Here is a 57,671-nt window from a genome sequence, read left to right on the forward strand (position 1 = left end):
GTAAAAACAATGCCAAATACTTCGATGCCGAAGGCTGGCAATATTTTACTAAAGAACGTTTCGACCTGCTTTACCCTTCTTATGGCGATACCTATCCTTTATATAACGGATCAATCGGTATGACATATGAGCAGGGAGGTATCAGGGCCGGATTATCGGTCGTAACCAACGATGGGGATACCTTAACCCTAAAAGACCGTATTGCACACCACTTTACAACAGGAATGTCGACTCTTGAAGTAACTTCCTTAAACCGTCAGAAATTACTGGAAGAATATAAAAAGTATTTTCAGCAAGAATTGGCCAATAGTCCGGGTGTTTATAAAAGTTATATTATAAAAGCGACTAACTTATCCCGGTTAAAAAAACTGGCCCAATTATTAACCAAAAATAAAATCGAATTTGCCTTTGGTGGTGATAAAACCGGTAGGGGTTACGATTATGATACCCAAAAGGAAGAAAATTTTAGCATCGCCCGTAACGATTTAATTGTTAATATTCAGCAGCCAAGAGCAGTTTTGGCCAATGTTTTATTAGAACCACAAACCTTCGTAACCGATTCTAATACGTACGATATTACGGCCTGGGCCCTACCCTACGTTTACGGATTAAAAGGTTATGCCAGTAAAGAAAACATAAAAGGAAAATTCCTGGCAATTGAAGAGCCTAAGCTAAGCAATACCGAGGTTGAGAAGCCCTTAGCCTGGCTGTTTAGCTGGGGAACGAGCGAAGATATTCAGGTTTTAACGGCGCTGCAAAAGGAAAATATAAAAGTGAGGCAGGCCGATCAGCCATTCTCGGTAAACGGGAAAGACTACCCTGAAGGAACGCTCATTGTATTGCGGGCAGAAAATGAAAGAACAATCAAAGGGATAAAAGATAAAATTGCTTTTATTGCGCGAATGTTGGATAAACCCCTGCAGGCAGTAAGTAGCGGTTTTGTAGAAAAAGGTAAAGATTTCGGATCGAATGTTTATCCCTTATTAAAACAACCGAAAATCGCCATAGTATCTGGCATGGAGGTTTCTTCACTCGCTTTTGGCGAAGCCTGGTTCTTTCTTGAGCATGATCTGAATCTTTCGCCGAGTATTATTAATGCCAAAGATCTGAATAACCTGGATATTAATAAAGTAAACATCTTGATTTTGCCTGACGGAACTTACAGCGCTTTTATAGGCGATGGCCTAACTGCATGGTTAAATAAAGGGGGGAGATTGATCTTAATGGAAGATGCCATAGAAAGTGTAATCGAGAAAAAAGGATTCGACATTAAAAAGAAGGATGTTACAGTAAAAAAAGACGAAAAGCCCGAGGTGAACAAAATGCTATTTAAAGATAAGGATAAAGATGATTTCGAAACCACCATACCGGGAGCTATTTATAAGATCAACCTCGATGCTACACATCCTTTCTCCTACGGCCTGGGTAAATTTTACTACACCTTAAAAACAGACCGGAAAATTTATGAGCCCTTTGTTAAAGGCTGGAACGCGGGATTAATTAACGATAAAAGCTTAATGGCCGGTATAGTGGGCAAAAAAGCCAGGGAAGAACTTAAAAGCGGGCTTTTAATCGGGGTGCAGGATTTTGGCCGCGGGCAGGTGGTTTATTTAGCCAACGATCCCCTTTTTAGAAACTTTTGGGAAGGGGGCAAGACTCTTTTCGGGAATATAATTTTTTGCGGGTATTAAAAAAATTAGTTCGTTTAAATCATTAATCTCACATCTGTTTTTGTGTTAAACTCAACAAAGTAAGCATTTAGAAGAATTTCTTTTATCCACTAAAAAAAATGCTTTGAAATTCAAATCTTAATAGAAGCTATAATAAACTGTAATAGCAAACGGCTTTGTCGGTAATCGGAAAACTATTATCACTTGGAAGATTGTTTCATGTCGGAAAATCAGACAAATAAATTTTTGGCGTAATTTTTTTAAAACACAGAATTAACTCTTTTTTGCTGATTTTAAGTAAGATATGGTTTTTTAGAGTTAAAATTTAAGAAGTTTTACATATTGTCTGTATCTGAAAAACCGCGAAACGTCTTTTTAATAATGCATTTTGTTTGTCAATCTTAAGTCATTATACCTGCGTTTTTAGTTAAAGTTTGTTGGACTCTTGGTTATCTCTGTTATATTTAGGGCTTCAAATAATAATTAATAATTAACTAAAATTTCATGAAAAAACTTTTACAAAGTTTGTTCGTACTTTTGTTTTTTGCATCTACCGCAATTGCTCAAGATAGAACAATTACTGGTACGGTAACATCTTCAGATGATAAACTGCCGATTCCAGGAGTAAGCGTAAGGGTAACAGGAACCCAAATTGGAACTGTTACAGACGCCAATGGCAAATATTCAGTTATAGTTCCATCAGGTTCTAAAACTTTAGATTTTTCTTTTATCGGTTATTTGACTAAAAACATTACAATAACTGCATCGAACACGATCAATGTTGCTTTAGCATCAGATTCTAAAACGCTTTCAGATGTAGTGGTAGTAGGTTATGGCCAACAAAGCAAAGTCTTGACTACCCAAACCACGGCTACGGTTAAGGCAGAATCGTTTAAAAACATGCCCATTCAAACGCCACAACAGGCGCTGCAGGGACAGGCAGCTGGTGTTAATATGATTAACTCTTCAGGTGTTTTAGGGTCAGAGGCACAAATTACCATTCGTGGTGGTGGTTCCATTAGCGCTGCTGGCAGGCCTTTATATGTAGTTGATGGTGTGCCATTAAACAGCAGTGGAGGAGACTATACCCAAACTCAAGGTGGCTCTTCTGGATTAAACCCATTGATCAACATCAGTCCGAATGATATTGAAAGCATGACAGTTTTAAAAGATGCTTCTGCCGTTGCTATTTATGGTTCGCGTGGTGCAAACGGTGTAATTCTGATTACAACCAAGAAAGGTGCTTCAGGTAAAACCAGAATCTCTGCAGATTATCAAAATGGATTTTCCTCCCCAACTTCAGTAGAAGAGATGATGACAGCTGATCAATTTCGTCAGTTCAGGACCGATTATCTTAAAGCGAATAATCAAACAGTACCAGCTTATCCTACAGCTAGTTATAACTGGGTTGATGCGGTTATACGTACAGGTAAATCAAATACTGTTAATTTAAACGCATCAGGTGGTAATGAAAAAACTAAATTTTATCTTGGTGGAACTTATTCTGATGAAAGCGGTTATACACTTGGAAATAATTTAAAACGTCTTTCCGGAAGGTTAAACCTAGATCATAAAATTTCTGATAAGTTCACCATAGGCTTAAACTACAGCTTATCGCATATTGATATGGATCGTATTGGTTCAGAAAACAATACCTATGCACCATTAACTGCAGCTTATCTACAATTGCCATATATTACCCCTTATGGTCCGGATGGAAAGTTTCAGAATACAGGTTTTGTAGCAAACGTTGTTGCGATTGCCGCAACAGGTATTAATAAAAACTATTCAGATAGAAGTACAGGTAATGCATACTTAGAATATAAAATTATTCCTGGATTAAGGTTAAAAACAGATTGGGGTATTGATAACTATGGTATTGATGAAAAATATCGCGAAACGGATTTGTTAACTCCGGGAGGTTATGCTTACAGGACTCATTATACCGATAACAAATGGGTAAATACAAACACGTTAAACTACGACAAAACTTTCGGTAAACATACCATTGCTGCTTTAGCCGGATATAGTTTTGAAACAGCTAAATTAACTCAAATGATGGTTGAGGGTTCGGGTTTTGTAAGTGATGATCTTCCAAACGTAGGGTCAGCTTCCACACCGATAACTGCTTCTGAAAATATTTATGAATGGGCATTGCAATCTTTCTTTGGACGTTTAAATTACGATTTTGACAAAAAATATCTTTTTGAAGCTTCATTAAGAAGAGATGGCTCTTCAAGGTTTGGTCCGAATAAAAAATACGGTAACTTCTATGCGGTATCTGGTGGATGGTTAATTTCTAATGAGGCATTTTTCAATAAAGACAATAATATTGCGCAAAATTTAAAATTGACAGCAAGTTATGGTACTTCTGGTAATGATAATATTGGCTTCAACGCTTACTATGGTACTTTTGCTTCTGGATCTAATTATTTAGGACAAGCAGGTTTAACTCCAAGTAACGTTCCAAATCCTGACTTAAGCTGGGAAGAAACCGGACAGTTAGATATCGGCCTTTCAGCCAGATTATTTAAAGCCATTGATGTTCAGTTTAACTTCTATAATAAGAATACAACCGGAGCATTATTAACAGTTCCTTATCCGTATACTACAGGATATGCATCTGCAAATAGAAATGTGGGTAAAATGAGAAACAGAGGTTATGAGGTTTCCATCAACTCCGATAATATAGTTGGTCGTGATTTTACCTGGAGAACCTCTTTCAACATTGGTTTCAACAAAAATACCATCATAGATTTACCTGTTAATCCTGACGAAGACGGTCGTAATTTCTTAACCGGAAGTGCCGTACAACGTGCAATTACGGGTTATTCTAAAAACTCTTTCTACTTGATTCGTTATAATGGAATTAATCCTCAGACGGGTAATGCGGAATGGTTGAAAAAAGATGGTACGGTTACCACGACACCGCTTGCATCTGATCGGGTGATCGTTGGCAAAGGTAATCCTGATTTTTCTGGAGGAATTACCAATACATTTACTTATAAGAACTTTGATTTATCAGCGTTCTTTAACTTTAGCTATGGTAATGATGTTTATCTGGATGGTTTACAGTTTGCAGATAACTTTAGTTCAGGTTCATATAATAAAAGTGTTAAATTGTTAGATTATTGGAAACAGCCTGGAGATAATGCATTTGCTCCGGCGTTAAATAGTTCAACAAGAACAACCTATCAGCAGGCATCCACAAAACAATTAATGGATGGCTCATACCTGCGTTTAAAAACATTATCAGCAGGTTATAGCTTTCCTAAAGAATTATTGCAGAGAACGAAACTTTTCACAAGCCTAAGAATTTATTTTCAAGGTCAGAATATTTGGACCATCAAGAATAAAGATTTCAGAGGTGATCCTGAGATATCTGCGAATGGTGCATCTAACCTCGTGTTGGGTCAGAGTTTCTTTGCTTTGCCACAGGCGAAAACCTTTACTTTCGGTGTAAATATTGGCCTTTAAAATTTGAAAAGATGAAATTAAAATATTATATTATATCGTCAGTTCTTGTATTGTCTTTCTCGTCGTGCAAGAAAGAGTTGGAAAAATTACCACAACAGGATATTGCTGAAGAAGTTGCATTTAACTCGCCATCTACAGCTTTGGGCGCACTTAGGGGCGTTTACAGTACGGCTCAGACTTTTGATTTTTATGGAAGTTTACCTCAGGTAATTGGCGACTACATGGGCAATAATGTTGACTTTGTAGGCACTTTCCCTACACTGCAAGAGTTAAATAACTTTTCTGCAGTATCTACAAATGGAAACATAGCTACCATGTGGCAGGTTCACTATCAGGTAATTACCCGCGCAAATAATGTTATCGCAAAAATTAATCTTGTAGATGGTTTATCTGCCGGAGAAAAAGCACAGTATGCTGCTGAAGCTAAATTTTTACGGGCTTTGGCTTATTTTCAGCTGGCTAATTTCTTTGCCCAACCATTTCAGGTTAGTTCAGGAAGTAACTTGGCTGTTCCGTTAGTTCTAGAGCCATTTGATGGTACAGTTAAGTACCCATCAAGAAACACGTTAAACCAGGTACACGCACAGATTATTCAGGACTTGAATGAAGCTGTACCAGCTTTGCCTCAATCGTATGATGATGCAGCTGAAACTCGCGGTCGCGCGACGAAAGGAGCTGCCTATGCACTTCTGTCAAGATTGTATTTATACAGAGAAGAATGGGCTAAAGCAGAGAGTGCCGCAAGAAGTACACTAGCACAAGGTATTTATGATACTGCACCAAACTATGCTTTTTACAGCGGTAATACGAGCGAAGATGTATTCACTATACAGAATAGTGCTATTGATAATGGTAGAACTGGTTCTGGTGGCTGGGCTTCTTATTATAACCCAGCAGCATTAGGTGGGCGTGGTGATGCTCCTTTCTCGCAAGACTTAATCAATGCTTATACTTCAGAGGCAGGCGACAAACGCTATAATCTGAAAATATCTGGAACTGCAGCAGATGGCCTACCTCATTTATTTACTTCGAAGTTTCCTGATGCGGTAAACAATTCTGATAATTCTCCGGTAATCCGTACGACTGAAGTGTATTTGAATCTGGCAGAAGCATTAGCGCACCAAAGCACAACCCCAAGCGTTGAAGCGGTTACGATCTTGAATAATAGAATTAGAAGCAGAGCCGGGTTACTTCCTAAAGCTGTAGCGACTCAACAAGCCCTTATTGATGCTTTATTGATCGAAAGACGTAAGGAATTGGCTTTTGAAGGACATAGCAGAATGGATTTGCTTCGTAACAGGCAAGCACTTAGAACAGGAAATGCAGCGGCGGCCTTTGGCGGTGCCAAAACCATATTACCAATTCCTCAAAGAGAAATTGATAATAATCCTGGCTTACAAGGTCAACAAAACACAGGTTATTAATAATAATCTATAGGAATATTCTTGAAAATATCATATAGAATTAAATAATTAGATTTAAGTTTTAAATAGCAGCTGGTTAATTCTAGCTGCTATTTTTTGTTTATAAGGCCTTATCATTTCGCTCTTTCTGTGCAACTTCTGTAGAATCCATAATGCAGTATGAACTTTCAGTAGCATAACATAAATGGATAATAAATCGAGGCGCCTTAATCTTTATTTCCGGTTGATCGGATAGATGCCAGTTTAATCAATAACTTTTTTTCTTTACAACTCGTTCGAGATCACCTGGCAGTACAGACACTTTCATATTCGATTTGACTTATACTATTTAACGGCAGGTATGCATTCAATATCCCCAAATACGAAATTCAGATCAAATAAAATGACAAGATCATTTTTAAATAGCACTTATTACTTTTTGATGCAGTTATTCAGAAAAATATTAAGCAAATCCAAATATTGTCGGTCTAATTAGGCTGATTTTCAACTAAAATGTTAGTTTTTTTCTCTTTTTGATCAATTTTAGAGCTTTAAGATAGATTTTTAACAAAAAGTAGTTCAATTGTTAAAAATTGTTAAAAAATATTTGGTGTTGTTGGTAACTAACTATACATTAGCATTTAATTAATCATTAACTAACCTATTTTCAAATTATGAAAAAACTTCTACAAAGTTTGTTCATTCTCGTGCTATGTGCATTTTCGGCATTTGCTCAAGAAAGAACAATTACTGGTACAGTTACTGCACAGGAGGACAACCTTCCAATCCCTGGGGTAAGTGTGAAAATCAAAGGTACTCAATCAGGTACTGTTACAGCGGCCAATGGTAAATTTACCATTATTGCCAAAAATGGATCAATCTTAGTTTTTAGTTACGTCGGCTACAAGCAGAAAGAGGTAGCTGTTGGCGCTTCTAATGTGGTTAATGCAGCTTTAGAGGGAGATGCCAATCAATTAACCGAAGTTGTCGTACAAGGTGCTTATGGTACAAAGACCACGGCCAGGGCTACTACAGCAAATATTCAAACCATTAGCGGTGAAAAGCTCAATACAGTACGTGGAACAAATATCAACAACGCTTTAGCGGGTAAAGTTGCAGGTGTTCAGGTAAGAAGTCAGTCAGCGGCAGCTTTGGGCCGAAATACTCAAATAAGGCTACGTGGTGCAAGTGGCTTTGGCACAGGCAGTGGTGCCCTTTATGTGGTTGATGGAACAATTCTTCCTAATGCGGATGATGTGAACTTAGATGATATCGAAGATATTTCTGTTTTACAAGGTCCTGCGGCAGCAGCGTTGTTAGGTTCACAAGCGGCGGCTGGTGCAATTTTGATCACCACCAAAAAAGGTAAGAAAGCTGAAGGGGCTGGTATTACACTTAATTTGGGTGCAACTTTCGAAAATGCCTATATTTTACCAAATTATCAAAATACTTATGCTGGTGGTAACTCTGCTGATCTTATCCAATACAATTGGAAAGCCGGAGACCCTGTAGAGTGGAAAGCACTTGACGGTAAATATTATCATAATTATAGCGATGATTCAAGTTGGGGGCCGAAAATGGTTGGTCAAGAGTATATTCCATGGTATGCATGGTACCCTGGAACTCAATATTCTTACAAAACTGCTTCTTTAACGCCACAGCCAGATAATGCCCGCGATTATTTCAATACTGGTATTGCATTGAATAATACGGTTACTTTCGCTAACGCAGGAGAAAAGTATAATTTCAAGATGACTTACGGAAACCAGTATACGCAAGGTTTGGTTCCAAATACAAACTTGAAGAAAAATACTTTAAACCTGGTTTTAAACTACGACCTTAACAAACACTTCACTGTGGGCGCAAATATTAATTATGTTAAAACTGCACTAGGGGGTGATATCGATGACGCATACTCAAGTCAAAGTACCGGATCATTTAACCAATGGTTTCACAGGGATTTGGATATGGGTATTATGAAAGAGTTGAGAGGGTTAACAGTACCTGGGCTAAATGGAACAAATATTTATGGTAGCTGGAACCATAACGATCCAACGGCTTATAATGCCGCTGATCCAAAAGCATTTTATGCAGGTAACTACTGGTATAATTTCTATACTTATTATGATTTGTTAGATAAATTGAACCAAAGAGATCGCTTATACGGTAATGTTTATTTAACTTATAAGGTAAATGATGATTTAAAATTTACCGGAACTTATCGTAAACAACAAAACACAACCTTTACTGAAGATAAATATAGTTCACGCTTAAATGATAGCGGTACACAAACTACTGGTAACGATCCACAAGCCAGGGGTTATTATTATACTGCCAATACATACTCAAATAGAGAGAACTACGAATTATTAGGTCAGTATACTAAAAAGATTCAGGATTTTACTGTTGATGCAACTGTTGGTACTGATATTTTCAGGGCTGATTATAAAGATAACTCAGCACAAACTGACAATGGTTTGGTAATACCTGACTTATTTACGGTTCAAAACTCTGTTAATCAACCTATAATTGGAAATACGAGATATATTGAAAAATATAGAGCCATTTTTGGTAAGGTAACTTTAGGCTATAAAAACTTCTTATTTTTAGAAGGCACTTTACGTAACGACTGGTTCTCAACCCTGCCAAAAACAAACAACAATGTATTGTCTAAATCCATTGGTGGTTCATTTGTATTCAGCGACTTACTTCCTAAAGAAAGCTTTGGTTGGTTATCAAATGGTAAATTGAGAGCTTCTTATGGTGAGATTCCTCAGGCCTTATCTGATCAGTCAGGTCGTTTTGGCGCTTATGTTTACCCTGGTTTTGCATATGGTGTAAATGCGTTAAAATGGAATGGTAACTTATTAATGTCTACTCCTGATGCACTTGTTGATCCTGATATCACTGGCGCAGTATCATCTAACTATGAATTTGGTATTGATCTAGGCTTCTTGAATAACAGGATCACTTTGGCTGCTACGTATTGGGATGCAACAGAGAAAAATTTCCCAAGATCTATATCAATCAATCCAGCATCTGGTTTTAGTTCGATCTTTACTAATATTGGTCAGATCAATAAAAAGGGTTTAGAATTCCAATTAACTGGTCGCCCGGTTGCATTACCAAATTTTACCTGGACAATTTCAGGAACATATGCGAACTTATTGGATAATAAAGTAGTAGAGGTAAGTAAAAAATATGGTATTACTCGAATCTCAGGAGTAGATGCTGTTTGGGGTACAACTATGCCATATATGGTGCACGAAGAAGGTAAGCAATGGGGACAAATTTTTGGTAATGGTAAAAAAAGAAATGCAGACGGCGTACCATTGTTAGATGCTAATGGTCATTTCGTAAACGATCCTAACGTATTTTTTGGTAGTGTACTTCCAAGACACACGGGTGGTTTACAGAACTCATTTACTATATTTAAGGATTTCAATGTAAGTGCAAATATTGATTACCAATTTGGCGGAAAATTTGTTTCCTTATCAAATATGTGGGGTTCATATAGTGGTTTAACTGCCCGTACTGCTGCCTTAAACGATAAAGGTGTTTCTGTACGTGATAACCCTGCTGATGGTGGCGGTGTTAGAGTGGATGGAGTTGATGCTACAACTGGTCAACCTAAAACTTACTATTTAAGTGCAATTGATTACTATCAGGGCCTATATAATTCCAGAACATTTGATGATTACATCTATGATCTAACCTTCATCAAATTGCGTGAGGTATCAATTGGGTACAATATTCCTGTTAAGAAGTTAGGCATAGGTAAATATATTCAGAACGCAACTTTCTCGGTAATTGCTCGTAACCCTGTTTTAATTTATTCCAAAACAAAAGATTTCGATCCATCAGAGGTATCTGCAACCAGTGGCGAAACCGCTCAATTACCAGGTACAAGAGGATTTGGTTTTAACTTAAGAGTAGGATTCTAATCTAGAAAAACAAAAGAAATTATTATGAAAAAGAGATTTATATATGCATCCTTAATAGGTTTGGTACTAGCCAGCTCGGTGGGATGTAAAAAAATAGAGGATTTTGGTGTTGCAAATGATAATCCTGCCGCAACTACGAGTCCGAGGGTTGATGCCTTGTTAACTAACTCTATCGCTAGTTTAAGTGGTTATGCCTTTTATGTAACGGGTGGCTATTATTCACAGTATTTTTCGCAAAGTCAATATCCTGATGTAATGTTATATTCATTGGATCAAAGTGCATTTACCGGGGCTTACAGTGGCATACTCTATGATCTGGAAAATATTCAATTGGTAAACACAAGTAACAATCAAAACCAGGTTGCCAAAATTCTTCAACAGTATGTGTATTTTCAATTGACCAATCGTTGGGGAGACATTCCCTATAGTCAGGCATTAAAAGGGATCACTGTAAATGCACCGGCCTATGATACACAGGAAGCAATTTACAAAGGCATGCTATCGGCATTAACTACCGCAGCGACCTCTTTTAATTCTTCTGCAATATCAGGTGATATCATGTTCAATGGTGATGTTGCGGCATGGAAAAGAGTAGCAAATTCTTTGAGATTGGTAATAAGCATTCAATTATCCAAAAAATATCCTGGGGCAAATGATTATGCGGCAACCCAATTTAAGGCAGCTTTGGCTGATGCTGGAGGTGTTATAACTTCCAATGCACAGAATATGCAGATTACACCTGCTGCGCCAAATTTCAGAAACGTGATTTGGGATGGCTATAATGGTCGTAAAGATTATGGCGAAAGCAAAACGATGACTGACTTAACCGCTAGCTTAGGAGATGCCAGGCAAGCTGTATTTGGAGGTGCTAGTGAACAACCAGGCAATGTAACAACCTCAAATGTAGGTATTCCTTACGGTGGAGATAAAGCATCGACCGAGGGTTTTACAAATAATAACCCTACCTGGGCTCGTGTATTGCGTGGTGATAAACGCGATCAGGCTAGCCCTGTGTTTATTATAACTGCTTCCCAAATCGCATTGATTAGAGCCGAAGCAGCTAATTTAGGTTGGACTACCGAAAATCTGTCTGATTTGTATACCCAAGGTATTACCTTATCATACGAGCAATGGGGAGTGGGAACACCTTCACCCGCATACTTTGCTAATGCTAATGTTGCTATCGGAGCTGTAGGAGCAGCTAATAATGTTAAAAATATTTCTACACAACGTTATTTGGCAAGTTATCCTGATGGACAACAAGGATGGAACATTTGGAGAAAAACAGGCTTTCCTGCCCTTACACCGGCTTCTGCGGCTGTAAATTCTTCAAAACAAATTCCAAGAAGAATTGCTTATTCTCCGACTGAACAAACAACCAATAAAGCAAATAACGATGCAGCAATTGCTCGTTTATCCGGTGGTAATACTCAGGATGCCAGAATGTGGTGGGATCAATAATTGTTAACGTTTAAATTAATTAAAATGAAAAATCATTTTTTAAAATATGCTGGGATTGCGTTATTGTTCGCTATAACAGCTGTATCTTGTAGGAAGGATGCCTTTGAAGGGACCGAAACAGAGGATTCAGGTACAACCTATTTTAAAGTTTTAGAAGGTAGTGAGGTGAAATTATTCTTTTCACCATTTTCTGACATTAAGAAAATCTCTATGTTTAGTATTCGTCGCGACGCGGCTAGCAGTGCTGACCTTCAACAGTCGGTAACAATTAAATTGGAGCAAAATGCTGGTATTATAACAAAATATAATACTGATCATTCAGAAACATTTGAAGAATTGCCAGCATCTTATTATACTTTTGGAGGTGATGGAGGTTACTCTAAAACAGCAACCGGCTATAATGTTAATTTCGCCTCAGGTATATTCTCTCAAAATTTTAAATTAAATGTAGATGGTACTAAGTGGACAGATTTGGGCAAAAAATATGCACTAGCCTTTCGTGTAACGGATTGGGGCGGAATTAAAAAAACAGCTGCCACAAGTGACACAATTATGGTTTTTGTGAGCATTAAGAATAAATGGGATGGAGTATATAGTGTAGCTGGTAGTATGGTCGATGTTACAAACGCAACGTTAGGTCACATTAACGAATACTTAACCTCTGCTAATAATACGGTGGGTGTTACAGCTCCAATGGAGTATGAATTAAGAACATTGTCGCCTACCAAATGTGTGGTTTATGATAACCATTTCTTCGGAGGTAATTACGTTCCAATTCGTTCAGGTACAAGTTATAGTCAATATGGAAGCTTCGCTTTAACGGTAGAGTTTGATCCTGCGACTGATAAAGTTGTGGCTGTTACCAATACTTACGGGCAACCTGCTTCTAATACACGTTCAGGTAGATTAGACCCATCAGGAACGGTTAATGCTTATGATCCAACATCTAAAACAATAACGATTAAATACAATATGCTTCAACCAAGCGTGGTTACAACAGCTCCATTTGTAAGAACAACATGGAACGAAGTTTGGACCTACCTTCGTGCAAGACAATAATCAACTAAAAAACCCGCACCATGCGGGTTTTTTAGTTTAAAAAGATTAATTTCGATAGAGCATCATTAAAAATTTATCATGAAAAAAACATTCTTTTTATTAATTGGGACTCTAGGTTTTTTAACATCTGAAGCCCAGATCAATCAAAATGTAGCTATAGGTTCAGATCGTAATATTATCAGATCAAAACGCACAGATGCTGATTTTGAAGGCTCACCTTATTTATTCAGTGATTGGCAAAAAGCGGTGGTTCAATTTGGAGCTGGTATAGAGCCCTCATCGAGTGAAGTGAAGTATGATTTGCTGGCTGATTTACTGGTATTGAAGGGTAAAGATGGCGAGGAGTATGAATTTAAAGATCAGCCCAAAGAATTTTTGTTAACCTCATCAAAAGAACTATATAAAAATGGGTTTGCACCCGTTGATCAATTTACGGGTAAGACTTTTTATCAAGTTTTATATGATGGTAAAGTTAAATTTCTGAAAAAAGCAACAAAAACAGTCATTGAAAGTAAAGGTTATAATAGCGCAACGATAACTAGAAAAATAGCAGATGACACTCAATACTATATTGTTAAAGCAGACAATAAACCAATTAAAGTTAAATATAACGAAAAATCAATTATAGGTGTTTTGGGTAAAAATGATGAGTTGGTTAAATATATAAAAGAAAATAAGCTGAATGTAAAGTCTATAGATGGATTAGTTAAACTGTTAAACTATTATGATACACTCTAATGTATTTTCCTAATAAACTTTAAACAGATAGAAGCACTGGAGGTTTTAATAATAATTTATCTGACAAAAGCGGTATCATATATGTGTATGATGCCGCTTTTTTGCATACGGCTGTATCTATTGGAACCATAATCTCACTTAACGGAGCCCTTTATAGGGTTAGCTTTAATAATAAGTTTAGTTACATGCGTTTTTTCCTTCTCCAAAAATAAATAGACCAAATATTTCGAGCTTGATTAACTTTTGCTGTTCGGAAAAAGTTAAATAATTATAATTGAATAAATAGGATTATTGGGATTTGAAAGGGTATTAAAATTTTGGCATGGTTTTTTTATTTTAAGTGAGCTTTTTTTAAAGGCATCCCGCTTAATTTTGGATAAAAACTGTCCAAAATATTCCACATATTGGTAATAATTTGCGAGTTTGTATTCTTAAAAAGACATATTTATTGTCACGTTAAAGTCATTATGGATTTTTGGTCTGTTAAAATTTGTTAAATTGTTATTTTACTATTTTATATTTAGCCAATCAAATAACTATTTCATTTACTAACTTAAATTTCATGAAAAAACTTCTACAAAGTTTGTTCGTGTTGATGTTTGTGTCGTTTACGGCATTTTCTCAACAACGGACTATTACTGGTACAGTAACAAACAAAGGAGATGGACTACCTCTTCCGGGTGTTAGTGTAAAAATTGTTGGGGCACAGATTGCTACAACGACTGGAGCAGATGGCCAATATACTATCAAGGTAGCGACAGGAACGAAAGCATTATTATTTTCTTCTATTGGATATGCGGCAAAGACTGTAACTATCGGTGCATCTAATACTTTAAATGTAGTATTAGAAGACGATTCTAAACTATTAGAAGAGGTTGTAGTAACCGGTTTTGGTTTAAGACAGGCTAAAAAGGATATAACGGGTTCTACCACAACAATTTCTGGTAAGGATATTGAAAATATGCCTGTTCAAAGTGTTGATAGAGCAATGCAGGGAAGATTGGCTGGTGTCCAGGTAACTTCTACCAGCGGTATTCCCGGCGCAGCAATAAATGTTCGTATACGTGGAATTGGCTCAATCAATGCAGGTAACAGTCCGTTGTATGTTGTTGATGGGGTTCAGGTAAATTCTGGGGATTTTACAAGTTCTACAACAAGCGCGAATGCACTTAGTGCTTTAAACCCAGATGATATTGAATCTTTAACCGTATTAAAAGATGCATCTGCGGCAGCCATTTATGGTGCCTCAGGCGCAAATGGTGTTGTAATTATTACCACTAAAAGAGGTAAGGCCGGGAAAACTCAAATCAACTTGAGTTCCTATATTGGATACAATGATTTTATATCTAAACCTAAACTTTTAACTTCACCTCAATGGATTCAATTGTCGTTAGAGGCATATGCAAACCGTTATGGCTCAACATCCACCCAATATACCAATTTTTACAATACTTATGTGGCACCTTTTGGATCTATTGATAATGTGCCAACTTACGATTGGTTGGATGCAGTTTCACAAAAAGGCCGTACTCAAAATTACGATGCGAGTGCAAGAGGTGGTAACGAAAAAACTCAATTTTATTTAGGTGGAAATTATAGCACACAAAAAGGGCAGGTAATTGGCACCGACTTTTCTAGGGGAAATATCAAAGTTAATTTGGATCATAAAGCAACAGACAGATTAGATTTTTCTACTTCGATGAATGTGAGTACCATTACCCAAAATACAACATCAGGTGGTGGCGCATTTGCTAATATTAGCAGAACAGCACAATTACAATCTCCAAACAATCCAATCTACAATCCAGATGGTAGTTACAATACTAATTTACCAGGTGCTTATGATAGTTATAACGTAGTTCAGATTGCATCAATTAACCTACAAAAAGCAACTACTAATCAATTTACTGGAAGTGGCTTCGCTAAATACAAAATCTTTAATGATTTAAACTTCAGGTCGAGTTATGGTGTAGATTATCTTGAGATTGTTGAAAATACCTTTAGCGATCCTCGTTTTGGTGATGGAAGATCTGTAAATGGATCGGCATCTGCCGGAAATACCCGGAATACCAATTTTCAAACTGATCAAACATTGAATTATACCAAGACCTTTGGAGGTGCACACAATTTAAATGTAATTGTCGGTTTTAACTACCGTAGTGAGGTTCGTACCTACTCATTAGCTGCATCGCAAGGTTTCCCTTCTTATCAGTTTACACAGGTTTCATCCGGAAGTACACCAACAACTACCTCTGGTACTTATACCACCTTCAGAACAGCTGGCTATTTTGCAAAGGCCGATTACAATTACAAGAGTAAATATTATCTTTCTGGAACTGTAAGATATGATGGTTCATCTAGATTTGGTAATGAGCAGACATTTGGATGGTTCCCTGCTGGTGCTGTTTCTTATCGGATCTCTCAGGAAGATTTCATGAAAAATGTAAGCTTCATTTCGGATTTGAAATTAAGGGCAAGTTATGGTACAACGGGTAACCAGGCTATTGGAAACTTTGATTCAAGAGCACTTTATGCAAAATCAGGAGATTATGTAACTTCTGGTACAGGATCTACATTAGGTTCTGGCTTAGCACCATCAAATTTGGCAAATCCATTATTAGCTTGGGAGCGTGCAACTACTTTTGATGCTGCTATAGAATTTAACTTATTTAAAGATCGAGTAAGTGGTACAATCGGATATTATAACAGGATAAATTCAAATTTATTGTTGGATCAGCCACTTCCTTTAACCTCTGGCTTTAGTTCTATCAGACAAAATGTTGGTAAAATGCGCAATAGAGGTTTCGAGTTTGAATTATCTACTTTGAACATTAAAACCAATAACTTCTCATGGAGAACTGATGCAAATATTGCATTGAACAGAAATAAAATTATTGCATTATTAGATGGACAAACTTTATTAGGTGGAAACTTTGGTATTGCGGTTGGCCGTCCTATTAATTCTATTTACACATATACTTCGGCAGGTGTTAACCCTGCAGATGGCAGGGCGATGTGGTACGATGGAAATGGAAATATTACCTACACTCAAAATCCTTCAACAGATAGAAGCTATATTGGTGATTTAAACCCTAAATATACTGGTGGTTTAACTAATACGATCAATTACAAAGGTATTTCGTTAAGTGCCTTCTTTCAATTTAGTTATGGTAATTTGGTGTTAAACCAAGATAAGTTCTTCTTTGAGCGTTCTGGTTCAACAGTTGATAGAAATCAATACGCCAGCAACTTAGATCGTTGGACAACACCGGGTCAATTTACTGGAATTCCTAAACCTTATTTTGGAGGAACAGTATTGAATATTGGAGGTATTAACCATTCGTCATCATATGCCACATCAGATCGTTTCTACGAAGATGGATCATATATTCGCTTAAAAACCATTAGTTTAGGTTATGATTTACCAAAGAGCTGGTTATCATCTGTAAAGCTTCGTTCAGTTAGGGTATATGCACAAGGCCTAAACCTTTGGACAATTACCAAATATCAAGGCGTTGATCCTGAGTTTGTAAATGCAAGTGGTGATTTTGGTCAATACCCTCAGTTTAAAAATTACACTGTTGGTATAAATGTTGGATTATAATAATAAGAATGGTAATGAAAAATAGATATATAATATTGATGATGGCCACTGCTTTAATGGCTATTTCATCTTGCAAAAAAACACTCCAAACTGAACCTCGAAACTCTATTTCATCTTCAGTTGCACTACAAGAAGCTGCTGGTGTTGAAGGTTTAGTTAACAGTTTATACGAATCTTTACAAGCCACAGGTTATTACGGCCGTAATTATATTGTTGTTCCCGAATTGTTATCAGACAATATGCGCATTGTAAATACCAATTCTAACCGTTTTGTTTCGGAATCTAATAATGCAATTGCTGCAACGGTAGATTTATGGGCTTCTAATTATAGCATTATTAACCGTGCAAATGGTGTAATCAAATATTCCGAACTGGTTAACGGTTTAACTCCTTTGAGAAAGAAGCAACTTCAAGGCGAAGCTTATTTTATCCGTGCTTTAGCTTACTTCGATTTGGTAAAAAGTTATGGTTATAATCCGCAACAAATTGTTTCTGGCAGAAATTTAGGTGTCCCAATTACACTCGATTTTGTAGAAAATTATCCTGCTGATATTAAATATCCTTCAAGAAATACAGTAACCGAGGTTTACGCCCAAATTAAAAACGACCTTAACTCGGCTATTGGATTGTTAGATAATACATTTGCCCCAAAAAGAGTTAGTTTGGCAGCAGCAAATGCTTTAAGAGCCCGTGTTGCCTTATTTAATGGTGACTGGGCTGATGCCGCCACTTTTGCCAATGCGGCCATTAATTCTGGAGTAGGTACCTTTGTAGATCCTGCTACTGCAATTACACCAGCGCTTAAATCTGCTGCTTATGCAACGATTTTTACTTCGCCGAGCTCTCCTGAATCAATATTCGAATTGAATTTTGAGGTAACAGAAAGTGCTGGATCTGATGGATTAAGCTCTATTTACACTAGAAGCAGCGTAGGTTTACCTCCTTCTATTGCAGGAGCTGGTTATGGTGATGCAGCCCCTCAGGCAAACCTAGTAGCTGCTTATGAAACAGGTGATGTGCGTAAAGATTTATTGTTCCCAATTACAAAAGGCTCTGAAGCAATTCTTTGGAACCAAAAATACCCTGCAGCAAAAGGTCCGCAGTACGATAACATTAAACTCATAAGGGTAAGTGAAATGTATTTAACAAGGGCAGAAGCTAACTTTAGAAATGGCTCTGCAATTGGCGCTACACCTCAGGCAGATTTAGATAAGATTAGATTGAGAGCCGGTTTAATTTCTACACCAGTAACTTTAGATGCAATCCTTAAAGAAAGAAGGATTGAACTAGCATATGAAGGCTTTAGGTATTGGGATTTGTTGAGAACCGGTTCATCGATCAATAAATCTACTACTACTTTACCTGCTAACGCAACTCCTAATTCAACAATTCCATATACTGATTTTAGGCTGTTGGCTAGAATTCCACTAACTGAAGTTCAAAATAACCCTAATATTGTACAAAACTTCGGATATTAATATGACAATTATGAAAACAAAAATATATTTATTGTTACTAACATTAATCAGCATCTCTTCTATTTCTTGTATGAAGAACAGGGATAATATTTATACTGGTCCGGATGTAGTTGAATTTGTGCCTTTGACAGCCTCAGTTAAAAAAGGAACCACAGCAGCACCTGGTACCGCAGTAGCAACGGTACAATTAGTTGGACATCAGAAATCTGTTGATACTGAGATTACATACGAGGTAGCTGCAACAAGCACAGGCACACTTGGTACGCATTTCAGCTTAAGCGGTACAACAGGCAAGGTAATTATTCCCGCAAATAGTAGTGCTGCTACTATTACCGTTACTGCTATTCCAGCAAATATTGCTACAGGTACAAGAACTGTTGTTCTTAACTTAGTAGGTAATAGTTCGATCGCTCCTAGTGCAAACTATAAAACTTATACACTTACCATTACTCAATAAGTAAATATTTGGGAGGGATTAATCATCCCTCTCAAAATTTTTAATCTAAATTTGCATGAAAAATAAATTAGCGTTCCTTTTTCTTATCTCTCTTCCTCTAGCATTTTGTGAACAAATAAAAGCACAAATTGTACAGGATATTGCTGGTAGGCCGCTAATCCCAAATAAATATGCTGAAATAAAGGGCGATATTTATTTCAATGAAAATTGGTCAAAGGGATATGTTATATCTGCAGATGGTAAAAAAAATAATACTTATTTTCTAAAGTATGATGAGATTGAAGATGTGCCAGTTTATTTGTCAAAGGAAGAGGCTTATACTTTTGTTGATCGTATTATAGAATTTAGTTTAATAGATGATAGTGGAATAGCAGTAATATTTAGGAATGGATTTAAGCCAAGTTCCAAAACCACTGAACAATCATATTTTCAGGTCATATACGATGGAGATATTAAGTTGTTAAAAAAAAATATCAAGAACATTATAGAGGATCGTGAATACAATAGTGCCACAACAGTAAAAAAAATTACAACAAGCCCTCTTTATTTTCTGATAGATTATTCACAAAACATTATCCAAATTAAGCGGGATACAAAATCGATCTTAGGGGTATTAGGCAAGAATGAGGCTGTAAGCAATTATATGAAGGAGAACAAACTCGATCTAAAAAAAGATCCAGATTTAATTAAATTACTTACTTTTTATTCAACAATTATAAAAAAATAATAGTTAGCCTTGATCGAATAGTCCCCTATTTCCTTTTATAACTATTTTTTAAAATAAGATGAATTATTAGGTTATTCTTATTTTTTTTATTCTTCCTACTAATTATTATCTTATTCTTCATTAATCTGAGGTAAGTCTGATAATCTTTCAAACCTGTCTGACAGATATTCATGTTCAGCGCACAGTTCCTCAGATCGAGATATTTATTAGAGTAGATTAGCGAGAGCTAACCAAAAAGTACAAATAATATGTTTTTTGTTGTAAATATGATAACTAGCGTATTATTTACAATAAAATGCCATGCCTTAAATAAATCATAGAACTTTCCTACAAGTTGAAAATTCCACAAAGAATAATACCAGAACTTGAAAAAAGCTAATTCGGGCCATTGCTTCTTAACGAGACCATAAATTCGGATTATGCAAGAAACGATTACCCTTATGGTCATCTTCCATTATGGATAATTCAGGTACCTGATGAAATCGATGTGCCTAGCCTTACCGGAAGAACACGTTTCCGGGACTGACACTTTATAAAAGGTTTATGGAACATTAACTCAGATCTATTCTACTATTTATGTTATTTGTCAAGATGGCTGTTTTGGAAAGCGTCAGGGATTAAAGTTCAGAACACATCCGAATCGGGTATTCAATGACAATGCTTAACGTCGGCAATACCCCCCATTTGCTGGTTTATAAAATCAAACTACATCTTTATAAAATCAAACTACATCTGATCATCAAAGACCAAGGTTAGATGCTTTTCTTTTAGGTAACAAAGGGAATTAACAATTGAGCCCGGAAGTAGTTTACTGAGATGACCAAAAGCTAACGCTCGTTGCTTAATCGGCTCACGTTATTAAATGTGAATTTTTTTCAAAATAGTAAAGATTACTTTTTCGTAAATGATCGGCTAAAGAATAGGTTGTTTAATGTTTTTTGCCTATCAGTTCTAAGCCGCCTTGCCAAAGGATGAATTTTTCATTTTCTTTTAATGGCTGTAGGTTTTCTAATCCTGTTTTAATGTAATTGTATCATTTTTATCAAAAAAACATTAAATAGTCTATCTTATTTTTAATCAGCTTGTTGCTTTAGTGGCTTTCTGGTGGGTTTTGCCGTGTATTTAAGTAAATATTGCGTGATCTTATCGAAAATCGTTGTCCTTTTTATTTGTGAAATTTACATCTAAGTGCTATATTGTATTTTGTAACCTTAACTAGACTAACTTTTATGAAAAAACATGCAAAATTTCTGTGCATCATGTGTTGCCGCAACCAGAGCAGTAATTAAGATCAGATAACCATACGCGATTAATTTGGCTGTGTATTAAAAATAACTCCACGATTAAATATTTTAAAACGACCGCCGTAAAAGAACCACAAAGCTGCAGTTTTAAATTTAATCTGGTTGATACAATAATGCTAATGCTCATCATCTGGATTTAATAGAAAGGAATAAAAATATTATTTATTGTAAAATTTGCATTACAAAAAGCTAAATCATATATTGGATCACTATTAACTAAACTAAACTATTTTTTATGAAAAAACTTCTACAAAGTTTGTTCATATTGCTATTTATTGCTTCCTCAGCAATAGCGCAAGATCGAACAATCACAGGAACGGTTACGGCTAGTGAAGATGGATTGCCTCTTCCGGGTGTAAGTGTTAAAGTCAAAGGTGCAACCGGTGGAACCACAACGGGTGCAGATGGTAAGTATTCTCTCAGGGTTGGTAGTCAGGCAACTGCTTTGGAATTTTCCTATATTGGTTTTTTAAGCCAAACCAAATCTATTGGCGGTAGTAATGTGGTTAACATCCAGCTGAAAAGCGATTCTAAAACACTATCTGATGTTGTGGTAACGGGTTATACTACACAGTCAAAAAAGGATGTTACCGGATCAATAGCCAGTATAAGCGGGGAAAAACTTAAAAACGTGCCTGTACAAAGTTTTGAGCAGGCGCTTGCAGGTAAAGCGGCAGGTGTAAACATCATTCAGCCAAACGGGGTATTAAATAACCCGCCTGTTTTCAGGGTACGTGGTTTTAACTCCATCTCTTTAAGTTCATACCCACTTATTATTGTTGATGGTATTCCGGTATTCACTGGCGATCAATCTGCAAACAGTGCTGCTGGTAATGCCTTAGGTGATATTAATCCATCCGATATTGAATCGATTGACATCCTTAAAGATGCAGCATCGTCAGCAATCTATGGATCAAGAGCGGCCAATGGTGTAGTTGTGATCACGACTAAAAAAGGAAAGCAAGGGGTTACCAAAATCAACTATGAAGGTTGGATCGGTTCTACAAAAGCACAGAACCTTACCCCTCTATTGAATGCCGCAGAATATGTGCAAATCAAAAATGAAGCAAGAACGAATATTGGTCTGGCTCCTGCATTTTTTCTGCAAACCAGATCTGATGGCTCACAGGTTGAAACCAACTGGTATGATTATGCCTACCGCACAGCAACTTCTCAAAACCATGCCCTCAATTTTTCGGGTGCCAACGAGAAAACTTCTTACTATGTGTCAATCGGTTATTCCAATCAGGAAGGTTTTATTCAGGGTAACTCTTTTGAAAGAAAAAATGGACGTGTGAACCTCGATCACAAGCTGTTTAAAAATGTAACCATCGGAACAAATTTTTCTTACAGTAATACTTTAAACCGTGCGCCTAACACAGGTTCTCTACCTGGCCAAACTTTCTCTACGGTAGGTTTGGGTCGTTTAGCCATTGTATTGCCTCCCAATGTGGCTGCTTATAACGAAGACGGATCGTACAATATGAATGGTTCGGCTGTGGGTTTAGGCGCCAATACTATTGCATCCAACTATCCAAATGCAGCTGTGCTGGTGAACGAAGACAGGAATACTTCAGAAAGCGATCGTTTAATTGCCAATGCCTATGCCTCCATTCAAATTGTTAAAGGGTTAACATTTAAAACAACTTATGGAATTGATAACCTTAAAATTGATAATAACTCTTTTGTGAACCGACTTCAGGGCGATGGAGTATCTTACAATGGTGGTGCAACAAGCAATTATGTTAAAAACAGCAGGTGGAACTGGTCTAATACTTTAAACTATTCAAATACCTTCGGCGATCATTCGTTGGGTGCATTAATCGGTGCTGAGGATCAGTATACCAAATCGGATGGATATGGTGCTACCCGCCAAAATGTAATCGATCCTTTTATCAAAGTATATCAGGGTGCTTTTGGTATTATTACTCCTGCAGGCCTGGTTCAGGGCAATAATGCTTTCCGTTCATACTTTGGAAGTTTAAACTATGATTATAAAAAACGTTATTATTTAAGCGGTTCATTCCGTCGTGATGGTTATTCAGGTTTATCATCAGGCAATAAGTATGGTAATTTTGGAGGTGCATCTGCAGGTTGGGCAATATCTGAAGAGAATTTTTATAAGAACTCAGGAATTAGTAAAGTGTTAACAAGGGTTAAAATTCGCGGAAGCTATGGCGAGGTAGGAAATATCAATATTGGTAACTATCCATCTCTATTCTTATATAGCCCAGGCTTATATGGTGGCGATGCAGCTTTGAGCTTTTCACAAGCAGGTAATCCAGATCTGCAGTGGGAAACGAGTAAAAAGGCCGATGTGGGTATTAACTTAGAGTTTTTAGGTGGACGGTTCTCTCTGGATGTGGATTATTACCACAATAATATCGATAACCTGGTTCAAAATGCACCTCAGGCACCGTCGAAAGGTGTTCCTGGAAATGCCATAACAACCAATATCGGTAAAATGTACAATAAGGGTTTTGAATTTACCTTAAATTCGAGAAATATCGACAAAGAAAACTTCTCATGGTCAACAATCTTTACCTTCAGTACGCTTAAAAACGAAGTAACTGCGTTAGGAAATAACAATGCTGATGTTTTTGGTGCCACTTCTTTAGAAACCGCAAATATTACGCGTGTAGGTTATCCGATCGGTTCAATTTATACCGTACAAACTGCCGGGGTTGATCCGGCAACCGGAGAAAGAATTTTTATTAACCGCTTCGGGGAAAAATTAAGATTTAGCTTCCAACGTGCCACTGCCGCCCGTTATCAATATCTCGAAGGGCCAAACGCCGGAGCCAATGCTCCTGCAATAGATGCCTCTTTGGATGCGGTGATAAATGGTCCGTCTATTCCAAAATGGTTTGGAGGTTTAGATAACAATTTCCGTTATAAGGATTTTGACTTAACAATTGGACTTACATTTTCAGGAGGTAACAAGTTATATTATGGTTCGCTGGCTGGATTACGCGATCAACGTTTTTGGAATAATGAAAAAGATGTGCTGAACAGATGGACAACACCTGGCCAGGTAACAGATATTCCAAGGTTAGTTTACGGCGATAACACTTCAAACGGATCAGCATTCGCACAATCACAAAATGTTTTCTCCGGAAACTTCTTAAAAGTTAGAAATCTTGCTTTAGGCTATACACTTCCAAAAAACCTGTTGAGCAAATATGGCGTTTCGAACATCAGGGTATATGCACAATCGAGTAACCTATGGATTATATCTAATTATCCGGGTCCCGATCCGGAGGTATCTGTAAATGGTAACTCTACTGCCACAGGAAACAGTGGGAACCTTGCGCCAGGAGTTGACAGAAATTCAGTTCCTTCAGGCAGAACATTTACTTTCGGTATTAATGTTGGATTTTAAAACTATTGATCATGAAAATCAAATTAAACGATAAATTAAAATACCTTTTTATTGCAGCGCCAATTGTATTTGCGACGTCGTGCAAAAAGGATTTCTTAAATACTGCTCCCGATACTGCATTGCCAATAGAAGACGCTTTTTCTTCCCCGGCAAGGATCTTATCTCAGGTAAACGGAGTATATGCAGGAATAAAAAGCGGGCAATTTTATGGCGGACGCTATTTAATCTACAATGATATTCGCGGAGAGGATTTTATTGTAAATAAACCCAATGGAGTTACAGGGCTTGATACCTGGAGATTTAACGTAACTTCGGGTACCAATGAGGTGGTAAATTTATGGGGGGCAATTTATGCGGCCATCAACAGGGCCAACCTGGTAATTGAAGGGGTTAATGCCAATGCTTCAATATTAACTCCTGCCATTGCAAAACAGTATATTGCTGAGGCTAAGTTTTCCCGTGCATTGTGTTATTACAGCTTACTTCAGCTTTATGCCAAACCTTATATTACCGATAATGGAGCAAGTTTGGGCGTACCACTCAGGTTAAAGGGAGAGAAAGATTTGCTGGGAAATGATTTAAAAAGAAGCACTGTTGCTGAGGTGTATACACAGATTCTAAAAGACCTGAACGAGGCAGAGCCTGACCTGGCTTCAGCTATTGCTGTTACTCATGCATCGCGCAATACGGCTATTGCGCTTAAAACAAGGGTTTACCTCTCTATGGGTAATCTTGCATCAGTAGTAACTGAGGCCAATAAAATTGTAAGTGCAACTGCTCCATTTGTTGCTCCATCAGGTAATGCAAATAAACTCGAAGCCAATATTGCTACCGTATTTGCGGGAAGTTATGTTGGAAGCGAAGCGTTGCTGTCCTTACCTATGGCTGATTTGGATGCACCTGGCACACAAAATCAGCTCGCTTATTATTACAACATTGAATCGGCAGGTGGCAACCAGGAGTTTTTCCTTAATCCAACAGGAATTTTAGCTAATGCAGTATTCGCTTCGGGCTCAACTGATGCCAGAAAAGGGCTTACCGCTGTTGTGGGAACAAATACCTGGCTTACAAAATTTAAAAAACCATCACCATATACCGATTATATCCCTGTAATCAGATATGCAGAGGTATTATTAAATCTGGCAGAGGCTACCGTAGTTTCCGATCCGGCACGATCTATAGCCTTATTAACTGCGGTTAGGCAAAGATCAAATCCGGGATATATATTTCCGGCAACAGATTTACTGCCTGCTAACTTAAAAAATACCATCCTAACTGAAAGAAGGATTGAGTTACTCGGTGAAGGCTTCAGATCTCCTGATGTAATGAGGTTAGGTGCAGGTTTTGTGGCCAAAAGTGGTACTCAAGGCAGCGCCCCGGCCATTCCATTTAATACAGCAGGCTATATCTGGCCTATTTCTGCAAACGAAGTACAGAATAATAAATTGATCGTTCAGAATTAATTTTGAATTTATAATGAAAAAGTCCCGGTGAAAATCGGGACTTTTTCATTAGTCTTTTTCTGAACGGCTTCTTTATCCACAACTTTTCCGGGCTGATAAAATTTAGTCCGAAATGAACAAGAACAGTGACATTCCTGGTAGAAGTTATTTATAAATCTACTGGAATGATTCATTTTTGCTTGCGAATGATTCGATTATATTTCCGAAAAATAAATAGTCGCCAGATGTGGTGGTTTTAATTTTCATTAAAGCAGGAAATGAAAAATATGTAAAATTTGCATTACAAAATACTAAATCTTATATTGGACTAACTATTAACTAAACTAAACTATTTTTTATGAAAAAACTTCTACAAAGTTTGTTCATATTGCTATTTATTGCCACCTCAGCAATAGCGCAGGATCGAACAATCACAGGAACGGTTACGGCCAGTGAAGATGGATTGCCTCTTCCGGGTGTAAGTGTAAGAATTAAAGATGCATCAAATTCCGGTGTCTCTACAAATGCCGCAGGTAAATTTTCTATAAAGGCAGGTACAGGCGTAAAAGTGTTGGTTTTTTCTTCTGTTGGCTATTTAACGCAAGAGGTTACCATCCGTGGAAGCGTAATCAATGTTTCTATGGAAACTGATTCAAAGTCACTATCCGAAGTGGTGGTAACAGCATTAGGTCAAAAAAGAGAAGCCAAATCTTTAGGTTATGCCGCAACGACCATTGATGCTTCAAAATTAACGGCAGGCCGTTCAACCAACGTGGTAAATGCGTTGGCAGGTAAAGTAGCAGGGGTAAAAATTCTGTCTACAGGTGGTGCAACAGGCGCTTCATCAAATATTAATATTAGACAGGCCACCACCTTTACCGGATCGAACCAGCCGCTATGGGTGTTAGATGGTATTCCTATTGATAATGGTGGTGGAGGACAATCTGTAAATACAGGGAGTACAAATTCGAACAGGGGTATTGATTTAAACCAGGATGATATTGAGTCTGTAACGATTTTAAAGGGGCCAGCAGCAGCGGTGCTTTATGGATCGAGGGCTGTTGCCGGGGCTGTAATTGTAACCACTAAAAAAGGAAGCAAAGGACAGGCCGGAAGAGTAGAATTAAGCAGTAACTACAATTATATAGAGGTTAACCGTTTACCGGATTATCAAAATGAATACTCTCAGGGAGCCAATGGATTATATGATTCTTATTCGCAAATGTCGTGGGGAGCTAAAATAACGGGTCAAACAGTCACCAATTACCTTGGTAACCCGGAAACACTTACTGCCTACCCGGATAATGTTAAGGATATATTTAAAGGAGGCTATAACCTGCAGAATAACGTTACTTTTACTGGCGGTACCGAAAAATCAGCTTACTATTTTAATTATGGAAATTTTAAAGAAAGTGGGTTTATCGATAACAACACTTTGGCTAAAAATAACTTTACGGTTAATGCCAGTACACAATTGAGTAAAAACCTCACCCTAAGCTCTTCAATTCAGTACATCCATAATAACTCTGTAGGCACACCTACTGGTAATGCAAGGTCTAATCCCCTATTTGATGGAATGACATTGCCAAGAACCTATAACCTGGCAAATTACCCCTTCGAAACTCCTGCTGGCTTAAATAACATTCCTACCAGCCGAGTGAACAATGCAGGCTATACTTACTATAATATTTTAGGTACAGATAACCCATTATGGTCAATTAAATATGTTTTGTACAAACAAAAGATAGACCGCGCCATTGGTAATGTGGGTTTGGATTATAAAATAGCTGATTGGTTAAGTGCCAATTATAAAATCGGTATTGATCAATATACCAACGTATCTAAAACAATCAACGAAAAATCAGCAAACAACAACCAGTCTGCAAGCAGGGCCGGTTCAATCATAGATAATACGACAAACCGACGTGAGGTAAGTTCGTATTTCAATTTGGTGGCCAACAAAAGGTTCTGGAAAGACTTCGGGGCCAGACTTTTATTGGGTAACGAGATTAACTACAGAAGATTAGACCAGCTACAGGTTACCGGTAATGGTATACAGGCAGCCCATAATTACAATATCTCGAATACCTTAACTTACATTCCGGTTCAAGCCATAACCGAACAGAGCCTGGTAGGGGTATATGCCGACATTAGTTTAGATTATAAATCGTTTGCATACTTATCATTTACAGGACGCAGAGATGTTTCGTCAACTTTTGCCCCTGATAAAAGAAGTTATTTTTACCCTAAAGTAGATGCCAGTTTTATTGCAACAGAGGCTTTCCCGGAGTTAAAACAAAATGATATCTTAACGTATTTGAAAATCAGGGCCAACTATGCGAAAGTAGGTAGAGAGGCACCGGTTTACAGTACCGGTACGTATTTTGGCACTGCAGGTCCTTCTGATGGTTTCGGACCAAATCTGGTTTTTCCATTTAACGGGGTAAATGGGCAGACTTTTTCGAACGCAGCGGGTAACATTAATATCAAGCCCGAATTTACAGCTTCAAGAGAAATTGGTTTAGAGGCTAAGCTTCTAAAAGACAGGTTGAGTTTCGATATTGCATACTATAGCACCAAAAGTACCGATATTATCTTTTCTGTACCTAGTGCGCCTTCATCCGGATTTACCAGTACCCTGTTAAATGCCGGAACGCTAAAAGCTCATGGTATCGAGTTATTGGTTAGTGGAACACCGATAAAATCAAGAGACTTTAACTGGGATTTATCTGTAAACTTTACCAAAGGAAGAAATGAAGTGGTGGAGCTTGCTCCAGGCGTTCCTTTTATCGGTAATGGTGGTTTTACCAATCCACAAGGCCGTATCGTTACCGGATATCAGTACGGAACATTATTTGGTCAGGTATTTAAAAAACTTAACGGCAAGGATATTGTGGATGCGAACGGCAGGCTAAGCTCTGGCCAGATCAATACTGCAGAACTGCAGCCGATCGGTGATCCAAATCCAAAATGGACCGGTGGTGTAAATACAACATTCTCTTATAAAGGCTTATCATTAAGCTTGTTTGCTGATGTGCGGTATGGCGGTGATATTTATTCGAGAACAATTACCGATTTAAGACGATACGGTGTTGCTGCTGAAACAGGGAACAGGGATCGTTTATACATGCACAATGCCGTATATGCTGATGGTACTCCAAATAATACCTTAATTACTGCAGAACAATATTATAGTGATTTGTATTCTTCAGCAGCCCAGCAATATGCGGTTTTTGATGGTTCCTGGATCAGGCTGCGTGAAGCCACTCTATCTTATCGTATACCGGGCAAACTGTTAAATAAACTAAGCTTTATAAAAGGAATTAATGTTGGTTTAACAGGAAGAAACCTTTTGATGTACGCGCCTAATTTCCCTCACCTCGATCCGGAGAACAATCTTTTGGGTGTTAGTAATGGGCAGGGGATTGAATATAATGGTCAGCCTCAAACCAGAACCTATGGTGGATTTTTAAAATTATCATTTTAGTATTAGGAGAGTTTAAATATGAAAATTAATATAAAGAAAATCGTTTTTGGATTGGCATTAGCCATGACAGGACTGAGCTCATGCAAGAAATTTGTAGACATCAATGATGATCCCACACGATTAAAAGACCCTGATGCTAGTTTAATCTTACCTGCAGCGCAAGGTAACCTTGCTTTTACCATGGGCTCCGATATACACCGTTTTACTTCATTATGGGTGCAGCAGTTTGCTGCGCAGGGAGGTGGCTCGGTTCAGCCAACGCAATATGATAAATATGCGGTAGGTGAAGGTGATATCAATAACACCTGGGCGGCAACTTTTGCAGGTACCTTAGCTGATTTACAGAAAGTAATCGACAAAACCAAGGCAACAAGCCCAAAATATGCGGGTGTTGCAGAGCTGATAAAAGCCTATGTTTATCAAACCCATGTGGATGCGTATGGTGATCTGCCTTATACCGAAGCTATTGGTTATGAAGCGAATTTAAAACCCAAATTTGATGGATCTTCAGCAATATACGATAACCTGTTCAGCTTAATTGATGAGGGTATTGCCGATATCAAAAAAACATCTTTATTGGCGCCTACAACTGATGATCTATTTTATGGTGGTGATATGGATAAATGGGAACGTTTTGCAAATGCGTTAAAGTTGAGAATGTATATCCACTATTTTTCTACAAACGGAACGGCGGCAGATGCTACAAGAGCTAAAACAGGTATAACCGCAATTTTGGCTGCGAATAAACTATTAAGAGGAAATTCCGATAATTTTCAGATGCGGTTTTTAACTTCGGCCAATCAAACCAATCCTATTCACCAATTTGAAGGATCGAGGCCAAACCAGTTTTTTCCAAGTAAAACATTGGTTGATATCATGAACGCCAAGAGTGATAGTAGAAGAAACTCATATTTTACCCTGCAATCAGGAACCTATATCGGTGCCACAAATGGGAATGGTGATGTTGTGGTAAGTACTGCTTTTTCGCGCATGAGCACTTATCTTAGAGGAAAGCTTTCAGCAGGTGCATATTCTGGTGAAGCGCCAATAAGGATGTTTACTTTTGCTGAGCAAAATCAGATTTTGGCAGAATATTTTGCGAGAACAAATGGAGGGAATGATTTACTCACTGCCGATACCTATTATAAAGCAGGGATAACCGCTTCGTTTGCAAATGCGGTTGAATTTTCGGATGCAACAGAAGCTTCAGCAGTGAGCTCGGGTTTAACGGCGTATCTGGCCTCAGCAAATGGGACGCTGGTTACCGGGAATGCTCTTCAAAAAATTATTGAAGAAAAATTCGTTTCTAATTTCGGAGTAGCCATCGAGCCCTGGACAGACTGGAGGAGAACGGGATTTCCTGTACTGACGCCGGTATCTCCTTCAACAGCTGTTCCGCGTATATTGCCGTATTCATTTAACGAGAGAAGCTACAATCCTAACACACCAGCCCGACCTTCAGTATTTGTAAAATCTGTATTTTGGGATAAATAATTATAACTATGAAAAGAATTTTAATCATATTGTTTGCATCAATATTAGGCTTGGCCTCATGCAAAAAAGACCCAAAACAACCTGAAACGCTTGATACAGACGTTACTATTATTTTTGATGGGAACATCAATACAGTATCGGGTACTTATTCAAGCTATGCGAGCGCTACACCACCATTGGTGAAAGGTACTGGAACGGTAAATATTGTAATTACTTATAGCGGAGATGTGAAAACACTTTCGTTTACTACACCAACAGGCACGGTTGTTAACAATCTTGGTACGGCTACAGTAAGTGGCGGTTCTTATACTTTTACGAAATTGGTAAAAGATTTACGTGGTGCGGCTGATGCTCCGCTCCCTACTTCGGGTTCAAGCGGGTCGGTTGTTTTAACGGTTACAGCAACCCTCGGTAATGGGCAGACGGTAAAACGCTTCTTCACCATTAACATAACCGGATAACCGGTAAAAATAAAGGGCTGCAAATTTGCAGCCCTTTATTTTTTAAATTGAAGGAATGAGCTTATTTCTTATCTACACTATATTTCCCCGGTCCAATAAAGATCAATCCGAAAAACACAATGCCCAATTCAATTGCATGGCTGGCGCCTTGTAAGCCATCCCCTTTACCAAAATGAACCAAAGCTGCTATAATCATCGTAAAGACCAATAAAATTAAGGCAGGACGGAAAAACAAGCCTACAATTAAAAGAAAACCGCCAAAAGTTTCTGTAGCAGCGGCCATAAAACCCCAAAATATGGGTAAAAAGTTTATGCCGATTACTTTCATACTTCCGCCTAAATCAGTCCAGCCATTTGGCCCGCCTGCCAGTTTCGGGAAACCATGAATAATGAACATTACGCCTAAACCAATACGTAGCAGTAAAAGGCCTGTATTGCGGTATTTTCCTAAATTGTCTAAAATTGCCATTTTATAAATATTTAAATTGAACGTTGTTTGTTTCTACTTTTAAGCTTACTTCAGCACCTAAAACCATATTAAGGTTATTGCTGATATGCCCCGTTGGAAAATTAAAGCAGACCGGAAAATTATATTCTTTAACAATATCCCAGATGACCTCATCAGCGGTTTGTCCGAAAGAAATCTTTTCTTCAGCTATTTCATTAAACGCGCCTACGATGAGTCCCTTTAAGTGCGCCAGTTTTCCTGCACGCTTTAGCATCCGTAACATCCGGTCGATGCTATACTCTTGTTCGCCAACATCTTCCAAAAAAAGAATTTTATCGGTAAAATCCATTTCCGAAACTGAGCCCTGTACCATGGCAAGCAAGGTTAAATTACCTCCAATCAAAATCCCGCCTGCTTCCCCTGCCCTATTCTTAAAGCTGCTTTGGTAAGAATAAGTTTGTTTTTCGCCGAATAAAGCCTTCTTTAAAGAAATTAAAGCTTCTTCAGTCGATTCATCAAAGGTATAGGGCATCTGTGCATGCATACACTGGGTATTACATTGCGCAATCAAATGCGACAGCAGAACGGTAATATCGCTAAAACCCACAAACCACTTAGGATTTTTTTTAAATTCCGTAAAGTCCAGGTGATCGATAATCCGGATGGTACCATAACCTCCGCGGCCCGAAATTATTGCTTTTATAGATGGATCATCTAAAAAGCGCTGAATATCTTTAGTCCTTAGCGCGTCAGTTCCGGCAAATTGGTGATGACCGGCATGTACCGTATCACCTAAAATAACCTCTAAACCCCAGCCTTTCAATATTTCAATGGCATGGTCTATCGGTTTAGGTAATTTCTTTGCCGGACAGACCAGGGCAATCTTATCTCCTTTTTTTAAATATGGGGGCTGCTTAATCATCTTTAAAACACTTATCTTTGCCAAATTAATAAAAATTGTTTTGGATAATAGTAAAATAAAAAGATATACCGTAACTGCGGCATTACCCTATACAAATGGACCAGTTCATATTGGGCACCTGGCCGGCGTTTACATCCCTGCAGATATTTATGCCCGTTACTTAAGGTCGAACAAGCGTGATGTGAAATTCATCTGCGGATCTGACGAAAACGGCGTTCCGATTACTTTAAAGGCCAAAAAAGAGGGGATAACGCCACAGGAAGTGGTAGATAAGTACCATAAAATTATTGGCGATTCCTTTAAAGAGTTTGGTATATCTTTCGATATCTATCACCGGACCTCATCGCTTACCCACCATCAAACCGCTTCCGACTTCTTCGAAACACTTTATGAGAAAGGAGTTTTTACTGAAGAAATTACCGAGCAGTATTACGATGCCACCGCGAAACAATTTTTGGCCGATCGTTACATCACCGGTACCTGCCCTAAGTGTGGCAATGAAAATGCTTACGGTGATCAGTGCGAGAACTGTGGCTCTACGCTTAATGCAACCGATCTGATCAATCCAAAATCGACCTTATCGGGCGATAAACCCATTTTAAAGGAAACTAAAAACTGGTTTCTGCCCTTGGATAAGTATGAAGACCGCTTAAGGGCTTATATCGAAAGTCATAAAGAGTGGCGCCCAAATGTTTACGGGCAATGCCAAAGCTGGTTAAATGCAGGCTTACAGCCAAGGGCAATGACCCGAGACCTGGATTGGGGGGTGCGCGTTCCGCTTCGTGATGCCGAGGGCAAAGTACTTTATGTATGGTTCGATGCGCCTATTGGCTATATTTCTGCTACTAAAGAGCTTTGTAATTACGCCAAACTCGATGTTTGGAATCCAAAAGCTGAAGAATATTACATCAGCAGTTACGAAAACGATAAATGTGGCTGGGAAGAATACTGGAAAAGCGACGAAACCAAGCTTGTGCACTTTATCGGTAAAGATAACATCGTTTTTCACTGTATTATTTTCCCTGCGATGTTAATGGCGCATGGCGAATATACTTTGGCCGATAATGTACCCGCCAACGAATTTTTAAACCTGGAAGGCCAAAAAATATCGACTTCTAAAAACTGGGCGGTTTGGCTGAATGAATATTTAAGGGAGTTTGAAGGTAAACAGGATGTTTTACGTTATGTATTAACAGCAACGGCTCCCGAAACCAAGGATAACGACTTTACCTGGAAAGATTTTCAGGCAAGAAACAATAATGAGCTGGTAGCTATACTTGGAAACTTTGTGAACCGCGTAGTGGTGCTTACACATAAATATTTTGGTGGTACGGTACCAACCTGTATGGAAATTACGGATGTAGACCAGGCAGTTATTGATGAACTGGCTGGGTACCCGGCTAAAATTTCTGCATCAATAGAAAACTACCGCTTTAGAGAGGCACTATCAGAAGTAATGAACGTTGCCCGTTTAGGGAATAAATACCTGGCCGAAACTGAACCTTGGAAGCTGATTAAAACCGACGAAGACCGCGTAAGAACGATTTTGCATATTGCACTTCAAATAGCAGCTAATATTCAGGTTCTGATCGAACCTTTCTTGCCATTTACCGCCGAAAAGTTAATGAAGATGCTTAAAAACGGAGGGCAGGACTGGGAAAATGCAGGCACGGTTAGCTTGTTAAAACGTGGTCATGAGATTGGCGAGGCAGTTCTTTTATTTGAGAAAATAGAAGATGCTGAAATTGATTTTCAGATCGGGAAACTAAATCAAAGTAAGGCCAGCAATGCCGCAAGTACAGCTGTAGCCTTACCGGCAAAAGAAAATATCCAGTTTGACGATTTTTCGGCAATGGATATCCGTGTAGCCACTATCGTTGCTGCAGAAAAGGTAGAGAAAACAAAAAAACTATTAAAATTAACGGTAAATACCGGTATCGACGAAAGAACGGTAGTTTCGGGTATTGCCGAATATTATAAACCTGAAGATATTGTGGGCAAACAGGTAAGCATGGTCATCAATCTTGCTCCGCGCGAAATCAAAGGAATTTTATCTCAGGGAATGATCCTGATGGCCGAAAATGCAGAAGGAAAGCTCACTTTCGTGGCCCCTTTAGAAAAGTTTCAGGAAGGTAGTGTAATCAGATAAGCTACTGTTAAAATACAAAAGCCATTTGATCTGTCTTAGACCAAATGGCTTTTGCTTTGAATACTAAACCTGAATTAAGGATTCATGCGGTTAAAATATTCGCTAATGGCATCGTTATTGGCTTTTGCCCTGTCGCCACTCGTGCCAAAAGTTAATTCAGTTTTTCCTGCTTTCATCTGTTCAAATACCGACTCAACAAAATCGCTCACTGCAGGATATGCATTATGAATACCTTTACCACCTAAATCCGTGTTTAAAGCTGGTGGAATCATTTCGATCACTTCTATTTTCGAATCTTTTAAACTGTGGCGCAATGAAAGGGTAAAAGAACGCATAAAAGCTTTCGTTCCACAATAAACAGGTACGGCCGATAAGGGCACAAATGCCAGTCCGGACGTAACATTGATAATGGTATCCAGTGCATCCAGTTGGGTAAACAGTTTGGTTAAATGAACTGGGGCCAAAATATTGGTGCTAATTTCATCATTTGCTTTTTCGTAAAAATCGTCATCCCCGATGTTCATCCAGTTCTGGATGCCCGCATTGTTTATCAATACATTTAAATCGCTATGATTTTCTGCAATCCAATTGTACAACTCAATTCTGCCTTCTTCATGCGATAGATCGCATGTTTTGGTAATTACTGAAGGTAGTTTCTCCAGGGCTTGTTGTAAAGCCGGTTCGCGCCGGCCGCAGATAATTACCGTATTGTTTTCCTGTATATACCTTTCGGCCAATCCCAGTCCAATGCCTGTTGCACCACCTGTAATCAGGATTTTATTATTTGCTAATTTCATGTTATTTATAAATTGATCAAACAAAGATGAGGCTATTGAAAAGATTTATTATGGTGAGTAGTACAGTTTTTTAATTCGTTGGTCTAAAAAGATATCGTGCTTAAAATGAGCCTGTTTTGTTGGACTGGAAGAATAATTCCAGGTTCTTGATAAAGCATTTCATTTCATAAAATGCTTTTTATAATGGCTTCTTTGCATCAAAACTTTTATTATATTTGCCGCTGTTTAAAATGGCCCCGTAGTTCAACGGATAGAATAGAAGTTTCCTAAACTTTAGATAGCAGTTCGATTCTGCTCGGGGCTACTCAGGAAAAGCTCATCGTAAGGTGGGCTTTTTTAGTTTATTGATTGAATAGTTGATAGGCAATAGCCAAGGGTAGAAAAAAATAGCCCCTGTACTTTGGTTAGTATAGGGGCTATTTTATTAATCAGCGGTAATGATCGCTAATACACACAATTCTCTCCGCTTAGGCTGTGCCAAACGCCATCTTCACCTTTAAAATCTATTTTTAAGCTATTATCTGTACTTTTTAGGGCATAAACGTTCAGGGGATGATAACCTGCTTCCAGCATAACAGTTTTTTCAATTACCTGTTTACTGGTGTAACCAAAATCGGCATCCAGGAGGTTAATTTGGTGGAGTTTTACAAAGGCTTTGCTACCTGTACTCAGTTTAAAGGTATAGGTTCCTTTCTTTTCGATTTTTATCAGACCCTGATAGTTCAGCATGCCTTTGTTAGGGGTAGTAGCAGCACTCAATGTTTGAACAACTCCACTGGCTGCAGGTTTCGATTGATTTGAAACGGTTACATAACGGAAAGCGCTTGGGAAAAACAACCATTTGAGACCTTTTTTTGCACTTTCAGGCTTTGTCACTCCCGGAATGGCGATGCTATCATAAGGGCGTTTCGCATCCTGATCCATCGCGTGCGCTTGCAGGGCCATATTGCGAAACTGCTGCTGTAATTCACTTAAGCCGGCATTTTTAGCCAGATTATCGGTTTGTTTAGGGTCTTTAACCACATTATAGATTTCAAAATCATCGGCAGCCGACTTGATATTATAGCGCACGCCTACCATGTCGCCTATCCTCAGCATTTGCATCTGGTTGCGTTTCCGGTTGGCATGGCTGGCTTCGAACGCACTAAAGCCAGGTGTACTGCCCGATTCGAAATATTCTACATAAACCTTGCTTTCTGCCGGTTTGCCTGTCTGCGTTAAAGCCGGTACCAGCGATACACCGGTAATCCGGGCCGGTACAGGCGCGCCAGCCGCATCTGCAAAAGTAGGTAACCAATCAGATAACATGGAAGGGGTATTAACCACCTTGCCCGCCGGAATGCGTTTTGGCCAGGCAATTACCGAAGGCATGCGTATACCACCTTCCCAGCAATCACGTTTTATGCCATCAAAAGGGCCATAACTTTCAAAAAAGGTAGGGTGGTTAGGTACATACTGTTTGGGCAGGTACGATTCTATCGATGGGCCGTTATCAGAGGTAAATACGATCATGGTGTTTTCGGCAATTTTCAGGTCGGTTAATAAGGTACGGATATCGCCAATCGCATCATCTAAGCGGCGTACTGCAGTTGCATAGCGCTTATAGGTATCTGGCCATGGTTTTGCAGGGGTACTGGGATCGTGGTCATCATCGTAGCTGGCATTGGCATAATCCGGATGTACGTAACTATCTACAGTACCTGTGGCCGAATTAATCATTTTGCCTTTCTCGTTCAGCCATTGCAAACCGCCTTTTAGCCCGCCACCTTGTGGGTAAGCTTGTGTAGGCAACTCCAATACGGCATGAGGCGCATCGTATGCCAGGTACATAAAAAAAGGTTGTTTAGCCTGGTGCTGCTTTTCGAAACCGATAATGAAATCTTTGGCTTTTGCTGTCCAGAGGTCGGTGGTATAACATTTCTGCAAATCTGCTGATACTTCATTGTAATTGTTCCAGACCTCTTTTTTACCGCGGTAAACGCCTTCAACCGGATAGTGTTCGTGTCCGTCGGCATGGCGCATATAACCATAGTATTGGTCGAAACCTCTTTTTAACGGGTGGGCAGGCCAGTTGGGGCGTTGCTTCTCATCCGTTCCCTGTAGGCCCCATTTTCCTATCGCTACGGTGGTATAACCGGCGTCTTTGAGCACGGTGGCCATGGTATGATTGTTTTCTAAGGCCTTATCAAACTGGTTATCCCTGATGTGCGCATTTCCTTGGTTTACGCCGGTAAGCAGCGAAGCACGCGATGGTGCACATACCGGTGCATTGGCATATTGCTGGGTTAGTATGGCACCTGCTTTGGCCATGGCATCCAGATTAGGGGTAAACAGTGCCGGCAGGTTTTTGGCTTTCTGGTTCTGGAAAAGTACCCCCAGGTCGCCATAGCCCAAATCATCAACCAAAATGTAAATGATGTTTGGCTTTTGCTGGGCATTTGCAGTTGATAGAGCCAGTGCTGACCATAATAAAACAATTGTGTACCGGAGGGTGTTTCTTTTGCTGCTTTTCATAGCGGATTATAGGACTTGGGGTAATATTGTACAGTACAGGGTGGTTAGCCCCCACTGTTATAATTGTTAAAGGCTGTTATTTCCAGCCCGGGTTCTGTATAATTTTAGGGTTAAGTACAATCTGGTTAGATGCTGTAGGGTAAAGGTAATAATAATCAGGAAAAGTGCCCCGAGGTACGCCTAAATAAGAGATATTATCCGGGTATTTAAAACTAACCCTATCATCGGCTGCGGGCAACAAATAATTTAAAATGAACATCGCCCTACTTTAATAAAGTAAATGTAGTTCCAGGCTAAAAAGTTAAGAAGAGTTCGTCTAGAAATTACAGGCGTTGGTCTAGCGGTTACCAACGCTGGTATAATACCGGGTTTTTGCCTGCAACGTTTAGTAACCTGTTGCGTCTTAATAACAAAACAACAGTAAAAACCTAAAATATAAAAGATATGAAAACTTTAGCAAAAACAATATTCGCAGCAGCATTAACAGCAGTAGTATTTACTTCATCAGCCATGGCAACTTTTGCCACTGAACCAGTCAAAGCAGAAACAAAAACTTCTTCTTTATCAAAGTTTGACAGGATCTGGGTGAGTGGTAATGTGAAGCTTATCTTAACACAAGGAGATCAACAAAATGTAGAAGGCACCAGCAATTATGACGCTGCAAAAACCTCCGTATCAACTGATGGAAAAACCTTGTTTATCAACTCATTGGAAACAAGTCAGGTAACGCTGAATATTACCGTAAAAGATTTAGAAAGAATTGAAGCTTACGGACAATCGGTTGTGGTGACCAGCAATAATTTTGATGTAAAATACCTTCAGTTATTTTTAGGACAAAGTGCTACCGCGAAGATTAAAACTACTGCAGGCAGTTTATATACTATCGTTAAGGATGATGCGGTATTAAAATTAAATGGTACCGCTGTTCAAAGTACAATGATTGCAAGCAACATGAAAAACGTAAAGTTAGCTGACTTTGCCAGTGCCAAATCTGCATCATATGCTTCGGAAGCGATTATGGAAGCAGAGCAAAATGCAATGGTTCTGGCAAAATAGAACAGATCAATCAGATAAGTTAAAGCTGCCCATTGGGCGGCTTTTTTGTTTAAGGGGGTGGGCGATTTGAAGAATATTTCCGGCTAACGCGAAACCATACGCATTGCAAGTTTTGAAAATGAGCCTGGGTTGTTTTATATCTGTCTGGTAGCCATTGTTTTAGTTCGGTAATTATTGTTTTTTTTGGTTAAATGCAACGTTCTGAAGTTTTCGGTCGTCTTGATTTAAACCTGAACCTTAAACTAATTTGAAAATGAAACGCACCATTCTGTTCTTACTACTTTTTCCAGTAACAATCACATTCGCCCAGAAAAAGCTTAAAATCATTAAAGCAACTTCTACCAGTGTTGATATCAAGGATGATAACTATCCCATCAGAAAAAATGCCTGGACAGTTGTCCCCAAAGAAAAATTAGATGTATATACCACCTCGGCCAAAAAAGTAACTTTTTACACCGACCAGGAATCCATATCATTCAATGTCGATCCGAAGATCGGAGAATATGATTTTATTATCCTGGTTAATGGAACCGATACCGCAAGAACTCAGGTTAAGTATGATGCAAAAGCACCTGTCAGGAAGCCTGTTGCCTATCTTGACACCCTTCGTGGTGCGGGCAAATATAACCTGTCTGACAGGCGTGAAATCCCGGTATTTACCTATCAATCCATGGACAACCCTAATCTGGTGCGCATCAAAAAGGATCTCAGGCTGGATTCGGTTGCAGGCAATGGAAATGAGCTTTCTAAAGTTTTCAACCTGATGCATTGGGTACATAATCTGATCAGGCATGACGGGAACAGCGATAACCCAACCCTAAAAAATGCCATTGATCTGATCAGGGTGTGCCGGGAGCAGAACCGCGGGGTAAACTGCCGCATGCTGGCCACGATACTTAACGAATGTTACCTCGCTATGGGTATTACTTCCAGATATATTACTTGCATGCCAAAAGAAACCAACTTTGATGATTGCCATGTAATTAATATGGTATACATCAAAGACCTTAAGAAATGGATCTGGATTGACCCTACCTTTGATTCGTATGTGATGGATGAAAAAGGCAATCTCCTGGGTATTCAGGAAGTAAGGGAGCGGTTGATAAAAAGTATGCCGCTGGTACTAAATGCGGATGCAAACTGGAACCGTACTGCCCTGCAATCTAAAGAATATTACCTGCAGACCTATATGGCAAAGAACCTCTACCGCCTGGAGACACCTGTAATGAGCCAGTTTGATACGGAAACCTGGACAAGCGGGAAAGAAGTGGCCTACGTGGAACTGTTGCCATTGGATGGTATCGTTCAAGGACCACACAAAAGGGAATCAACATATCAGAAAACCGGGGTTAAGTTTATCAATTATAAGACCAATAATCCTGAACTGTTCTGGGCTACCCCGAAATAGTATTTTCTGAGAAATACAGGCTATTTATTTGGCGGCCTTAAGGAGTTCAATCTTTTTAAGAGTAAGCAGATAAGTGTTTACACAAATGCCTGTTGTGGCCACCTGGCACTCCAATGTGATTAAGTTAATTAGCCCGAAGTCGTTAGTCTGAGCGTAGTCGAAGACTTCTTGATTTTTATAAAATAAATTATCCCTCAGGGTGAGATTTATCACTACTTAACTTAATGGCTTTGATCGGGTACCTCGCTCCTGTTTTATTCAGACTGGTATCTGGTAAGCTTTCTGAGCTGGTAAAAGAATCTTTCTATTAATCTTAAATCCTGCGTTACGATTTCGGCATTACCTTTAAGCTCTTTATCAAAGGGAAGTACTTTGTGGTAAGATGTTTTCAGCCCTTTCGGAAGCGATACCTCTACATAATAATTGCCTTTATCATCAGGAGTAAAGGATATGTTTTGAACTTTACCCTCTATAATACCATATTCCTGATAGCGGTAATTATCCAGTTTGATTAAAACTTTTTCTCCCTTGGCAATTTTACCCGAATTGCCGGCTGCTACGAACATTCTTCCGATCAGCGCCTGGGTATGATCGGGTAGGATAGATAAAACAGGATCTCCACGTTTTACAAACTGGTTTTCGCCCCAGAATTGCTGAAAACTGGCCATACCATCGGTAGAGGAAATAACCAGATAGTTTTGTTCCCAGGCCCTTAACGAACGTCTTAGTTGCTCGAATAGCTGCAGGGTTTGCGAAGCAAAGTTGATTTTGTCTTTCTCTGCATTTATGGTTGTCCCGCTTTTGGTTTTATTAAGGTTATAAATCATCTCTTCTGTTTGCGCCAATGAAATATCTATATTTTCTAAATTTTGCTGTGCCTGCAGGAACTTAATTTTTTCATTTTCGAATTCAGAGGTTGAAATGGCTTTTTGACTAAGAAGCTGCTGGACCCGCTGATAATTTTTCCTGACCAACTCATACTTGGCCAGCTCAAATGCTTTTTGCCGTTTTAAGGTAACCATTCTACTTTTATTTACTGATATATTTTGAACAGTGGCAACATTTTCTGGTGCATAGGGTTTAAGTTTATTAAACAGCTTTTCATCCTGAAATGCCTTGGCAAAATTATTGTAATCGCCCTGCAGTTCTCCTAATTTAAATCCCGAAACTTTATCTACAGGAAATGAAACTAATTGATGAGTAGAAATGGAATCGATTATTTGCTTAAGCTGTAAAATGTCTTTGTAATTTGCAGTGGATTGTAAAACCATTAACAGCTGATCCTTTTTTACCTTTTGGTGGTCGGTAATCAATATTTTTTCAATTCTCGAATCCGTTCTGATTTCTAGTTTTTCTGGTGGATTTTGTGACGTAACGATGATGCTGGCGGGTACGAATTCCGGGTATTTAATGAAATAACTCATCAATAAGATCATCAATAGGATAGCCAAAATAACAACACTACCCCACCGGAACATCCAATGAGGTGGTTCTGCCAAAACATCCTGCACGGCCTCCGAGCGAAATGTTATTTCATCCAATTTATCTTTCTTAGTTTCCAAGTTCGAGCTGGTTTTTTATTAATCTGTAATACTCTCCTTTTTTAGCAATCAACTCATTATGATCGCCTTCTTCAACAACCATTCCTTGATCTAACACGATAATTTTATCTGCATGTTTAACTGTAGATAATCTGTGGGCGATCACAACAGCGGTTTTACCTTTAAAAAAATGCTCCAGGTTCTCGATAATTATTTTTTCGTTATTGGCATCCAGAGCGCTTGTAGCCTCATCGAAAAAGATATACTCAGGAGATTTGTATACCGCCCGGGCAATAAACAACCGTTGCTTTTGTCCGCCACTAATACCTATTCCCTCATTGCCTATTTTGGTGTTATAGCTTAAAGGTAAACTTTCTATAAAATCCTTTATGTTGGCAATTTCTATTGCTTTTCTCATTTTTTGCTTATCAATAGCATCTTCGCCAATGGCGATATTATTGGCAATGGTATCGTTAAATACATAACTCTCCTGCATTACCACTCCGCAGTGGTTTCGCCAATGCCTTGGCGAGATATTTTTCATATCAGTATTTCCGATTTTTATTTCCCCTTTATCCGGATCGTAAAATTTTGTGAGCAGCTTTAATAATGTGGTTTTTCCGCTACCGCTTGCACCCACAATGGCGGTGGTTTTTTGAAAGGGAATGCGCAGGTTAAGGTCCTGAAAAATAAAGGATCCTGAACCGGTGTATCTAAAAGAAATATTCTTCAGTTCGATGTCTTTTTGCTCAATTTCAGTAACGTATTGTTCTTCGCGGCTTTCCTCTTCTTCTTTGTCGTGAATTTCGCCTAACCGCTCCAACGAAATTTTGGCATCTTGCGTTTGTTTAATGAAATCGATTAACTGCAACAAAGGGCTGTTAAGCTGCCCGATAATATATTGTACTGAAAGCATCATGCCGAGCGTGAGGTTGCCGCTCAATACGAGTTTTGCAGCCATAAAACTCACCAGGATATCTTTTATCTGATTAATAAAACCACCACCAACAGATTGCCACTGTTCTAAGGAGAGTGCCTTTATTTTTATCTTAAATAACTTTACCTGTAAAAATTCCCAGCCCCAGCGCTTCTGTTTTTCGGCATTATGCATTTTTATTTCCTGCATGCCATTAATCAGTTCTATCACCGTGCTCTGCTCCTGTGCAACCTGAGCAAACATTTTATAGTCGAGTTCTTTTCTTCTTTTAAGGAAAAAAGCAATCCAGCCTACGTATAAAAGTGCGCCCAGCAGGTATACGGCAAATAACCTGTAATCATAAATGAAGAGTATGCTGCTAAAAATAAGCAGGTTTACCATCGAGAAGAGGGTATTGAGCGAGGAGCTGGTGAGCAATTGTTCTATCCGGTGGTGATCGCTTATCCGCTGCATAATATCACCTGTCATCCGCGTATCAAAGAAACTGATTGGAAGTTTCATCAGTTTGATAAAAAAGTCGGAAATGATTGAAATGTTAATCCGGGTAGAAAGGTGTAGCAGGATCCAGCTCCTAATCACTTCGATGCCTATTTTACCCATAAAAAGCATCACCTGGGCCAGCAAAACGAGGTAAATAAAGTTAATATCCTGGTTTTGTATGCCTACATCAACAATACTTTGGGTAAGGAAGGGAAAAATAAGCGATAATAAACTTCCGGCCAGTAAGCCGATGGCCAGCTGTATAACGAGCGATTTATATTTTAGTAAATACTTGGAGAGGAAAGAGAAGCTTGTTTTCTTTTCTGTGTCTTCGAAATCACTGTTGTAAAATGAAGGGCTTGTTTCTAAAATAAGGGCAATGCCTTCTTCTGTATTTTCGTGGGCATTTTCGCCGATCCAGTATTGTATAAATTCAGCTTTGGTGTAGGTAATTAAGCCATAACCCGGATCTGAAACATAAACCTTACCGGCCTTGTCAATTTTATAAACCACAACATAGTGATTTTTATTCCAGTGTACAATGCAGGGCAATGGTGCATCGGCCAGTAGGGTACTAAAATTTATTTTAATGCCTAATGTTCTAAAGCCTAAAGCCTCTGCTGCATTACTGAGTCCAAGCAGGGCACTTCCTTCACGGGTGGTTTCGGCAAGTGTTCTGATTTGGGCTAACGGGATGCTTTTATTATAGTGTTTTGCTATAATGCGCAGGCAGGTAGGGCCACAATCTTTTGCATCGGGTTGTTTATAAAAGGGAAAAGATTTCATCCTAAACGGCCCAGGTTTTGTTAAAATGATACGATAATTTTTGCTGATCTATGGTGCAACCTGTTGAAGATATGGTAACGCCACAATCCTTAAGGTTAATATAATTTTCCTCATCATCCCATTTTGATAGATAAGGGTTGTAAGCACATTCAGTTTGATGATACCATTTCTCATCACCTTTAACAGGCACCCGGCTGTCAACACACATGTACCGGAATTCGCAATCGCAGCAAACAAGTGTATCGTTTTTATTGATGTTTCCTAATTCGCGAAATTTCTCTGAGTAGATGGTGTTTAAAAACAGATCTTTGGTTAACATCTTCAGCTTACCAAAGCTGTATATATTATTTAGACCATTTTTAACATTACCTTCCTGATCGATGTATACCTTTCCGTGATAATAGGAATGAACGTTGTAGGCCTCTAAAAAATGTTCGTTATTTAACGATAGTTTATCTGTCGTTAATTTGGTTTTATAGATAGAAAATTCTTCTTCAAAAAAGTTAAAATAAATATTTTGATGTAGCTGTGTGGTCTGTGCCTGGCCAGCCACATTGAAGAAGTTGACCGAAAAAATTAACCGGTGATTACTGATTAATTGACGTGTTGTTTCAAAGTTTTCCTGATCAAAATTTTCAATATATAAGTAAATGCTGTCTATTTCGAGAATATCTATTTTTGCTAAAAGGCTGAACAAGCGATCATCTATCTGAGGTGCTATAATCGAGACGTTTAAAAGGTATTCATCTTTAATGAAATCAAAAAATACAGGGTCTATATCCGAATGTACAATTACATTAGTGAGCAGGTTTGGTCGATCAAGACTTCTGCTGAAACTTTTGAAACGTTTTTTTTGCTTACGGTCAGCAATTTCAAATATGATTTCTTCTTTAAGTAAAAAATCTATCAACTCCGCTTTTTCCTCCTGGTCAGTGATCTTATTAAAATTAATCACATCGTTGGTATCTAAAATGGCATAATGCGCATTAGGGATAAAAAAATAATCTTTCCGAATAATATCATAAATAATTGCCCTATTGTAACCCATAACAGGAATGCACAATTGATTTCTTAAAAATAATTTATTCATAACGGCGATTTATAAAGTAGGTCTAACTGTAAACTTTTGGTACAGAATATTTTAGATTCTCTGGTTTTGACTAAATATTTCGGTTTTTCTTTTTTAACTAAAGATTTTAAATGAATGGGTGCATTTCCGCTTTGAATTTCCAGGCTGATTTTCTTCATGTGATTATAGATTTAAGGCAATTTCTTTTTCTAGGTTGTAATTGCAGGGACTGGAAACCATTCCGAATTGGCCGATAGGATTGAGGTCTAAAAAATAATATTGCTGGTCCTCTTTGGATAAAACGACATCAAAAGAAGCGCAATTTAAACCTATAGTGTCCAACAAGCTTTTAATTTTGCGCTCGTAATATTTTGGAAATTGATAGGGTGTTATCCTATTGGGTTTCGATCGGTCGTAATTTCTAAAGTCAACCTTTGTTTTATTATTGCTTTGAGAAAAAATGGCCATCGCGTAAAAATTGCCATTAAGGTAGAAACACCTTATTTCATAGGTTTTCAAAATGTTTTTCTGGAAAAATGTAGGGACAAATTCATTTGGCAATGCTTCAATATCAGCTGCTGTTATCTCAGCTGTATATGTTAAATGAATAAAGTTATCCGTATCAAAAATAGTAAGAGGCGCGTTTAAGGGTTTCGATATGATGTTTTTTTCTTGATTATAAAATTCCTGTAAAGCTTCTTTATTTCCGGTAACAATAAAATTTGGCGCCAGTATTTTAAGTTTACTGCATAAATCCAACAAACGAAGTTTGTTGATGTCTCTTGTTTTAAAATTATTTATGCCATCTTTTTTATCGAAAGTGAAATGGAGGTATTCCATTAAACTTTCATTTTCTGACAATAGGTAATTACTGATATGTTCACTTTTAAAGTTTTTTACAAGGTCTATATCTCCCCGCCTATACCATATTTTGGTTATTTCATTGCTGTGAATTTTTGTTCCATTAATGTTGAGTATAAAATCCTTTTCTGTAATCGAAATCAGTTTTACATCTGTATCTTCATTAATACGAATAAAATTCTTTTTCAACTGTATTAACCAGTTAATAACCATAGCAGTAGAATAATCATCAGTAATGGAGAAAATCAAGATCATACTTAATTGGAGTTAACTTTGTTTAATTAGGTAAAAAATGGAGGCGGTTATTCCTCCATTTTTTAATTTGAAGAGCTTTAATCAATAGAATTGGAAAGTCCCTGTACTGTTCTTACACTTCTAATACTTCCGTCGTCATTGTAATAGGTATACTGGCCATCAGGTGAATTGGTTGTGCCGGTTCTTACCCAGCACTCACTCATGGTTGAGGCAAGCTTGCCTCCATTGATTTGACTATTCTTTAAATCAATTCGTTTTTCAAATAAACCTTTCATCGTATTTATTTTATTGGTTAATAAATCTTGTAATTTTTGTTTTTGGTGTTATTAGCAATTATATTCAGTACAAACCTGAATGGTTGTTTTATTGTCGTCCTTAACAGTGTACCGAACATCAGAACAGCCTCCTGAACAGGTTTCTGTGCGAACTGTCGTATTCGATTCGGCTAATTTTCCTCCGTTGATTTGACAGCTTTTTAAGTCAATCCTTTTCTCGAACAAATTGTTGTTTGTTTTCATAATAAAATAATTTTAGTGTAATAGGTAAATTTCGCCACCTTACCCTGGCGTTTGGGTTTTGTTAATTTAAAAATCGACACAAGCCAAAGGGATTACAAGGGGCAATTGATATGTGACAGGTTTGAGCACCTTTTCGTGAATTCTGCACACATATTCGTAAAACGGCTAAGCACCAATGGAGATTTCGTTTATCCTTTCTAAGGAAAAATGCTGAAATACAGCTAAAAGCCTCATATCCGTATCCAGGCCCTTGCTGGTATTATTGCAGTAATTTTCAGATAAATATTAAATCGGCGCAGATATCGAATGAAACCCCACAGATATTTGTCGGCTGTTTTTTTTAGTGTTTACTATTTATACTTTTAAGGAATAATTCAACCCGCACCCTATTAGAGGTGTAATATGTTTGATAAGCCAATTCTTTCGTTGATGAATACCTGTGCGAAAACCCTGATTACCCTTTCTACGATTTGTTTTCTTATTATTCCGGCTTGCAGGAATAAGGAAGCCCCTAAGGTTGAGCATCAGTCAGTTAAAAAAGCCGCTTCCCAGGATGATTTATCGCTTATCCTTTCTTTCGATACCTTATCAGTTGCGGCGATAAAAAATATAGTTTACCAACAAGACAGCCTGTTGGGCAAAGGCCCCGATAAAGAGTCAAACCCTTACTATCATTATTACCATGCCAGAAAATATATTTTTGAAAAGAAAAGAGATAGTGCCTTAATGGCGTACCAGAAAATGAAAGGGCTAAGCCCGAATGATGATATTGAGTTATTGAAAACCTATCGTATATTAAACCATAAAATGGTCAGCGGATCAACGGTCGAGTCTGCTTTGATGAGCCAGATTTTTGCAGCTTTGAAAATTGCTGAGCAGGCCCATAGCCGGTTGACCTATTCTTTTTATGATTTACTGGCACAGGCCTATTTTCAGAACAATAACGAAAAAAAATCAATTGAATATGCGGCTATTTACTTTAAGCATAATCCCTTTAATACGCATCCTGTAATTAAACAACGCTATTTTGATATTTCGTTCCTATTGGCATCGCGGTTGGGCGATTTTAAAAAAATGACCTATTATAATGCCCAGGCAAGGCGTTTGGCCGAGCAGGTTGGCGATAGCCTGGCCATAGCCCGCACTTACGATAACGAAGCACAGATTTACAGCCGGCAATTGCAAACGGCCAAAGCCCTGGCCAGCAGTAAAATTTATTTCAACTACCTTAAAAAAACCAATAACCTGAATGGTATTGCCTATAACAACCTGGCTACCGCATTTTCTCAAAATCATGAGCCCGATTCTGCCATCAAATATTACCATGCGGGCATAGCTTTCGAAAAGCGCGATGCATCAGCCAGGCAAAAGGATATCTATTACAACGGCCTGATCGAAGCCTATAAAATGAAGGGCGATTTTGCCCATGCGCTCCAGGCCGCAGATTCTGCCTACGCTATCGAACTGCGTAACTATAAAGCGATCGAAGCAGTTAAGGTTGCCGAAATTCATGAAAAGTATCAGACAGAGAAAAAAGACCGGAATATAGCGGAGTTAAATAACCGCAATAAACTGAATGAAACCATTATTAAACAGCAACGCTGGACAATTTTTTTAACGCTACTGGTTTTTATGGGGGTGGTTTCTTTCTTGTATACCTTTTATCGCCAGCAACGTTTAAGAGAAAAAAATAAACTGCTTAAATCAGAAAACCAGCGGTTAAATGTAGAGCAGAAAATGCTTCAGGCGCAGTTAAATCCGCATTTTATTTTTAATGCCATAGCAAATTTACAAAGCCTGATTGCCTCAGGGCATGTAGAAGAATCGGTATCTTACCTGCGGTCTTTTTCGGGCTTACTGCGTGGGGTTTTAGAACAAAACAGAAAAGATTTTATCGAAATTGAAGAAGAAATTGCTTCTTTAAACCATTATCTTCAGTTACAGCAAATGCGGTACCCTGATGTTTTCGATTATAAAATTACTGTTGATGAGGAGCTGGACCAAAACGAAACGCTTATCCCGCCAATGCTCGTTCAGCCTTTTGTAGAAAATGCCATTGAGCATGGTTTCCGAAATATTACCTACAAAGGTTTGCTAACCATAGCTTTCAGGAAAAAAAACGATTTGCTGGTAATTGAAATTGATGATAACGGCAGCGGGCTAACCAAAAAAACAACAGAAGATCAAAAGAAACAATCGCTGGCCCAGGTAATTTTAAAAGAAAGAATTGATTTACTCTTTACAGCTAAAGGGCAGAAAGCAGAATTTAAGGTAAAAGACAAAGGCGGCGACACTGCAACAGGTGTGTTTGCTGAAATCCTGATCCCAATAATTAATGATTAAATAACGGTTATGAAGCTTTATATTTTAGAAGATGAAATCCGGATTTTACAACACATTTTACAAATTGTTAAAAAAATAGACTATCTGGAAGTAGTTGGCACTGCCGGAGAAATTAAAGTAGCCAAGAAAGAAATTCCGGCAGTAAAACCCGATATTATTCTGGCCGACATCCGTTTAAAGGATGGCGATAGTTTTCACTTGTTTGATGAAATCGGGGTGGCCGATTTTCAGGTTATTTTTTTAACGGCCTACGATCAGTATGCTATTCAGGCACTTAACCTGGGGGCTTTTGGCTATTTACTTAAACCCATTGATGAGGTATCCTTAACGGCCTATTTAAACAAATGTTACCATCATCGCGAGCAGGAAACTTTAGCGCAACAGCAGCTTGCTATTGCGAAGGAGCATTATCTTGCTCAGGGAATGGCCGCAGCGAAGCGGATTGCGCTAAAAAGCCTTGAATATATAGAAGTTGTAGCCATTGATGATATTATGTATTGTAAAAGTGATAAGGGGTATACCACATTTTACTTGAATACCAATAGCGAGATTTTGGTTTCTAAAGGATTAAAAGAATATGAAAGTTTACTTACTCCTTTTGGTTTCTTAAGGTGCCATCAATCGTACCTGATTAATTTTAAATACGTTAAAAAATATTACCGCGAAGGTTACTTACAAATGGAAAACAAGGAAACTATACCGGTTTCCAGCAGGAAAAAGGAAGAAGTGCTTAGGTATCTTGAAAATATAGCATAGGGACTCTTGTTAGGAGATTGGCTTAGCTAAAGTTTTTTTCTTTTTAACCATAGCCATGCACCGCTTACAGACAGAAAACCGGGAGTGAATCCAAATATTACATAAACCCATTTTAAAACAGCTCCTCCAAAGGCTCCTGTATGAAGTTGATAGTCGATGTATTCAAACCGTTCTTCCATGTCCTGCTCATCAATCACCTTCCGGTTCTTTATTTTTCCGGTGCAGGCATCAAAGGCAATGCTGCTGGCCTTTCCCTGGAGCAATACATTGGTGGTTTGCGGCATGTGGCCCCTTAGCAGAATATCAGCATTCTTTACCGTAGGGATGTTTACAGCAATAGGCTCAAATCCCGGAACGGTTTTACAGGCCAGGGTAACCAGCGTATCAATATTGGCATGAACTTCAAAAGTGGCCTGCTGTTTTGGAAGCGACCACATAGCAGGACTGAAATATTCCCTTAACATCCAAAATCCGGTAAAAAATAACAGCATGTTGAACAGTAATGCCCACACACCGATGATCCGGTGCAGCGAGGAAATACCCGTTCGCCGGCTCTTAAAATTAAGCCCCGCTTTAAAACGGAGCGCTTCCCAAAAATGTTTGCGGTAAATGATGGTACCGGTAATCAGCGACAGTAGCATTACCAGGCCAATAATCGCGGTAAGCAGCATTCCGGGAATGCCCAGTTGAAGGCTATAATGAAGGGTATAGATCCAGCGTATAAAGGAAGGCGAAAATTCATTATAACCGCCTTCCTTAAGGATCTTTCCGGAATAAGGATTTACAAAAACATAGTAAAGATAGTTGTCTGTAAGCTTTTGCTGTCTTTTGTAAAGCATAAACTCATAACTGTCGTACTTGTTTCTTGGAAAATCGTGCAGAACCAGTTTTTTAAGGTTTGGATGGGTATGTAGCACCATCCGGTAAAGCTCATCGGCAGAAATCTTTTTCCCGCGGGGAACAAGGCGGTGCAGTTCGGGATTAAAATAACGATCGAGCTCATGCCTGAAAACGAGCAGCGAACCACTCAGCCCGTACAGCAGAAAGAATACTCCGGCCATAAGGCCAAGCCAGCCATGGAGTTTAAAGGATATTTTGGTTATGCGTTTTTTCCAATCCATCATTTACCCAGGTTAAAATTTATAGCCGACATTTAACCTGAACTCCCTTGGGGCGTATGGAACGTAGGCATAGGTGCCAATTGTAGCCGACGATGGCGTAATCCATGCGCTTCCGTAATTGAATCGGTTTAAGATATTGTTTACAATTCCGTTTACACTGAAATGGCCATGCGACCAGGTTACGCCACCATCTAACCTGAATATAGGTGCAAGCTCGAGTTTTTGAAGTTCGTAACGGCCGGCCCTTCCTATTTGCAACTGGTATCCTGAAGATATTGCTAAACCCTTTATCTGCTCAATGGGCAAAAGATAATTCAGCCAGGTATTCTGGATATGCTTAACGCGAAAAGGAGTAACCAATCCTACCCTGGCCGGATTTTCATCTGTTGAAATATGACTGTCGGTGTAGGCATAATTGATTACGGTATTTAGGCCTTTCACCATTTCTCCCTTCAGGTCAAACTCTATTCCTTTTGAAATGGTCTGGCCGAGCTGCGACTGGATGTTGGTTGAGGGATCGGTAACTTTAACATTATCGCGGATAATCCGGTAAAGTGAAACGGTGGTATTCCATTTTCCTTCCATCCAGTCTTTTTTAAGACCAGCTTCTAAATTTTTGCCCTTTAAGGGCTTAAATGCTTCTCCGCTGGTGGTATTCACACCACTTTGAGGGGTAAAGGTCTGGTCGGAAAGCGCATATACGGAAAAATCAGCCGTCAGTGAATAGCTCAATCCCAATTTTGGCGTAAAGGCGGTATTTTTAGTTTCGCCCAAACTGGTTTTTACAGGGCTCTTCTGAACACCTGTTTTACTAAAGGTAAGCCTGGCCGCCAGTGTCACACGTAACTTGTTTTCAAACATCCCGAGTTCGTCCTGCACATAGGCCGCCTGATATGAGATGGCCTGCTGATCGGTTGCAATCTCTGATAGTGCGCCGGTTCTAACGTTGGGATCAAAAGGAATTCCATAAACAGGCTTATTTGTATCCAGGGGATAAAGGGTCTGGTTGGCAGTAGGATCGCCAGATCCGGAATAGGAGATAAACTTTTTACGGTTGATATCTACCCCTCCCAGCAATTGGTGGCTAACGGTACCTGTAGAAAATTCGCCGCTCACATAGGGCTGTATAGCCAATACATCAGTATTTAGGCGCTCATAAGTTGCCCTGCGCATGATGAGGTTGGGTTGAGCGGCATTGTACCTGGAAACAAAGAAATAGGTTCCTTCCAGGTGGTCTCTGGCATAGGCTGCATTTACGGTTAAGTGCCAGTTTTTACTCAAAGTGTTATGATAAGTTAAAAAACCATTGTGCTCTATGGATTTAAATGGCACCTTATTGGGATCATTTATGGTAAAATCAACAGGCAGGCTTGCAAATCCATCAGGTGCAAATACAGTAGCGAAATACTGCTGGAAACGCTGGTCTTGGAAAAGGTATTCTGCAGAAACATCAGCATGATCATTTATATTGTACCTGATTACCGGGTCTATCACAAATTTGTCATTGAAATTATACTTTTGGAAAGATTCAGACTTTTGCCCCAGGGCATTTAAACGGTACTGCCACTTTCCGGCCTTATCGATGTTGCCATCCAGATCGGCACTGAGGCGGTAAAGGTTAAAACTACCCGTAGTAAAACCGATCTGATGGTTAGGGGTACCCGTAGGTTGCTTAGTGAGTACGTTATAAGAACCCGCAGGGTCAAAAAGCCCATTGATATAACTGGACGGGCCTTTAATAAACTCCACCCGGTCAATAATGGCGGCATCCTCGGCGCTTGGACCTGCATAGATCATAGAAAGATCCATTCCGTTACGCATTGGGGTAATCTGTGCCCCACGCATAAATACCGAAGAATTGTACAGGTCTGCATTGTTGTTGCGCAGGGCCCCGCTCACATTACGGGTTACACTTTCATTGATGGTTATGGCCTGCTGGTCGGCCATGAGGCGCTGGTCAATCTCCTGGATGTTCTGCGGCAATTGCAGCAGTGGTGTACCGAGTTTCAGCGCAGCCGACGACTTGTTCAGGTTATACCGGCGGTAATAGCGCGAACTGATCCTGATTTCCTGCAATACCTTTGCCGTGGTATCTAAAGCAGATTTCAAGGTGTCCTTTTTTACCTTTGTGTTTTGCTGGGCACTAACACCCGTGGCTAAGAGGATAAAACATAAGCCCGAAAGTAAGATCCTTTTCATCTCATCTTTTTTACTTTTCTTTCAAAAGAATATCCATATCCTTCATTAACTGATCTACCTGATCGGTCTGCGTTCCGTCATAGGCCCCTCTAACCCTTCGGTGTTTATCAATAAGCACCAGGTAGCCCTGGTGAACATAACCCCCGGGAGAGGCCTTATCTTCGTTAACCGAAACCAGATAATCCTTTTCTGCCAATCTGTAGACGATGTCTTTTATTCCCCACACAAACTGCCATTGTTTGCCATCGGCACCAAGCTTTGAACGGTAGGCCTTAAGCCTCGAAGGAATATCGTAACGGTAATCAATGGTATGCGATAGGAGCATCACATCCGGATTGCCCTTATATTTCTCATAGACCTTTAAGAGGTTGCGGTGCATAATGGGACAGATGGTTGGGCAGGAAGTAAAAAAGAAATCGGCTACATAGATCTTGCCATCAAAGTCCTTGTTGGTTACCGTTATGCTGTCCTGGTTTAAAAAGCTAAAATCAGGTATGGTTTTATAAGCAGTATCAATTACGGGTTTCCCGTTAACCATGGTTTGCTTTACCCCATCGGGAATCAGGGGCAATCTTTGTTCGCTCTCCCTGCATGAAAAAATCATGATGGCCAGGGCAAGTATCAGAACCGGCTTTAAGTTTTCTTTCATCGCTGTTCTTTTTAAATTAATGTTTGCTGTGGTCGTGTTCTGCAACGGGCGAAGCCGGCTTCAGGTTAAACTTTTCCAGGTAAGCATCTGATTCTTCAAGGGCCTGTTTGTATTCGCCATCGAGCTTTTTGATCTTGGTCATTTCGTTCTGGAAATACTTTATAGCCTCTGCATTGCTCTTTCCCTCAATATCTGGCTGGAAAGCATGCATCCAATCCATCATATTATCATCTGCCTTGATTAGCCTGGCGATCAATAAATTGATTTTGTTTTTTTCCTCAGCGGTATCAAGGTCTGGTCTGCCCGTCTTTATTTCCTTTAATTTTACTTTGGAAAGGGTATCCAGGGCCATCCTGTTCTTTACCGCCTTTTCTCCATCTTCCATAACCTTATCGTGCAGGTCCATCACTTCCTGGCGGAAGACCTTATAGTCTGGTTCATTTTTACATCCAATAGTCATTACTACTACACCTAGTGTCAACATGGCGGCTGCTCCGCTGCATTTTTTGATCAGTTTTCTCATATCGTTAAATTTTGTTTCAATTATTTTATCATTTAAAATGGAATGCTCATGTGTACCATCAGGCGGTTTCCGGCATATACCCTTCCACCTGCAAGATCCTGCGACCTGACGTTCTGGTAGTTGGCTCCTACAGATAACCGCTTCATTGTAAGCTCTACGCCTGCAACTGCAGAGAAAGAATAGCCACCAGATACATCTACCGTATATTTTTTGTTTTCAACATCTTTTTCTGCAGTCTCATATAGTATCCCGGCATTTGGAGCCAATGTTAGGGTATTGGCTACCCGAAACTTATAATAGACGAGTGCATTTGCTGTAAACTTATTACCATAACGGTAGGCATACCTGTTTTCGGTATTTAGTTTATAATTGGCGTTCAGGTTTAGTCCAAGGTCATTGTAGCGGATATCGTAGGCTGCGTTGACCGTAAAATCGGTACTTGCTGTGCCCAGCTGAAAATTGTTTGGAGATTCCTGGACCACCAGGCGCTCGGTTGGCTCGTATTTTCCGCTAGGAACTTTGATTCCTGCCCCTACCCAAAGGGATTGTACAAGCAGTTTTTTGCCAAGGGTTCCGCTGTGGTTGATCAGGTTATAGTAACCCACCACCGCAATATCGCCAATTCCGTTCTTTTTGCCACTTGCTTCCTGGCTGTTACGCTCGTTGAAATTATAAGGTACAAAGGCCAAAACGCGGAACTTCTTTCCAAAATTCCATCCGCCCCAAAGCTCTGCGCTCTGATAGGTCTCATCGGCAGTCAAAGGTGTCCGCTCCCCCTGCGGGCCAAGGTGGGTCTGGAGTGATTTGTATTGATAACGCAGTCCGAGAAACCGTTTGTTATATTCTGGTAAGATCCCGATGTAGTAGCTGCCTACCCCACAACCGCAGATATCGCAGGCCAGTGATGGAAGTGTAAGCACCATCAGAAAAAAAACTGTTATTATTTTTTTTATACTCATGCTAACTGTTATTGTTCGGCCAGGGCCGGATTGTTTATAAAAGTCTCATCGTTCAGTGTCGATAAGAATGCCAGTAGTTTGGTCTTGTCTGCATCGCTTAGGGAAATGCCCAGCCTGCCCCCGTTTTTTAGAGCTGGATCAAGGTTTGGCAAATCCTGTACTTGCGAATTATAATGTTCCAATACACCATCAAGGGTTAAAAACCTGCCATCATGCATGTAAGGTGCGGTATATTTCAGGTTTCTTAAAGAAGGAACCTTGAACTTGTACCGATCGGTTGCGATCAGTGTGGCGGTGTATAGCCCCTGGTCGTTTACCGGACTCAAAGAAAGCCCGTTATTATGGAAAGACCCGTCGGTAAATAAAGGTTCACTGTGGCAGGAAGCACATTTCTCTTTAAATAGTGCATAGCCTTCCTGTTCCTGCGCGGTGAATGATACGCCCGCTTCCTTTCTGGTTACTTTGTCATATTTGGAATTGCTGCTGATGCACATTACCATGAACTGCGATAATGCTTTCATCATCCTTGCAGTAGTGATTTCCTCCGTGCCGAAGGCATTCTTGAACATTGCCGTATATTTTGGCAAAAGCCTCAGTTTTGCCAGTACATTATCAACACGTTCATCCATTTCTTCGTGGGTGGTGATGGGCACAATGGGTTGCAGGTCGAGATCAAAAACACCTCCGCCCCACATAAAGGCTTTATTCCAGGGCAGGTTCATAATTGGAGGAGAGTTCCGGGTACCCAAACGGTCATCTATGCCATGGCTCACGTCATGCCCGTGCTGTGTAAAAGCAGAAGACTGGATGTGGCAGGAGCCACAGCTTATCGTATTGTTTCTAGACAGTCGCGCTTCATAGAACAGGCTGCGGCCCAGTTCAAAACCGGCTTTGGTTACCGGGTTTGCTGCCAGGTTGTAAACTGGTTCCGGAAAATTTGCCGGTTTCTGAAAGCCGAGGAAAGTTTCGATCTGCGTTTCAACCACATCGCTCTTCTTGCAGGCGTAGACGAAAACACAGATCAAAAAAATAATGATTAATTGCTTTTTGTTCATGTCGCTTAGTTTTCGGTGTGGTCGTGCCTGAACATAGCGGTGAGGTTTTTTGCAACGCTTACGCTGTAATCGCTGAACATGACATTTGGATGGGCTGCAATACTAAAGCTGTTTGGGCCGTTAAATACCTTCATGGCATCTACAAAAAGGTGAACGTTGCTCTGCCTGTCCTTTCTCACTTTGGCAATACCGGCAGTAGTCAGATCAATGTTGATGATTTTGATGTTGTTGATCGTTGGGGCACTATACCCACCAAAGCCACCAATATGGTACTTGAACTGTTTCTTGCCGGTCGGATCACCATTTACATCATCTGAAATTACGCTTGAATTGCCCTCGAAGCGGAAAAATATATACCCGGAATTCCATCCCCAGTACATGCCGCCTGTATCATGGTCGGCAGAAGGATCCAGCACGCCGGTGCGCTTGTCAATCCCCATGGTACTGCGCAGGCTGTCAACCCCTAAGGTAAAAGTAAGCCTGGTATAATCGCCCTCGGGCACGCGTACCTTTGCAAAACGGGTAGCTTTATCAGACGATCTGATCAAAAAATAGCTACTGTCCTGTTTTACGGTATATTCCTTTCCATCTGCGGTAGCCACCTTGATGTTGCTGATAAAATATTGCAGCATTGATACAGTAAATTTTTCTCCCGCTGCGTTGGTATAGGGCGTAGCAGTATTGTTCAAAGTGAGTGTGCGGTCGCCAATAATGTTATCGAACTCTACCGAAAAAGG

39 protein-coding genes and 1 tRNA gene (2 of these 40 cut by a window edge) are annotated in these 57,671 nt (G+C 39.1%); 22 read left to right on the forward strand and 18 right to left on the reverse strand.

Annotated features, from left to right (window positions below; translation table 11 throughout):
* The 16 genes from GGQ60_RS17445 to GGQ60_RS17520 all read left to right on the forward strand — a co-directional run.
* On the forward strand, positions 1-1,691 hold the 3' portion of the coding sequence (locus tag GGQ60_RS17445; protein WP_183766747.1) for a M14 family metallopeptidase. The gene continues 799 nt to the left of window position 1, outside the view; 1,691 of the gene's 2,490 nt are visible here — the last part of the coding sequence; the start codon falls outside the window, past its left edge; its stop codon occupies positions 1,689-1,691.
* Between the two features lie 483 nt (positions 1,692-2,174).
* A complete protein-coding gene (locus tag GGQ60_RS17450; RefSeq protein ID WP_183766749.1) occupies positions 2,175-5,147 on the forward strand; it encodes a SusC/RagA family TonB-linked outer membrane protein in 2,973 nt (990 codons plus the stop codon).
* A gap of 11 nt (positions 5,148-5,158) precedes the next feature.
* Entirely contained in the window at positions 5,159-6,571 is a 1,413-nt protein-coding gene (locus tag GGQ60_RS17455; protein ID WP_183766751.1) for a RagB/SusD family nutrient uptake outer membrane protein, read from the forward strand.
* A 653-nt stretch (positions 6,572-7,224) separates the two neighbouring features.
* A complete protein-coding gene (locus tag GGQ60_RS17460) occupies positions 7,225-10,494 on the forward strand; it encodes a SusC/RagA family TonB-linked outer membrane protein (protein WP_183766753.1) in 3,270 nt (1,089 codons plus the stop codon).
* 24 nt (positions 10,495-10,518) lie between these two features.
* The gene (locus tag GGQ60_RS17465) at positions 10,519-11,955 is read left to right on the forward strand and encodes a SusD/RagB family nutrient-binding outer membrane lipoprotein (protein WP_183766755.1); all 1,437 of its coding nucleotides are present in this window, start codon (positions 10,519-10,521) and stop codon (positions 11,953-11,955) included.
* Between the two features lie 24 nt (positions 11,956-11,979).
* On the forward strand, positions 11,980-13,014 hold the full coding sequence (locus tag GGQ60_RS17470; RefSeq protein WP_183766757.1) for a DUF1735 domain-containing protein: 1,035 nt from the start codon (positions 11,980-11,982) through the stop codon (positions 13,012-13,014).
* A 78-nt stretch (positions 13,015-13,092) separates the two neighbouring features.
* On the forward strand, positions 13,093-13,752 hold the full coding sequence (locus GGQ60_RS17475) for a hypothetical protein (RefSeq protein WP_183766759.1): 660 nt from the start codon (positions 13,093-13,095) through the stop codon (positions 13,750-13,752).
* Between the two features lie 562 nt (positions 13,753-14,314).
* Positions 14,315-17,356: a SusC/RagA family TonB-linked outer membrane protein gene (locus GGQ60_RS17480; RefSeq protein ID WP_183766761.1), complete on the forward strand. Its 3,042-nt coding sequence runs from the start codon at positions 14,315-14,317 to the stop codon at positions 17,354-17,356.
* Between the two features lie 14 nt (positions 17,357-17,370).
* Positions 17,371-18,834 (forward strand): RagB/SusD family nutrient uptake outer membrane protein, encoded by a 1,464-nt coding sequence (locus GGQ60_RS17485; RefSeq protein ID WP_183766763.1) that lies wholly within the window; start codon positions 17,371-17,373, stop codon positions 18,832-18,834.
* A gap of 10 nt (positions 18,835-18,844) precedes the next feature.
* Positions 18,845-19,291, forward strand: coding sequence for a hypothetical protein (locus GGQ60_RS17490; RefSeq protein WP_183766765.1), 447 nt, complete (start codon positions 18,845-18,847; stop codon positions 19,289-19,291).
* A 55-nt stretch (positions 19,292-19,346) separates the two neighbouring features.
* Positions 19,347-20,018: a hypothetical protein gene (locus GGQ60_RS17495; protein ID WP_183766767.1), complete on the forward strand. Its 672-nt coding sequence runs from the start codon at positions 19,347-19,349 to the stop codon at positions 20,016-20,018.
* A gap of 1,539 nt (positions 20,019-21,557) precedes the next feature.
* A complete protein-coding gene (locus GGQ60_RS17500; protein ID WP_183766770.1) occupies positions 21,558-24,704 on the forward strand; it encodes a SusC/RagA family TonB-linked outer membrane protein in 3,147 nt (1,048 codons plus the stop codon).
* An 11-nt stretch (positions 24,705-24,715) separates the two neighbouring features.
* Positions 24,716-26,167: a RagB/SusD family nutrient uptake outer membrane protein gene (locus tag GGQ60_RS17505; protein WP_183766771.1), complete on the forward strand. Its 1,452-nt coding sequence runs from the start codon at positions 24,716-24,718 to the stop codon at positions 26,165-26,167.
* Between the two features lie 337 nt (positions 26,168-26,504).
* Entirely contained in the window at positions 26,505-29,633 is a 3,129-nt protein-coding gene (locus tag GGQ60_RS17510; protein WP_183766773.1) for a SusC/RagA family TonB-linked outer membrane protein, read from the forward strand.
* 18 nt (positions 29,634-29,651) lie between these two features.
* Positions 29,652-31,127 carry a SusD/RagB family nutrient-binding outer membrane lipoprotein gene (locus tag GGQ60_RS17515; RefSeq protein WP_183766775.1) on the forward strand — a complete coding sequence of 492 codons (1,476 nt, stop codon included), beginning with the start codon at positions 29,652-29,654 and terminating at the stop codon, positions 31,125-31,127.
* Positions 31,128-31,135: 8 nt separating this feature from the next.
* Positions 31,136-31,588, forward strand: coding sequence for a hypothetical protein (locus tag GGQ60_RS17520; RefSeq protein ID WP_183766777.1), 453 nt, complete (start codon positions 31,136-31,138; stop codon positions 31,586-31,588).
* Between the two features lie 61 nt (positions 31,589-31,649).
* Here GGQ60_RS17520 and GGQ60_RS17525 read toward each other — a convergent pair whose 3' ends face one another.
* Together GGQ60_RS17525 and GGQ60_RS17530 are read right to left on the reverse strand one after the other, a co-directional pair.
* A complete protein-coding gene (locus tag GGQ60_RS17525) occupies positions 31,650-32,057 on the reverse strand; it encodes a DoxX family protein (protein ID WP_183766778.1) in 408 nt (135 codons plus the stop codon).
* 1 nt (position 32,058) lies between these two features.
* The gene (locus tag GGQ60_RS17530) at positions 32,059-32,958 is read right to left on the reverse strand and encodes a S66 peptidase family protein (RefSeq protein WP_183766779.1); all 900 of its coding nucleotides are present in this window, start codon (positions 32,956-32,958) and stop codon (positions 32,059-32,061) included.
* A gap of 40 nt (positions 32,959-32,998) precedes the next feature.
* On the opposite strand from GGQ60_RS17530, the gene metG reads away from it, so the two are divergent.
* Complete coding sequence (metG, locus tag GGQ60_RS17535) at positions 32,999-35,107, forward strand: methionine--tRNA ligase (protein ID WP_183766780.1); 2,109 nt, start codon at positions 32,999-33,001, stop codon at positions 35,105-35,107.
* A gap of 74 nt (positions 35,108-35,181) precedes the next feature.
* On the opposite strand, the gene GGQ60_RS17540 is transcribed toward metG, so the two are convergent.
* A complete protein-coding gene (locus tag GGQ60_RS17540) occupies positions 35,182-35,904 on the reverse strand; it encodes an SDR family oxidoreductase (protein WP_183766781.1) in 723 nt (240 codons plus the stop codon).
* Positions 35,905-36,136: 232 nt separating this feature from the next.
* On the opposite strand from GGQ60_RS17540, the gene GGQ60_RS17545 reads away from it, so the two are divergent.
* Positions 36,137-36,208 (forward strand) — tRNA-Arg (locus tag GGQ60_RS17545).
* Between the two features lie 140 nt (positions 36,209-36,348).
* Here GGQ60_RS17545 and GGQ60_RS17550 read toward each other — a convergent pair.
* Positions 36,349-38,418, reverse strand: coding sequence for an arylsulfatase (locus tag GGQ60_RS17550; protein WP_183766782.1), 2,070 nt, complete (start codon positions 38,416-38,418; stop codon positions 36,349-36,351).
* Positions 38,419-38,494: 76 nt separating this feature from the next.
* Positions 38,495-38,677 carry a hypothetical protein gene (locus GGQ60_RS17555; RefSeq protein WP_183767261.1) on the reverse strand — a complete coding sequence of 61 codons (183 nt, stop codon included), beginning with the start codon at positions 38,675-38,677 and terminating at the stop codon, positions 38,495-38,497.
* 185 nt (positions 38,678-38,862) lie between these two features.
* Between GGQ60_RS17555 and GGQ60_RS17560 the strand changes: the two genes are divergently transcribed.
* Both GGQ60_RS17560 and GGQ60_RS17565 read left to right on the forward strand, forming a co-directional pair.
* The gene (locus GGQ60_RS17560; protein WP_183766783.1) at positions 38,863-39,474 is read left to right on the forward strand and encodes a GIN domain-containing protein; all 612 of its coding nucleotides are present in this window, start codon (positions 38,863-38,865) and stop codon (positions 39,472-39,474) included.
* Positions 39,475-39,727: 253 nt separating this feature from the next.
* Positions 39,728-40,882, forward strand: coding sequence for a transglutaminase-like domain-containing protein (locus tag GGQ60_RS17565; RefSeq protein ID WP_183766785.1), 1,155 nt, complete (start codon positions 39,728-39,730; stop codon positions 40,880-40,882).
* A gap of 254 nt (positions 40,883-41,136) precedes the next feature.
* Here GGQ60_RS17565 and GGQ60_RS17570 read toward each other — a convergent pair whose 3' ends face one another.
* The 6 genes from GGQ60_RS17570 to GGQ60_RS17595 form a co-directional block, all read right to left on the reverse strand.
* Positions 41,137-42,444: an HlyD family secretion protein gene (locus GGQ60_RS17570; protein ID WP_183766786.1), complete on the reverse strand. Its 1,308-nt coding sequence runs from the start codon at positions 42,442-42,444 to the stop codon at positions 41,137-41,139.
* Positions 42,434-44,626 (reverse strand): peptidase domain-containing ABC transporter, encoded by a 2,193-nt coding sequence (locus GGQ60_RS17575; protein WP_183766787.1) that lies wholly within the window; start codon positions 44,624-44,626, stop codon positions 42,434-42,436. The genes GGQ60_RS17570 and GGQ60_RS17575 overlap by 11 nt, the downstream gene beginning before the upstream one ends.
* A 1-nt stretch (position 44,627) precedes the next feature.
* Positions 44,628-45,716 (reverse strand): hypothetical protein, encoded by a 1,089-nt coding sequence (locus GGQ60_RS17580; protein WP_183766788.1) that lies wholly within the window; start codon positions 45,714-45,716, stop codon positions 44,628-44,630.
* Positions 45,713-45,874 carry a hypothetical protein gene (locus GGQ60_RS17585; protein WP_183766789.1) on the reverse strand — a complete coding sequence of 54 codons (162 nt, stop codon included), beginning with the start codon at positions 45,872-45,874 and terminating at the stop codon, positions 45,713-45,715. The genes GGQ60_RS17580 and GGQ60_RS17585 overlap by 4 nt, the downstream gene beginning before the upstream one ends.
* Before the next feature lie 4 nt (positions 45,875-45,878).
* Positions 45,879-46,811, reverse strand: a complete 933-nt coding sequence (gene gwsG, locus GGQ60_RS17590) for a grasp-with-spasm system ATP-grasp peptide maturase (protein ID WP_183766790.1) — start codon at positions 46,809-46,811, stop codon at positions 45,879-45,881.
* A gap of 77 nt (positions 46,812-46,888) precedes the next feature.
* Positions 46,889-47,086 (reverse strand): hypothetical protein, encoded by a 198-nt coding sequence (locus GGQ60_RS17595; RefSeq protein ID WP_183766791.1) that lies wholly within the window; start codon positions 47,084-47,086, stop codon positions 46,889-46,891.
* Between the two features lie 672 nt (positions 47,087-47,758).
* On the opposite strand from GGQ60_RS17595, the gene GGQ60_RS17600 reads away from it, so the two are divergent.
* Positions 47,759-49,672, forward strand: coding sequence for a histidine kinase (locus GGQ60_RS17600; protein WP_183766792.1), 1,914 nt, complete (start codon positions 47,759-47,761; stop codon positions 49,670-49,672).
* A gap of 9 nt (positions 49,673-49,681) precedes the next feature.
* Positions 49,682-50,428 (forward strand): LytR/AlgR family response regulator transcription factor, encoded by a 747-nt coding sequence (locus tag GGQ60_RS17605; protein ID WP_183766794.1) that lies wholly within the window; start codon positions 49,682-49,684, stop codon positions 50,426-50,428.
* A gap of 26 nt (positions 50,429-50,454) precedes the next feature.
* Here the strand turns inward: GGQ60_RS17605 and GGQ60_RS17610 are convergent, their stop codons facing one another.
* The 7 genes in view from GGQ60_RS17610 to GGQ60_RS17640 are tightly spaced (at most 32 nt apart) and all read right to left on the reverse strand, a layout consistent with a single transcriptional unit that may run on beyond the window.
* Positions 50,455-51,552 (reverse strand): PepSY-associated TM helix domain-containing protein, encoded by a 1,098-nt coding sequence (locus GGQ60_RS17610; protein ID WP_183766796.1) that lies wholly within the window; start codon positions 51,550-51,552, stop codon positions 50,455-50,457.
* Positions 51,553-51,561: 9 nt separating this feature from the next.
* Positions 51,562-53,748, reverse strand: a complete 2,187-nt coding sequence (locus tag GGQ60_RS17615) for a TonB-dependent siderophore receptor (protein WP_183766798.1) — start codon at positions 53,746-53,748, stop codon at positions 51,562-51,564.
* Between the two features lie 10 nt (positions 53,749-53,758).
* A complete protein-coding gene (locus GGQ60_RS17620; protein WP_183766800.1) occupies positions 53,759-54,397 on the reverse strand; it encodes an SCO family protein in 639 nt (212 codons plus the stop codon).
* Positions 54,398-54,413: 16 nt separating this feature from the next.
* Positions 54,414-54,920 (reverse strand): hypothetical protein, encoded by a 507-nt coding sequence (locus GGQ60_RS17625; RefSeq protein WP_229685143.1) that lies wholly within the window; start codon positions 54,918-54,920, stop codon positions 54,414-54,416.
* 32 nt (positions 54,921-54,952) lie between these two features.
* Complete coding sequence (locus tag GGQ60_RS17630; protein WP_221235986.1) at positions 54,953-55,879, reverse strand: transporter; 927 nt, start codon at positions 55,877-55,879, stop codon at positions 54,953-54,955.
* A gap of 8 nt (positions 55,880-55,887) precedes the next feature.
* Positions 55,888-56,934: a cytochrome-c peroxidase gene (locus GGQ60_RS17635; protein ID WP_183766802.1), complete on the reverse strand. Its 1,047-nt coding sequence runs from the start codon at positions 56,932-56,934 to the stop codon at positions 55,888-55,890.
* A 5-nt stretch (positions 56,935-56,939) separates the two neighbouring features.
* Positions 56,940-57,671, reverse strand: the 3' portion of a protein-coding gene (locus GGQ60_RS17640) for an MbnP family protein (RefSeq protein WP_183766804.1). Its footprint extends 114 nt past the window's final position; only the last 732 of its 846 coding nucleotides appear in the window; its start codon lies beyond the right edge, outside the window; its stop codon occupies positions 56,940-56,942.

This window comes from Pedobacter zeae (genome assembly GCF_014196715.1).
GTDB classification, from domain to species: Bacteria; Bacteroidota; Bacteroidia; order Sphingobacteriales; family Sphingobacteriaceae; genus Pedobacter; species Pedobacter zeae.

Excerpts from the sequence above, each read along its gene's own strand:
- GGQ60_RS17615 (WP_183766798.1), bottom strand. The coding sequence starts at position 53,748 with ATGAAAAGGATCTTACTTTCGGGCTTATGTTTTATCCTCTTAGCCACG.
- GGQ60_RS17510 (WP_183766773.1), top strand. The coding sequence starts at position 26,505 with ATGAAAAAACTTCTACAAAGTTTGTTCATATTGCTATTTATTGCCACC.
- GGQ60_RS17455 (WP_183766751.1), top strand. The coding sequence starts at position 5,159 with ATGAAATTAAAATATTATATTATATCGTCAGTTCTTGTATTGTCTTTC.
- GGQ60_RS17490 (WP_183766765.1), top strand. The coding sequence starts at position 18,845 with ATGAAAACAAAAATATATTTATTGTTACTAACATTAATCAGCATCTCT.
- GGQ60_RS17525 (WP_183766778.1), bottom strand. The coding sequence starts at position 32,057 with ATGGCAATTTTAGACAATTTAGGAAAATACCGCAATACAGGCCTTTTA.
- GGQ60_RS17550 (WP_183766782.1), bottom strand. The coding sequence starts at position 38,418 with ATGAAAAGCAGCAAAAGAAACACCCTCCGGTACACAATTGTTTTATTA.
- GGQ60_RS17515 (WP_183766775.1), top strand. The coding sequence starts at position 29,652 with ATGAAAATTAATATAAAGAAAATCGTTTTTGGATTGGCATTAGCCATG.
- GGQ60_RS17475 (WP_183766759.1), top strand. The coding sequence starts at position 13,093 with ATGAAAAAAACATTCTTTTTATTAATTGGGACTCTAGGTTTTTTAACA.
- GGQ60_RS17635 (WP_183766802.1), bottom strand. The coding sequence starts at position 56,934 with ATGAACAAAAAGCAATTAATCATTATTTTTTTGATCTGTGTTTTCGTC.
- GGQ60_RS17460 (WP_183766753.1), top strand. The coding sequence starts at position 7,225 with ATGAAAAAACTTCTACAAAGTTTGTTCATTCTCGTGCTATGTGCATTT.
- GGQ60_RS17540 (WP_183766781.1), bottom strand. The coding sequence starts at position 35,904 with ATGAAATTAGCAAATAATAAAATCCTGATTACAGGTGGTGCAACAGGC.
- GGQ60_RS17450 (WP_183766749.1), top strand. The coding sequence starts at position 2,175 with ATGAAAAAACTTTTACAAAGTTTGTTCGTACTTTTGTTTTTTGCATCT.
- GGQ60_RS17585 (WP_183766789.1), bottom strand. The coding sequence starts at position 45,874 with ATGAAGAAAATCAGCCTGGAAATTCAAAGCGGAAATGCACCCATTCAT.
- GGQ60_RS17500 (WP_183766770.1), top strand. The coding sequence starts at position 21,558 with ATGAAAAAACTTCTACAAAGTTTGTTCATATTGCTATTTATTGCTTCC.
- GGQ60_RS17580 (WP_183766788.1), bottom strand. The coding sequence starts at position 45,716 with ATGAATAAATTATTTTTAAGAAATCAATTGTGCATTCCTGTTATGGGT.
- GGQ60_RS17565 (WP_183766785.1), top strand. The coding sequence starts at position 39,728 with ATGAAACGCACCATTCTGTTCTTACTACTTTTTCCAGTAACAATCACA.
- GGQ60_RS17630 (WP_221235986.1), bottom strand. The coding sequence starts at position 55,879 with ATGAGTATAAAAAAAATAATAACAGTTTTTTTTCTGATGGTGCTTACA.
- GGQ60_RS17485 (WP_183766763.1), top strand. The coding sequence starts at position 17,371 with ATGAAAAATAGATATATAATATTGATGATGGCCACTGCTTTAATGGCT.
- GGQ60_RS17480 (WP_183766761.1), top strand. The coding sequence starts at position 14,315 with ATGAAAAAACTTCTACAAAGTTTGTTCGTGTTGATGTTTGTGTCGTTT.
- GGQ60_RS17555 (WP_183767261.1), bottom strand. The coding sequence starts at position 38,677 with ATGTTCATTTTAAATTATTTGTTGCCCGCAGCCGATGATAGGGTTAGT.
- GGQ60_RS17530 (WP_183766779.1), bottom strand. The coding sequence starts at position 32,958 with ATGATTAAGCAGCCCCCATATTTAAAAAAAGGAGATAAGATTGCCCTG.
- GGQ60_RS17605 (WP_183766794.1), top strand. The coding sequence starts at position 49,682 with ATGAAGCTTTATATTTTAGAAGATGAAATCCGGATTTTACAACACATT.
- GGQ60_RS17470 (WP_183766757.1), top strand. The coding sequence starts at position 11,980 with ATGAAAAATCATTTTTTAAAATATGCTGGGATTGCGTTATTGTTCGCT.
- GGQ60_RS17595 (WP_183766791.1), bottom strand. The coding sequence starts at position 47,086 with ATGAAAGGTTTATTTGAAAAACGAATTGATTTAAAGAATAGTCAAATC.
- GGQ60_RS17465 (WP_183766755.1), top strand. The coding sequence starts at position 10,519 with ATGAAAAAGAGATTTATATATGCATCCTTAATAGGTTTGGTACTAGCC.
- GGQ60_RS17575 (WP_183766787.1), bottom strand. The coding sequence starts at position 44,626 with ATGAAATCTTTTCCCTTTTATAAACAACCCGATGCAAAAGATTGTGGC.
- GGQ60_RS17495 (WP_183766767.1), top strand. The coding sequence starts at position 19,347 with ATGAAAAATAAATTAGCGTTCCTTTTTCTTATCTCTCTTCCTCTAGCA.
- GGQ60_RS17600 (WP_183766792.1), top strand. The coding sequence starts at position 47,759 with ATGAATACCTGTGCGAAAACCCTGATTACCCTTTCTACGATTTGTTTT.
- GGQ60_RS17520 (WP_183766777.1), top strand. The coding sequence starts at position 31,136 with ATGAAAAGAATTTTAATCATATTGTTTGCATCAATATTAGGCTTGGCC.
- GGQ60_RS17625 (WP_229685143.1), bottom strand. The coding sequence starts at position 54,920 with ATGAGAAAACTGATCAAAAAATGCAGCGGAGCAGCCGCCATGTTGACA.
- gwsG (WP_183766790.1), bottom strand. The coding sequence starts at position 46,811 with ATGATCTTGATTTTCTCCATTACTGATGATTATTCTACTGCTATGGTT.
- GGQ60_RS17505 (WP_183766771.1), top strand. The coding sequence starts at position 24,716 with ATGAAAATCAAATTAAACGATAAATTAAAATACCTTTTTATTGCAGCG.
- GGQ60_RS17560 (WP_183766783.1), top strand. The coding sequence starts at position 38,863 with ATGAAAACTTTAGCAAAAACAATATTCGCAGCAGCATTAACAGCAGTA.
- GGQ60_RS17610 (WP_183766796.1), bottom strand. The coding sequence starts at position 51,552 with ATGATGGATTGGAAAAAACGCATAACCAAAATATCCTTTAAACTCCAT.
- GGQ60_RS17620 (WP_183766800.1), bottom strand. The coding sequence starts at position 54,397 with ATGAAAGAAAACTTAAAGCCGGTTCTGATACTTGCCCTGGCCATCATG.